Source organism: Gelidibacter japonicus, assembly GCF_010725055.1.
GTDB lineage: Bacteria > Bacteroidota > Bacteroidia > Flavobacteriales > Flavobacteriaceae > Gelidibacter > Gelidibacter japonicus.
The window spans coordinates 1-57,671 of the sequence record NZ_BJKB01000008.1; the positions used below are offsets into that span (position 1 = coordinate 1).

Here is a 57,671-nt window from a genome sequence, read left to right on the forward strand (position 1 = left end):
CCTGTGCATATGGTATTGAAAACATGCAAATGCAAGGGGCAATTGCAATATTTACGGTGAACCTGAAAAGAATCCTTAGATTGGCCGTATAAAAAGGAGAATCGTGCAATAATAGCTGGATACGGTGCAATAATGCCTTTTAAGGTTGTGGTAAAGCCTAATCAGCTTCGTCAAAACAGATCCAAAAAAAGAAGCGATAAAATAAATTTCGGTTTATTTTATCGCTTCTTTAAAGTAATCACTAAAAATGAGATGCTTTTTCAGTGGCCTCGTCTATGGGGTACCCTTTTTTTTAGGACTTATTTTATTAGAACTTACCTACAGCAAAGCACACAATCACAAAGATCTTTACAACTGGCGCGACTTGTTTTCGAGTATAGGAATGGGAGTAGGATCAGCAGTCATTGCGCCTCTTGTTAAAACAATTACAGTTATTCTTCTTTTTAGCTTCGTTTATGATGTTTTTAATCCTTTGGTTAACGGCGTTCGCACTAACATAATGGGCTATGAATCTTTTGGATATACGTGGTATATTTGGATACTTTGTATGCTATGCGATGATTTTTCATATTATTGGTTCCATCGTCAAAACCATATGGTCAGATTTTTTTGGGCAGCACATATTGTGCATCACTCCTCTGATAATTTCAATCTCGGTACAGCAGTAAGAAATGGCTGGTTTACTATTTTTTATAAACCGTTATTTTATGTTTGGATTGTAGCAATTGGTTTCCCACCAGAAATGCTTGTGGTATGCTTAGGAATTGAGGCTCTTTGGCAATTTCAATTGCATACTGTGTTTATTCCTAAACTAGGGGTTGTGGATAAAATATTGAACACACACACCATGCACCAAGTTCACCATGCCTGTAATATTGAATACATGGATAAAAATCATGGCGGAATTTTAAATATTTTTGATAGGGTTTTTGGCACCTGGAAAGAGCTTGATGAAAACGTGGAAATAGCTTATGGCGTTACTTCGCCACCAGAGTCCTATAATTTATGGGTGATTTTGACCCATGAATATTCAGATATTTGGCGGGATATAAAAAAATCCGAAAATCTTTGGCACAAGCTGATGTATGTTTTTGGTCCTCCAGGATGGAGTCATGATGGCAGCACACAAACTGTCAAGGAGATTCGTAAGGAAATGGCTCTGAAAAAACGGCAAATGGCCAAACAAAACATCCCAAAGCCTTTGGGGAAAGAGCTCCGGGATGATGTCTATACTTCAGGAATCAAAGTATAGGTTCAACTAATAAAAAGATATTTACTTTTAAAATTTGAATCCGATCTCTATGTCAGATTTGCCTTGTCATGTAATTTTTCAACTTGATCTATGTTCATCAACCTGTATGCCAAAAAATTATTCGACTTTATTTTAGTTGACTGAGTTTTGCCGTCGAATTACGATTTTATAGGAACGTTGCGAAGGTATCTTAACGCCAAAACATGACCACTAACTGAAAAGCAATCATGTAAAATCAAAATGTTTTTTTATTACATTTATGGGCATAAATTCCAACCTCTATGTCAAGATATTTAAGGGGATGTAGTAACTGCATCCAACAATTTGAGAGCTATTATCCTTTTTGTCCATATTGCGGGCAGAAAGCTGGCAATCAATTGACCTTAAATGTTCTCTTCAACAATACCATCAGTAATTATTTTTCTGTTGATGCCCGCTTTTTTAAGAGTTTCATTCCATTAATGGTGAAGCCTGGATACCTCCCAAAACAGTTTATTACTGGTCGGCGCTTGATGTATTTACATCCAGCTCAAATGTACCTGTTCATTTCAATAATATTTTTCTTTTTGTTTTCTTTTGTCAGCCGTGAAAAGGTTGAAGATATTGATAGTGCAATTAAAAAGGACATTGAACAAAGTCATGTATTAAGAGATTCTATTAAGAAATCGTCAAGAAATGTCACAGCAATACAATACCCAATTAAATCAGGCCTCAATAATAAGGATCAATTGATTATGACTGATCAGCAACAAAAGGAGGTGCAGGAGTTGGTTGAAAAAGTAGAAAAGAACTCGTCCAATTCAATTTTTAATTTAACCATAAATGAAATGGAAATAGATTCCATGATTACTGCTGGTGCTTCAGATGAAGAACTTTACAGGAAAATGGGCATGAAGGCGGACGACGGATATTTTACCAAGCGCATGTATAAGCAAATCCTAAAATTTTTTAAAACCAAAAGTGGAGGATCGATCCTGCAAGCTTTTCTTGATAGTATCCCCCTTGCCATGTTTATTCTCTTGCCAATATTCGCATTAATTTTAAAACTATTTTACTTTAACAAAGGAAGGTTTGTACATCATTTGGTCTTTACTTTTTATTTTTTTGCATTCCTTTTTAGCGTATTTAGCCTGTTGGTTATTGCGAATCTGATTTGGAAGGATTTCCCTGGATGGATCATGACTTTGACCATGTTTTCAACTTTTTTCTATTTGTTTTTTGGTGTCAAACAACTTTATGGCCAAGGGTATATCCTAAGTTTTATTAAAAGTAGTGCAATCAGTTTTTTCTTTTTATCAATGGTGCTGCCATTTGCATTATTGATCATGGGATTAATGGCTTTCATGTTTTATTAGCAAAATTAAAAACCTAAACGCAAAGCGTATTGCGTTATATTAGTTGAACTAATCGCGGATTTGTGCGAGATCCAAACCCGAAACCCAATAACGAAGTGCATTAGTTTTTAAAGAGGATGCCATTTGAACAATAGAGATAACCACCTCAGAACTTTAAATTGAAAATTGCTATTGAATTATCCGATATAAATGACTCAAATTCAACATTCTATCCTCTATCCTCTATCCTCTATCCTCTATCCTCTATCCTCTATCCTCTATCCTCTATCATCTAACACAAAACGCCAATTCCCAAATTCTACTTCACCTTCAAATATTTGCGCAGCAAAACACTTATATCATCTGAAACCTTCAACCTATAGATAAAAATGACATATATCAAGGTGATCAATCCCGATTTCAAGACGATATTTACCAAAGGATGAAATGGAAATTCCCAAAAATAGAATACCCCTATCATCACCAAAATCAACAAAGCAACCTTTTCCGTGTTTATCGTAAAAGGCATCATATCAAACTTACGCTTAACAAAGTAAATTTTTATTGTGTTATATACCGCAATTGCAATAAAGGTTGCCAGTGCAGAACCGTTGATGCCATACCTGGGAATAAATATCATATTCAAACCAATAGTAAGAATGGTCAAAATGACTCCAAAAATTAAGACTACTCTATAATAATCGCTATTAAACAAAACCACATTGTTACAACCCATCAAACAATCGTATAGCTTAGCCATACTTATCAAAAATACCACAATGAGGCCGCCACTAAATTGTGGGGGAATGGTTTCATAAAGTGAATTGATATTCAAAACAATCAACAAAAAAATAAGCCCACCAATAATAAACAAGGTCTGCGAACTTCTCACATACAAATCTTCCAGGGCAACTTTATTCTTCTCATTTAGATATTGAGCCGTCAGCGGTTGCAGAATCTGTTGCATCGCTCGAGAAGGGACGACTATCACCGTTGCAATATAGATTGCTACTCCATAATAGGCTACTTCTTCAATAGGAATATACATCCCTAACATAAAACTGTCAATATCCAAAATGACAGTGGCGATTGAACCAGCAATAATAATCAGGAATGAATATTTCAAGATGGGGCTCAATCGGTCTATCCTGTTAAATTTAAAAACTGGCAATCGGATGCTAAAAGCATAAAACATCATAATTAGCATTCTCAGCCCATAAACACCCACAACACTCGCAATAAAGATATCTACCGAAAGCCATTCCAAATAGACACTAAACAAGAGCAACATAATTCCAATACGATGGAAGACTTCTTTCATGAAATTACCAAAGACCGTCTGTAACTGCGTTTTGGACCAAGCAAAAAACACTTCAAAATAAGCCATCGCAATGGCCGCTAAATAAATATATCCTATATAACCCCCAATGATGGAATTCTTTTGTGATAGTATATCAGCAATATTATCATAAACCACCACCCCTATTATCCCGATAGGAATAATGACACTCAGTGGTAAAAATAACATCAGCGTTAAAAAACTATTCAGTGAATTCTTGGTTTTAAACGTAGAATAGAACTTAACAATGGTATTATGGACGCCAAAAGCCATTAACGGCATCATTATCGTGGCGGTTGAAAGCATAAAGGAAATTAACCCATAATGGACATCAGAAATAAAGAACACATATAAATACAAAGTGTTTAATGCACCAATGGCAAACCCAAGGTAAGTGGTAATGGTATTCTTTAAAGATTGGCTGGCAACTATTCCCATAAAGGTTTAAAACTCGAAGATAAGAATTTTGGGCTTTAAGGCAAGGCTTAGATAAGATCTGCCAACTTTTTTGTCAACGCTTTTCTGCCATACTGCTGTAAACCTATAGGAAATGATGCTAACGTTGAGTTTTTGAAATCTTGAAAACGCAAAAAAAGATGTTCCTTCAATTCAGAATGTTCTTCATAATAAAAATAACGGCCCGTATTGGTCGATTTTATAATACGTTCCACATCTGAATCTTTAGGACCAACTGAAATAATAGGCGTTCCGGCCACCATGTATTCAAACAGTTTTCCAGGAATTATGGCTTTGGTATCTTCAGAATCGATTTCAATCAACAATAACAATTGAGATTGTCTTTGATATATCAATGCTTCTTTATGGCTGACATAGCCAACAAGATCAATATTTTCTTTAGGAATGAATTGATAAATTTCATTCAACACATCATCACTGACCACACCAATCAATCGCAATACAAAATCTTGCCTGAAGTTTTGATGCTCTTTAATGAGCTCGCCTAAAACATTCCATAACACTCTTGGATTGCGCTCCGACAATAAAGAGCCAATATGGGCCAAAGAAAATTTCGTGTCCTTCGTTACTTTCGGGAGTTGGTAATTATCATAACCATTTGTGATAACAGTAATCGGTTGCTTCGATTTGGTTTCAAACTCCTTTTTGGTGTTTTCGCTCGTCACGATAATCTTATCGGCAGAGGTGAGTACTTGTTTCTCCATCAGCTTGTGCTTTACAGCAGCATTGACACTCAGTTTTAATTTTTTATGATAACCTATTGTGGTCCAAGGATCCCTAAAATCGGCAATCCATTGAGTGCCTATCATAGCCTTTAACTGCAGACCAATTAAGTGCAAACTATGGGGCGGTCCAGTAGTAATCACAGTGTTTATATTCTCCCTTTGGATATATTCAGACAAAAAACTCACCGAAGGGGTTACCCAAGCTTTTCTGGCATCAGGAATAAAATAATTCCCTCGTACATACAGCATAAGGCGCTGTACAAAACTCTGTTTTTTTTTCTTCGGAATCACTCCAGAACTGATTGTTTTTGATGATTGTCTGGATAGCAATTCAGCCAGTTTATAAGGCTCCTTTATGGGCTGCTTAATTATGGTGACATTTTCAGGAATCTCATCTATCAAACTGGTATCAAGCAATGGATAACTTGGATTCTCAGGAATATAAACAGTAGGATGAATGCCGTATTCGGGAAGGTATTTCACAAATTTCAACCATCGTTGCACTCCTGGGCCTCCTGCTGGTGGCCAATAATAAGTGATGATGAGTACTTTTTTTTGCATATTACAAATTCCATGAAAGTGGAAGTCTCTTATATTATTATCAATTACAATTGATTCGATGAAAACAATCTGAAAGAAATTCTTCTAATTAGAGATGTTATCTTTTGAATCCTGAGATTCCTGCCTTCGCAGGAACTTGAGGACTCCTCCCAAAACCAATAGTCCAAATAAAATGGAACTCGCCAATGCAATCGTACTTCCCGTTTTGACCACTTGAGGTTCAAATTTAAATTCAATGGTATGTTGACCTTTCGGAATAGGCAAACCTCTCAAAACATAATCCACACGATAATGTGGGTGCAATTCGCCATCAATATAAGCATTCCATCCATCAGCATAATAGATCTCTGAAAACACTGCAAATCCATCAAAATTATTATTAGAGTCATACTTTAAGTAATTGGGTTTAAACTCTAATATTGAAATAGTTGACGTCGAATCTATATTATATTTGGATGAAGGTAAATCTTGTGTAGTAACAGCTTTGGTCTTGGTATCCAAACTGTCTAAAGCCACCATTTCTTCATTAGCTGAATGGACTCTTTCCAATTCGGAAATGAACCATGCGTTTCCATTGGCATCAACATTTTCGTACGGGAAAACATTCCCCTTATCATCATCGGCGATAATATATTTAGTGTTGAGCATATTCAACACGTTCATATTATTCTTCGCAATATGAAAATCAAAGAGCTCATTATATCGTCCAAGTTTGGCCGCGTGATAGCCACTCAATGAATTATGGAAATATGATGCCCTAGCAGCGCTTGAGGTCACATCAAACACCCTATAGTGCCCATCATCCTTCAAGATTTCTAAGTCGGCAGCATTGGCTTGATATGGTTTATTTACTTGTATGGCTGACACAAAATTTTCGTTGTTGACATAACGCCTGTCGACATTTACCAAATCAAAAAGAATCAATACGGCAAACACCATAATAAGCGCGTTTTGGGACAATTTCTGCTTTAAAAACAGCCAAATCCCGCCTGCAGATAGTAAAACTAGAAGTAATGTCCGTAAAGTATCATAGGTAAACATCGCTTTTCTATCTGCCTTCAGTGCGTCTATAAAACTCTGACCATATTCTCCATATACTTGTCTATAATAACCGTCATTGACACCAACAAAATCAAAAGACCCTTTCAACAGCAAAAACAAAATTGCCACACCTCCTGAAATAGCAGCAGCAAATTTTAAGGCTTTTAACTTCTCTTCGTCTTTTTCAAAATCATTGAACAAACGCACCAAACCGAAAATGGCCAATATTGGAATACAAAGCTCCAAAATCACCTGAATAGACGTCACTGCCCTGAACTTATTGTACATTGGCACATATTGGATGAAGAAATCGGTTAAAAAACCTAAATTTTTTCCATAGGACAGTAGCAAGGACATGATCACACCACCAACAAGCCACCATTTCAAACGGCCTTTTACCATAAAAAGGGCAAAGACAAATAGGAACAGGACCACAGCACCAACATAAGCTGGAGCTTCAACAATAGGCTGACTTCCCCAGTAGGTGGGTGTGTGCTTCACTTCTCTTAAGGCCTCTATCGGGCTTGCGCCAATACTCGTATAAAATTTATACATTTCAGAATCCTTCCCCACATCTTCACCATTTCCACCTCCCAAAAGTCGAGGAATAAAGAGGTTAAATGTTTCTAAAAACCCGTAACTGTATTCGGTGATGTATTCCTTATCCAAGCCAGTGGACATTTTCTTTGGAGAGCCATCAGGATTGATTGTCAATTCGCTCTTGCCACGAGTGCTTTCCTTTACATATTCCTGAGTTGCCATGATATTTGTGGCATTTAATCCGATAGCTAAAATAACGGCAACCAGCATAATACCCACCGATTTAAAAAAGTGTGGCAATAGTTTCTTTTGATAAGCATCATAAAGATAAACCGCGCCCAATATCAAAACCAATAACATCAAATAATATGTCATTTGATAATGGTTGGCACTCAACTCAAGCGCCATAGCAACAGTGGTCAGTAAAAACCCAAAGATGTATTTTTTTTGAAAAACGAGAAGAATTCCACTCAATACCAATGGCATATAAGCAATAGCATGTGCTTTACTATTATGTCCAACTCCCAAGATTATTATGAGATATGTCGAAAACCCAAAAGCTAGAGCTCCCAACGCTGCCAATTTGAAATCAACTTTGAGTGTTAAGAGTAAAATGTAAAATCCGATAAAATAAAGGAAAAGATAGTCTGCCGGTCTAGGTAAAAAACGCAGGACAGAATCTAGTTTTTTGATGTAATTGTGCGGATATAATGCACCTAACTGGTAGGTTGGCATGCCACCAAAAGCGCTATTGGTCCAATAGGTTTCCTCTCCTGTCGCCGCCCTGAAATCGGTTTGTTGCTTAGACATCCCAATATACTGCATGATATCACTCTGAAAAATCTGCTTCCCACTCAGAACCGGGCTAAAATAAGCTAGTGAAAGTGCAATAAAACCAAGAATTATTAAAAAGTGTGGAATAAACTTTCTTACTGTAAAAGCCATGAAGTATTAAAGTTGATTAGTTCGGGAAAATTAGTCAATTTCTTCGTAATCTATGTACTCTCCCACTTTTTTATCAGAAGATTGACGCTGTTCCGGCATTTTATCAATCACAGTCTCACCTTCTTTGGGACGATTTCTGTCAGGCTGATGTTGCTGGAACTGACCTCCAAAACGCTCCTGCATTTTTTTTGACATATAGCGTACAAAATATGGAGCAAAGATTCTCATAAGAATTTTCACACCATAATACACCAATAATATAATCAAAATGGTTCTCAGAAAACCAGTTAAGGACGCCATTTGCATGATGAATCTAAATTTTCTCCAAAAATACGATACTTCCCATTTAAAAACGGATTTAAATACTTAAAAATTATATAAAATATAGCCGCTTTAAGCGGTTTGGTTGAAAATAACAATTCATTGGCCCTCTATAATTCCATTTTTATCAATCGATTAAAATCAATTCAAAATCAAAAAAAATATGTAGTTTTGAGGCTAATAGATTAGACTATGAAACCTATCAAATTTTCAATAGTATTTTTGATTTTCAGCATTACCCATTTCACTTTTGGTCAGTACACAGAGGTTATCAATTCCAATAGGCCCGGAGTTTCACAAAGTGCATTTGCAGTTGGTCCAAACGTCATTCAATTTGAAGCTGGACCGTATATTGTAAAGGAAGAGCATACACTGTTGAAATACGATGTTTCAGGTTTTGGAGCCGACTTTGCCGCAAGATACGGGTTGCTTTTTGAAGAACTTGAAATCAATGTACAAGGGACATATCAGAATGACACCCAGACACTAAATTCATCAAGCATTCCTTTAGATGAAAAGCGATCCAACTTTAAAAATCTTACAGTCGGAGCCAAATATATGATTTACGATCCTTATAGAAATGCAGCCGAGGAAAAACCAAATTTATACAGTTGGAAAGCCAACCGAAAATTCAAATGGAAATCCTTGATTCCTGCTGTAGCCGTCTATGCCGGGGCCAATTTTGACACTAAGGATAATCCTTACACTGCTCCGGGAATTGAAGGGTTTAGTCCGAAGGTCGCCCTAATTTTCCAAAATAATTTTACAGGAGGCTGGGTGTTTGTGATTAATTTGATAAAAGACAGGATTGGCACGGACTATTCCGATTTTCAATATATTTTAACTCTTACTCATTCGTTCAATCCACAATGGGTTGTTTTCGGAGAAACCCAAGGTATTCATAGTGATTTTTATGCCGATAATCTATTTCGATTTGGAGGTGCCTATCTTTGGAGTAAAAACTTTCAGTTAGATACTGCATTAACCTTTAACACTAAGGATACACCCTCGGTGTTTAGTGTGAATTTTGGGATGTCCTATCGCCTGGATTTTCATCAAGACAAAGAGATTGACAATGGCAATTCTGCCAAGGACGAATTGCGGCGTCAAGAACGAAAAATCCAAAATGAAAAAGAAATCGAGTCAAAAAAGAAAAAGAAAAAGGGCAACCTATAAGACCACTTTATGATTACAATTAAAGAAGCAAGCACACCAAAAGACTTAAAGGCATTTGTAAAATTTCCCTTTGAACTTTATAAGGATTCTGTTAATTGGGTACCTCCGATTATCAAACAGGAAATGGAGACTTTCAATAAAAAAAAGAATCCCATATTCAATGACGCCGAGGCCACCTTTTTTTTGGCCTATAAAAACAATGAGATTGTCGGTAGGGTTGCAGCAATCATTAATTGGCTTGAAGTCAAAGAACAAAAACAAAAGAAAATGCGCTTTGGTTGGTTTGATGTCATTGACGATATTGAAGTCACAAAAGCTTTATTGGTGAAAGTACATGAGATTGGAAAAGCCAACAACCTCGATTTTGTTGAGGGTCCTGTAGGCTTTTCCAATCTTGATAAAGTAGGTCTGTTGACTGAGGGTTTTCAATATTTAGGAAGTATGATCACCTGGTATAACTACCCTTATTATGTTGACCATTTCAAGGAATTGGGGTATGCGGACGAGAAATTATATTCTGAAAGTCGTTTTCCGTTCTCCAATGTTGATCCCAATTTATTTCTCAAGGCCCAAGAACTGATCAAAAAACGCTATGGGCTTCAAGCATTGGGATTCACTAAAACAGAAGAAGTGATGCCCTATGTTGATAAAATGTTTGATCTTTTCAATCACACCTATGCATCCTTGTCTTCATTTGTGGCCATTACAGATATTCAAAAGGAATATTTTAAAAAGAAATTCATCAGCTTCGTCAATCCTGAATACATCAAATTTGTCGTTGATAAAAATGATGATTTAGTGGCCTTTGCCATTGTCATGCCTTCTTTTGCAAAAGCATTGCAAAAAGCAAACGGCAAATTATTTCCTTTGGGCTTTAGACATATTTTACATGCAAAAAAACACAGTAAAGACGTGATTTTTTATTTAATAGGCATCCTTCCGGAATATCAGAACAAAGGGGTTACTGCAGTTATTTTTAATGAATATTATTACGAATTCAGAAAAAAAGGAATACAAAACTGTATTCGAACTCCAGAATTGGAAGATAATATAGCGATCCATCAGATTTGGAAGCATTTTAAACCTGAAGTTTATAAACGCCGAAAAACGGTGCGAAAGGATATTCAGTAATCAAATTTCAAATTGAAAACCACCAAACACCAAAAGTATAGTTCCGAATTGAACCTTAATTGAGTATATAAAACTAAAAATCCCAATTGTTTAATTGGGATTTTTGATTTATTTATGAAATTTCGAGTTTACTCACCCATCGCCGCAGCAACTGTTGCCGATAAACGTTTATAGGTTCCATTTTCCAAACGGGTTCTAATGGCGTCAAACGCATCTAATGTTTCATTGATATCATCAATATCATGCGTCGCTGTTGGAATCATTCTCAATAAAATCAATCCTTTCGGAATTACTGGATATACAACAATCGAGCAGAAAATTCCATGATTTTCCCTCAAATCCTTTACCAAGGCCATGGCTTCAGGAATACTTCCCTTCAAATAAACAGGCGTAACGCAGCTTTGTGTTGTACCAATATCAAATCCTCGTGATTTAAGTCCAGATTGCAAAGCATTGGTATTTTCCCAAAGCTTTTCTTTCATTTCTGGCATGGTTCTTAACATTTCCAATCGTTTACGTGCACCAACCACCAACTGCATTTGCAGTGATTTGGCAAACATTTGCGAACGTAAGTTATATTTCAAATAGTCTATAATTTCTTGATCTGCGGCAATAAAAGCCCCTGTACTGGCCAAAGACTTGGCAAAAGTTGCAAAATACACGTCAATGCCGTCTTGAACGCCTTGCTCCTCACCTGCTCCGGCTCCTGTCTTACCAAGTGTTCCAAAACCATGGGCATCATCAACCAAAAAACGGAAGTTGAATTTTTCTTTAAGCGCTACAATTTCTTTCAATCGGCCTTGCTCTCCACGCATTCCAAATACACCTTCTGAAATGACTAAAATTCCACCGCCGGTTTGTTCTGCCATTTTAGTGGCACGCTCCAAGTTCTTTTCCAGACTTTCAATATCATTGTGCTTATAGGTAAAACGTTTTCCCATATGTAAACGTACGCCATCAATAATACACGCGTGCGAGTCCACATCATAAACGATAATATCATCTTTAGCTACTAAGGCATCAATAGTTGACACCATTCCTTGATATCCAAAATTCAAAAGATAAGCCGCTTCCTTATTTACAAACTCCGCCAATTCGTTTTGTAAAGTCTCATGAAGTTCAGTATGTCCAGACATCATTCGAGCTCCCATCGGGTATGCCGAGCCATAATCTGCTGCCGCTTGGGCATCTGTCTTTCTAACTTCAGGATGGTTTGCCAATCCCAAATAATCATTGATGCTCCAGGTAATTACATCCTTACCACGGAATTTCATACGATTTGAGATTTGACCTTCCAGTTTTGGAAACACAAAATAGCCTTCAGCCTGAGAAGCCCATTTTCCGAGAGGACCTTTATCTCTGTAAATTTTATCAAATAAGTCTTTCATGTAATGTTACTGTTTTTAGGAAATACGCTGCCATTTCAACAACCCTTAGAAATGGTTTATGAACAATGGCGTCATCATCTTCGATTAGCTTAATTAGTTTGGACAAAATTAACTAAATATCTTTTCATAGCATAATTAAGTTATAAACCGCTGTTTATAAGATTCTCGTCTACAAAAAATCCTACAACAAAGTCATCAAGTTATAGGATTGTATCTGTGGTTTTAGTTATTTTATATATTGAATAGTTTCTATTGTAGAAACCTTTTTACTGTCAAAAAAGCCTTGTTCTTCCATCCATTTATCACTATAAATCTTACTCATATAGCGAGATCCATGATCTGGAAAAATGGCTACCACCTTATCCCCAGCCTTAAATTCGCCTGCTTCATTCAGTTGTTTTATGGCCTGCATGGCAGCACCACTGGTATATCCAACAAACAAACCTTCAGTACGGGAAATTTCACGCGCGGCATGCGCACTTTCTTCATCGGTAACCTTGACAAACTCATCGATGATATCAAAATCAGTGGCCGTAGGGATTAAGTTCTTTCCTAAACCTTCAATTCTGTATGGATAAATTTCATCGTGGTCAAACTCACGGGTTTCGTGATATTTTTTCAGAACAGAACCATAAGCATCTACGCCTATAATTTTAATATTTGGATTTTGTTCTTTTAAGTATTTTGCGGTTCCAGAAATAGTACCACCAGTGCCACTACAAGCAATCAAATGCGTGATGTGACCTTCCGTTTGTTCCCAGATTTCCGGACCGGTACTGTGATAGTGCGCATCAATATTTAGTTGATTAAAATACTGATTGATATATATAGAACCTTTTGTTTCTTCGTGCAGTCGTTTTGCAACCTCATAATACGACCTAGGGTCGTCAGCACTCACATGCGCAGGACACACATAAACCTGTGCTCCCATGGATTTTAGCATGTCAATTTTATCGGCGGATGATTTTGAACTTACGGCAAGAATACATTTATATCCTTTGATGATACTCACCATGGCAATACTAAAACCCGTATTCCCTGAGGTCGTCTCAATTATGGTATCACCTGGCGCCAAGATTCCTTGTCGTTCCGCTTCTTCTATAATGTGCAGTGCAATGCGGTCTTTTGAAGAGTGACCTGGATTGAAAGCCTCTACTTTAGCAAAAAATTCGCCATCATAGTCGGCTGTCATTCTGTTTAATTTGATAAGGGGTGTATTGCCTATGAGTTGCAGTACGTTATCAAATACCTGAATATTTTTCTTCATAAATGCTATTTACCGATTACAATTTAGAAAAATGTAATCTAAAACCTTGCAAAAATACGATTTTTTTTCCAATTAGGAATCAATATTCTCTAAATCTAACAAAAAGGCGTACTCTTCTGCATCCTCCCTTAAAGCTTCAAAACGTCCAGACGCCCCACCATGCCCAGCTTTCATATTAGTTTTTAAAAGTAATATATTATTGTCTGTTTTATATGCTCTTAGTTTGGCTACCCATTTGGCCGGTTCCCAATATTGCACCTGGGAATCATGGAGTCCGGCCGTTACCAAAATATTAGGATAATCCTGCCTTTTAACATTGTCATATGGCGAGTAGGACTTCATATAATCATAATAGGTTTTATCATTAGGATTTCCCCATTCGTCATATTCTCCTGTGGTCAATGGGATTAAATCATCCAACATGGTGGTCACGACATCTACAAACGGAACCGCAGCAATAACCCCTTTATAGAGTTCTGGTGCTTCATTAATAACGGCGCCAATCAATAATCCACCGGCACTTCCGCCTAGGGCGTACAGGTGTTCAGATGATGTATAGTTTTCCGAAATCAGAAATTTGGAGCAAGCAATAAAATCGGTAAAGGTGTTTTTTTTCTGAAGCAGTTTTCCGTCTTCATACCACATTCGGCCTAAATACTCCCCACCTCTTACATGGGCAATGGCATAAACAAATCCTCTGTTCAATAAACTTAAGCGAATACTTGAAAAATAAGGGTCTATGGTATGTCCGTATGAACCATAGGCGTACAACAAGACTGGGTTTGTACCATCTTTTTTGATCCCTTTTTTATACACCATAGAAATGGGCACTTTTGTACCATCAGTTGCAGTTGCCCAAACACGCTCAGAAGCATAATCGTCTTTATTGAAATTAGGATCAAGTACCTGTTGTTCTTTTAAAATAGTTTTTTCCTTTGTGACCATGTTAAATTCAATGGTCGACGAAGGTGTAGTCATGGAGTTATAGCCGTACCTGAGAATGTCCGTATCAAACTCCACATTGGTAGAGGTATAAGCTGTGTAGGTTTCGTTGTCAAAAGGAAGGTAATAATCCTCAGTGCCCTCCCATCTCTTGATACGAATGCGGTTCAGGCCATTGGAGCGTTCACTGATAACCAAAAAATCCTTAAAAATTTCAATATCCTCAAGTAATACGTCTGCCCTATGTGGAATAACTTCTGTCCAATGATTAATTTCAGTTTCATTCTCCGGAGTTTTCATCAACTTAAAATTGATGGCACCATCCGCATTGGTAACAATATAAAATTGGTCGTCATAATGTGATATGCTATATTCTAATCCTCGAACACGTTTTTGAAAAATCTTGAATTCGGCATCTGGTGTATCGGCATTTAGGGTATAATATTCATTGGTCAATGTGCTATAACAAGCTATGATCAAGTATTTCCTTGACTTTGACTTAAAAACAGCCACGCCAAATGTGTCATCCTCTTCATGAAAAACAAGGGTATCATCCGCAGACGAGCGGCCTAATTTGTGCTTGAAAACTTTATCTGATCGCAGTGTTTTTTCATCTTTAACGGTATAAAACAAAGTTTGATTGTCATTGGCCCAGGTTGCAGAGCCGGTGGTATTCTCAATGGCATCAGAAAATATTTCGTCAGTAATTAAGCTCTTGATTTGCAACGTATAATTGCGCCTTCCAACTGTATCGATTCCAAAAGCTATCATGGAATTGTCCGGACTCACACTCAAGCCTACCAATTTAAAATAATCATGCCCTTCGGCCATCACATTACAATCGAATAACAATTCTTCGGGATTCTCTAAAGAATCCTTTTTCCTAAGATATATAGGGTAATCTTTTCCTATTTCATATTTTACAATATACCAATACCCGTTATACTTATATGGAACCGACTCGTCATCTTCCTTAATCCTAGCCTTCATTTCTTCAAATAACGAATTTTCAAAATCCTTATACTTTGAGGTCATCTCATCATAGTAGTCATTTTCAGCATTGAGATAGTCAATAACCTCTTGATTTTCTCTATCATTTAACCAAAAGTAATCATCCTGACGATTGTCATTATGCGCTGTCAGTATTTTAGGTATTTGATTTGCTTTTGGCGGGTGAATATTTGTGATCATTAGTTTTAATTTATAACGGATTGCAAAAATACTATTTTAAAGAAGAGACGGCAAAGAGAAATTAAAAGAAGCATTTCAGAAACATTAAAAGTTTATTTATAAAATTAAAGACCCATAAGACTTCGAGGCTGTCTAAATCTTTTTTTAACTTTGCTCTAAATTTTAAAACTGAAGGATATGTTTGGAGATATGATGGGTATGATGAATAAACTCAAAGAAACCCAGAAAAAAGTTGAAGAAACTAAAGAACGATTGAACCATGTTTTGGTTGATGAGCAGAGTACTGATGGAAAGTTAAAAGTAACATTAACGGCCAACAGAACCATAAAATCTATTGTTATCGATGATGAATTGTTGCAGGACAAAGAAATGCTTGAGGATTATTTGATTTTGACCATGAATAACGCTATAGAAAAAGCTACACGAATAAACGAAGCCGAACTGGCTGCTGTTGCAAAAGATGGTATGCCAAATATTCCTGGCTTGGACATGTTTAAATAATATTTCCACCACTACTGTTTTATTGAGTGCAGTGGAGAGCAAACATAGAATATTTCTATACTCCCAACTGCACTTAAACTGACAGATAATTCACCTATTAAAGATTTAAAATCAGCAGTTCACTCAAAAATCTGTCGTGCATTTCATCCGTATAATCCAAATGCGTCACAATTCGAAGTTTGCCTCCCCCCATAGTACTCAACCGTACATTTTTGTCTGCCAATAATTTTAGAAGCTTTGTATCATTCTTATTATCAACCAATTCAAAGATGATAATATTGGTTTCAACACGCTCCACTTTTTTGATAAACTCAAGTTTCGACAATAATTGCTCTATTTCCTTAGCCTTTTGATGGTCTTCAGAGATGCGCTCAATATGATGATCTAAGGCATATAGTCCAGCAGCAGCCATATAGCCTACTTGCCGCATCCCTCCTCCCAGGACTTTTCGTATGCGCAAGGCGTTTTGCATGATGTCTTCATCCCCAATCAAAACCGACCCTATAGGACAACCTAAGCCTTTGCTCAAACAAACCGATATGGTATCAAAAATCTGCCCATAATCACGCGCCGTTTCAGGTTTTGCCACCAAAGCATTCCAGATACGTGCCCCATCTAAATGGTATCCTAAATCATGGTCATTGCAGACCGTTCGTATTTTTTTAAGTTCTTCAAAATCCCAACATGAACCTCCACCTCTATTGGCGGTATTTTCAACTTCTACCAATGCGGTTAGCGGACTGTGATAAAAATCGGGTGGATTGATTGCTTCAATCACCTGTTCTGCAGTGAACATGCCTCTGTTTCCTTCCAATAACTTACAGGAAATACCGCTGTTAAATGAAGCACCACCGCCTTCGTAATGATAAATATGTGCGTTGTTATCGCAAATTACCTGATCTCCAGGATTGGTGTGTAACTTCAAAGCTGTTTGGTTAGCCATGGTCCCTGTTGGAAAAAACAAAGCCTTCGATTTACCAAACATATCGGCAAGTCGCTCCTCAAGCTTGTTAACTGTTGGATCTTCTTTATACACGTCATCACCAACTTTGGCACTCATCATCGCCTCCAACATGCCTTGGGTCGGTTTGGTAACGGTATCACTTCTTAAATCTATAATCATCTTTTTTAATTTAGAATATAATCACAATCGTCTGATCCTATCGGTGAACCATCAGGAATACGTGGTGCTGGCTCTATTTTGAACTTCTCAGGATGCTCCCGAAGTTCGGAAATCATACGTGCATATTGAGCGGCATAAAGGTTTTTATCTCGTTTTTTGTCATATAAGCTTTTTGAGATTTCCCCTATCGCATCATATGCCTTGGCTTGTACCTGAAAATATGCCGCGTCAGATACGGCAAGGTTCATAATATACTTTAGGACGTTAACATTTATGGCTTGCTGAACTTCAAACAGGTAAGGATCTTTATGACTTTTACCAAACGAATTTGCAATGAGATCATTAAGTACATCCTCTAATCCTAATTGGTTGTCATCCAAACTTTTTTGTTGTACAAGCCTATTGGCACGTTGCGGATTTAATAAAAACTCCAAAGTCATATCGCTGGCTGTTGATGCAGCACTGAGCGCATCAAACGCAACTCCTGTTTTCCCTGCGAAAGACTCACGAGTTTTACCATAACCAAATGCCCGTGGAGGAAATAATTCCAATTTTTCCTTCGGGATCGCCAAGGTCTCTGCTGAAATGGAAGCTAACAAGGCTATTAATGCATCTTTCTGAATCTTTGCCTCCAACACTTTGGTTATCAGCTGTCCATCTCCCTTAAGCGCATAATTATAATCCATTCCACCAACCAATTTGGAAGTTGCTTCAGTTTGATATCGGTGGAAAAAATAAAGCGGTACAAAGACATCCTCCAAAATAGAATAAGGTTCATAATTTCTGATATTGTCTTTGGAAAAATTTAAGATTGCCTGTTCACGGACTTTCAAGACCCGATCAAGTTCTTCAGATGCGCTCTTACCGTTATCCCAGAGATGGGCGAAAACATGTGCACCACCTGGCGCTCGTGCATCTGAATCTGAAATAAACCGAAGACCTTCATCCTGAGCTTTCTTTAAAATGTCATTGAGTGCCGACTTTTCATCGATGTTTTTATCAAAGTCTGAATAACTATAAGCAACGGTTACTTTATCCCATACCCCAATACCATCGGTATAAGCATTTTCCAAACTGACGTTTCCATTATCCAATGTAATTTTGGGATGAGGATAATCCATAACAGAAGCATCATTGTTGCTACTCGCTGCAAAATTGTGCGCAAATCCAAGTGTATGTCCTATTTCATGTGCACCCAACTGACGTATTCTGGCCAAGGCCATTTTTAGCATAGGTGAATTATTGGTGTCAGAATCCGCAAAAGGCCGATTCAATAAAGCTTGTGCAATCAAAAAATCTTGACGGATACGTAAACTTCCTAAACTCACATGACCTTTAATAATTTCACCTGTTCTTGGATCGACTACGGAGGCGCCATAACTCCATCCACGTGTGGACCGATGCACCCATTGGATCACATTATACCGGCAATCCATAGGATCAGCATCGTCGGGCAACATTTTTACCTGAAAAGCATCCTTAAAACCAATGGCCTCATAGGCCTCGTTCCACCAACGAGCACCTTCCAATAACGCAGAACGCACAGGTTCTGGCGTTCCGGGATCAAGATAATAAATGATGGGTTCCTTGGCTTCACTCATTGCCAATTCCGGGTTTTTCTTTTCCAATCGGTGTCTGATCGCAAATCGTTTTACAATGTTTTCTTCGATTGGTGTGGCATAATCCATATAGGAAATAGATATCGCACCACTGCGAGGATCAAATTCGCGAGGTTTGTAATTATCATCTGGCAATTCTATAAACGAATGGTGTTGGATAACACTTAATAATGACGATGTTGGCGTAACACTTCTAATATTTCGACCTTTGGCATCCCCATCAAATGTCAATAGGGATTCAAACTCTACATTTTTCGGAAACGCTTTAGTTCGCTCTAAGGACAGCGCACTTTTTGATAGATCAACTTTGTAAGTCCCCTCGTTTTGTGCTTTTAATCTTTTGGCAACGCCATGGGCGTCTTCTAGTAAAAATGGTGTTAAATCTATGATATATTTCCCGTCTATAGCCTCCTCTATCTTAAATCCGAATAATACTGATTGTGCAAAAGCTTGCTCTATACTCCGCTTTTCGGGAGCATTATCGGTAATGGCCCTAAAATCCTGATTGGGCTGGACCAATAGGAGTTTATTTCCTGCTTTAATGAATTTAACAATGCGTCTAGCTCCCAACTGGCCTCTATCCAATCCGATGTCATTGGAACCGACACCACTTGCCAAACTATTTACATAAAGAAATTCAAAATCTATTTTATCGACTTCCAAATAGATCTTATCCTGTTTTTCTTCATAATAAAAATTAAAAAAACCTTTATAGGCTTGTACTTTCTTATCCTTCAACACTTGTGAAAATGAGGGACTTGCAATTACTACTAAAATTAGATAAAGAAGATGTTTTTTCATAATGGTCAATTAGCTTATAAAATTACATAAATTAACTTTAAAAAATTATCCCATTATTTCTTTAATTCTGCCTAGTTTTAATGATATCTTTGCGAAAAACTAACATAATAATGACTCCATCCGATCAAGTTAAAGGTCTTGTAGAACGCCTTGGTGCGTTGAGGAGGTATCTTTGACATAGATGCCAAAACTATTGAGATAAAAAACGAAGAAGTTCAAACCTTCGACCCTAATTTCTGGAATGATTCCAAGGCTGCCGAGCTTGTGATGAAATCCTTACGCGAAAAAAAACAATGGGTTGCCGATTATAACACTGCCAAAACGCTAGTGGAAGAATTGGAAGTGTTTTATGAATTCTATAAAGCGGAAGAAATTTCGGTTTCAGAATTTGAAGCGCATCTTAAAAAAACCGTCGATCATATTGAAAAATTAGAATTTAAAAACATGCTTTCCGAGGAGGGTGATAGTTTGAGCGCGGTTCTTCAAATCACCTCTGGTGCAGGTGGCACCGAATCCTGTGATTGGGCCAGTATGCTCATGCGCATGTACCTCATGTACGCTGAAAAACACGGGTTTAAGGTTAAAGAACTCAACTTTCAGGAAGGTGATGTGGCTGGTATAAAAACAGTTACTTTAGAAATTGACGGCGATTTTGCCTTTGGTTGGTTAAAGGGTGAAAATGGTGTTCATAGATTGGTACGCATTTCTCCTTTTGACAGTAATGCCAAACGCCATACCAGTTTCGCTTCTGTTTATGTATATCCACTTGTGGATGATACTATTGAAATTGACATCAATCCGGCAGATATCGAAATTACCACGGCACGCTCTGGTGGTGCTGGCGGCCAGAATGTTAACAAGGTGGAGACCAAAGTGCAATTGGTCCACAAGCCAACGGGTATTCAAATTTCATGTTCAGAAACCCGATCGCAGCACGATAATAGATCAAGAGCCATGCAAATGCTGAAATCGCAGTTATATGAAATTGAGCTGCAAAAACAAATGGCGCAACGTGAAGATATTGAAGCTGGCAAAATGAAAATCGAATGGGGAAGTCAAATTCGAAACTATGTTATGCATCCCTATAAATTAGTAAAAGACGTCAGAACAGGTCACGAAACTGGTAATGTTGACGATGTGATGGATGGTGAAATTGACGAATTTTTAAAGGCGTATTTAATGTTGATGGGACAAAAAGATGAGAGTCCTAATGAGCTTTAGATGGATATAAAATTGAAACTGTCTGCGCCGATCCAAAACGAAGTGGATACAGGTAGGCATTTGCGCAGGCGGGAACAAACCAAACCATAATAGAAAAAGAGATTCGTACTTTCGTGGAAAATGATATGAAAAAAATAGACACTATAATCTTCGACCTTGGAGGCGTACTTATTGACTGGAATCCGGAATACGTGTACTTAGATGCTTTTGAAGGCGATCGAAAAAAAATGCAATGGTTTTTTGACCATGTTTGTACGCACGACTGGAATGAGAACCAAGATGCAGGCTACCCTTTGGAAAAGGCCACTGAAGACCGTATCGCACTCTTTCCAGAACATGAAGAATTGATCAGAATGTTTTATGACCGGTGGGAAGAGATGTTAGGCGGACCTATTGATGGTACCGTTCAAATTTTGAAAAAATTAATAGATAGCAACAAATTTCAAGTCGTTGCACTTACCAATTGGAGCCATGAAACTTTTCCGATTGCACTTGAAACTTTTGATTTTTTACATTGGTTTGACGGCATCCTTGTCTCAGGTGAGGAGAAAACCCGAAAGCCTTTTAAAGAAATTTACAAACTGACCTTGGACCGTTTCAATATTAGAGCAGAACGTTCAGTTTTTATAGATGATAATCTTCGAAACATCCTCGCCGCTGAAGAACTGGGAATCAATACCATTCATTTTAGGAATTCCGAAAATCTCAAAGAAGAATTAAAAGTTTTTGGCATTAATCTCTGAAAAGGCCAGCAATAGTGCCCATAGGTTGATGTGGTGAATAGGCGTATCTTTGCACTTTATTTTAAAAATCACGTGTAAAAATGACAATAATCTATCACAATCCTCGATGCAGCAAGTCGAGGGAAGCTTTGGAAATCCTCGAAACTCAAAAAGAGGACTACGAGGTGATTAAGTATATGGACGAATTGCTGAGTGTGGAAAAACTTAAAGAACTCATTAAACTCTTAAAAATCAAGCCTATTGAACTTGTTAGAACCAATGAGTCCATTTGGAAAGAAAAATTTAAAAACTCTGACTTAACTGATGATGAGCTTATCGCCGCCATGGCAAAATATCCTAAGCTTATTGAACGCCCTATAGTAATTAAGGCAAACAAAGCGGTAATAGGGCGTCCCCCAAAAAAAATTCTCGAAATTTTATAGAGGTTTCTTTAACACAACTTTAACCAAACCTCATTAAACCAAGCTCTATTTTTGCACTCTTAATAACTAAACCACCCCTATTATGGTTGCAAAAACAATGAGACTAACCTTTTTCATGCTTTTTTTGAGCGTGCTAACTTCCTATGCCCAAACTAATGATGCCATGGAAAAGGAGAGAGAGAAGTACATGCAAAAACAAATGGATCAATATAGAGAACGCGTGGATACTTATGTAAAGCTTTTAAATGTGGATGAGTTTAAAGGAGAAATTATAAAGCAAAAAATTGACGATTTCTATAAAAAACGAAATCAGATCATGTTTTCTGAAGTATATCAAGAATATGAGAAAAAACCGATGGTTGACCAATTGAAAATCTCACATTTCTCGGACGTCAAAGAACTCTATACAGAAGAAACAATCGCGTCTATTCAACGATTTGTAGATGATAACAAAGGTGAAATAAAAAAATTACAAAAAACAAAAACAAAGAAAAACAATTAAACTAATGAAACTAATTTCCTACGCATTTACCCTACTTTTTTTATTAACTTCAAATCTTGTTTCCGCTCAAGATGAGGTCTCCATTACAGGTATTGTAATGGACAAAGATGTGAATCAGCCGTTAGAATATGCAACCATCGCCTTTTTTAGCAAGAAAGAAAACAGAATTGTTACAGGTGGCATCACCGGGGAAGATGGAAAGTTTGATATTAAGGTACCAAGAGGCACCTATGATATTTCTGTAGAGTACATCTCTTATGGAACTAAAACAATCCCAAATAGAACCTTGATCCAAAATACAGATTTAGGTGTTTTGGGAATCGCTATTGATGCCCAGGCCTTGGGAGAGGTTTCCATTATTGCTGAACGAACCAGCGTCGAAATTAAATTAGATAAAAAAATATATACTGTTGGCCAAGATTTGACCGTTAGAGGTGGAACTGTGAGCGACGTGTTGGACAATATTCCCTCAGTGTCAGTGGATGTTGAAGGGAACGTTGCGTTAAGGGGAAATGATAACGTTACCATCCTTATTAACGGTAAACCGTCTGGATTGGTTGGACTGAATTCTACAGATGCCTTGCGTCAACTGCCAGCTGAGTCCATTGAGCGTGTAGAAGTGATTACTTCTCCATCGGCTAGATATGACGCAGAGGGTACTGCCGGAATCTTAAATATTATTTTACGTAGAAGTAAGTTACAGGGCTTAAATGGAGCTATTTCTGCCAATGCTGGATATCCTGCATCGGCTGGACTCTCTGGAAACATTAACTACAGAACGGGCGATTTCAATTTTTTCAATACTACGGGATATAACTACAGAGAATCTCCTGGAAACTCGTATACAGACACCCAATTCTTTAATATTAAACGCGATGACGATGGGAATATTATTGAAGACAGACCTGATACGTTTCTTAACGAAGTTAGAGAGTCCAACAGAGAAAGCAATAGTATTTCTACCAACGTGGGTGTGGAGTGGTATATCAACAATACAGCTTCCTTAACAACATCATTGGTTTACAGAAATAGCAACAGCGACAATAATTCTACCAATTTCAGTAAAGAATACGACTCCAATAATATTTTGACCTCGACTTCCGAGCGTTTTAATCCTGAAATTAGAGATGATAAAACCATTCAATACTCGGTTAACTTTGATAAGCAATTCAATGACAACAGCCAACATAAATTGACTTTTGATTTTCAATATGAGACAAGTGATGAGGACAATAGGTCATTTATTTCTCAAGATGGAGATAATGTTGAGCGTATAAAAACCTTTCAAACCCAAGATAATATCCTTTTACAGGCTGACTATGTACACCCATTGGGCGAAAACAGTCAGTTTGAATTGGGTTATCGAGGTAATTTCAATGAAATGGATACGGATTATAGCTTGGAATTCTACGAAGATGGTAATTATGAGTTGGACACAGATGTCAGCAATAACTTGATTTATAGAGATTATATCAATGCTGTTTATACTCAGTTTGGTAGTAAGGTTGGTAATAAGTTTTCTTATTTAATGGGCTTACGTATGGAAGGCTCCCGTATAACTATCGACCAAAAAACCACTAACGACCTGCAAAAAAAGGATTACGTAGATTTCTTTCCAACTGTCAATTTAGGTTATGAAATCGATAAAAACCAGAGTGTCCAGCTAGGATATAATCGTCGTATCAGAAGACCGCGATCTTATTTTATCAACCCGTTTCCATCTCGAAGCAGTCCAACAAGTGTGTTTCAGGGAAATCCAGACATTGACCCTAGTTACTCAAATAAAGTGGACTTAGGTTATTTATGGAAATTCAATAAATTCACTTTGAATTCTTCTATCTATTATGAGAGAGCTACAGATGTTTTTAACTTCATCAGTGAAGCTACGGGTGATTTCTATATCAGAGACATCAACTTTACCATTAATGAAAACGATCCGGATTTTGACAATATCACCTCTCAATATGAAAGTGTGATTCCTGTCATAAGAAGGACACCTATCAACTTGGCAACAAATGACAGGTTTGGTTTCGAATTTACCTTAGCATACCGAGCTTCTAAAGATTGGAACGTGAACGGTAATTTCAATTTATTTCAATCGAAAACTGAAGGAATCTACAATAATGTAGATTACGGCGCTGAAAATTTAAGTTGGTTCTTCCGTTTAAATAATAAATACACCTTACCTGGAAAAATTGATTGGCAAACAAGGGTATTTTATATGGGACCAAGTGAAGATGCCCAAAACAAACGAGATGGAATGTTCTCTACCGACATGGCCTTTAGTAAGGATCTATTTGACGATCGTGCCTCGCTTGCATTCAATGTAAGTGATTTGTTTGATACGAGAAAAAGATCTATGGAGTCGTTTACCCCATCGTATAATAGTTCCTCTGAATTTCAATGGAGACCTCGTAGTTATACTGTCTCATTCACCTACCGTTTCAACCAACAAAAGAGACAACAACGAAATATGGAACGTGGCAATGGAGGTGATGAAGACTTCGATTTTCAAGGATAAATTCTCCAAGCTTGAGATAAAAAGCTTTGAGTATATAGCATAAAAAAGCGGTTTCAAGAATTTGAAACCGCTTTTTTATTTTTTATATCTTAATGATAATTCTTATAAATCTTCCAAGGTTGTTGTCGAAGCTTCCTTCTTCGCCTTGCGCTCTGCTTGCATTTCCTTAAAGCGTTCAATTGAAGCTCCAAAAACCCAATATGGAATCACAAAGGTCATTAAAAAAATCATTAGCCAAAAACCCATGGTCAATATAGCCATAAACGCCAAAAATCCTAAATACTGGTCAAATGTAAACATGTTGCAAGTTCTTTTTAAATAATTATAGCAAAGATAGGAGAATCGTTTTGTTTATACAATACCAATTTTAAGATTTATTAACAGAGTTTTCAAATATTACTGGCGTTCCGGATTAGAGTTTACTTAAACTTTGCCCCAAACCCGACTATCTAAACTTCAATTGTACAGTTTATATGGATCTGTGAGCCTCTATATTGTTTGAAATTCAGTAAAATAACCATCACTATTTTAACCGGTCTTAATTTCTTATGCAAATATTATTTCATCGAATGCAACCCGACCATGTTTCCTTCCGTATCAAAAAACAGGGTTATAAAACCATATTCTCCAATAGACATCTTTGGTTTAAAGATTTTACCTCCCGCATTTTTAACACGTCGTTCTTCTGTAATACAGTCTTCACTACCAAAATATACCACTGTGGAATTTTCTCCTGGATTAACACCTTCCATCTTCACCAAAGCACCGCTAGCGCCATATCTTTCCATATCCCCCGGAAAACTTTTCATTTGAAATCCATCACCTGATGGCGCAAGTAGTGTTTCCAATTTTATATCCATTACACTTTCGTAAAATTTCGAAGCTCTTTCCATGTTGTCTACATAGATTTCGAACCAGACTATAGGCTTTTTTGCGCTCATAATAATTTATTTTAAGATTTAAATAAATTTACATAAAAACCATTACACCATACTTCTCTTAGAACAAGAAATCTATTTTCCAGGATTTCCTTCCTAATTCAGATCAAAGAGGTGTCTGTAATCCCCCAAAAAAACGCCATACTTTATAAAGTCGGATACTGTATTATTTGAGATTTACTTTTCAAAAGATTGATAAAGTGTTTTTTATATGTTTTTTAAGTATGAATTATCCATAGGTTTTGGTAATTTGTGACTCAGCCATTAAGGCTGAAAATCTATCCAAAGTATTTATTTTTTGGTGTGAAAAGCATGAATATTGACAATTACAGGTGGTTAAAGAAAGCGATTGATATTGCATTATCATGACCTAAAATCATAAAAGACATATCTTGTTTAATGTTTTTGGACCTTTGGCTGCCATTGAAAAGTCACTTTAGAGATAATTGATTCGTAAAGCATGGATTCTCCACATAATTATATGAGTGGGGAATCGTATGTTTTATAAACAAGAATTTATAATATTAAAAAGCACAATCTTTAAGGATTACACTTTTTTATCGCGCATCATGATTGGTTTATTTTTACGGTTAACTTTAGTAATTAATATAGAAAACCTCTAACAAATTCTCCTCAAAAAGGCTAACTTTGTGAAGTAATTAATCATCATAAATTATGGAATACAGAATTGAAAAAGATACGATGGGCGAGGTTAAAGTTCCTGCCGATAAACTTTGGGGCGCACAAACAGAGCGTTCCCGGAACAATTTTAAAATTGGCGCTCCCGCATCGATGCCCTTAGAAATTATTTATGGTTTTGCCTATCTTAAAAAGGCAGCAGCTTTTACTAATTGCGAGTTGGGCGTTTTACCAATCGAGAAGCGCGACTTGATTGCTCAGGTCTGCGACGAAATATTGGAAGGCAAGCACGATGACCAATTTCCATTGGTGATATGGCAAACTGGTTCTGGTACCCAAAGCAATATGAACGTCAATGAAGTGATAGCCAATAGGGCACAGCAATTGGCTGGCAAGAAAATTGGTGAAGGGGATCCTGTTATCAGTGCGAACGATGATGTTAATAAATCGCAATCCTCAAACGATACCTTTCCAACAGGAATGCATATTGCCATTTATAAAAAAGTGGTTGAAAACACGATCCGTGGTGTTATACAACTTCGTAACACACTACATAAAAAAGCCAATGATTATAAAAATGTGGTGAAAATTGGAAGGACCCATCTCATGGATGCCACACCAATCACACTAGGACAGGAGATTTCTGGTTATGTAGCACAATTGGATTATGGCTTAAAAGCTTTGGAGAACACCTTACCACATTTAAGTGAGCTGGCACTTGGTGGAACAGCTGTGGGCACTGGTTTAAACACCCCTAAAGGCTATAGTAAACGAGTTGCCGAATTCATTGCCAAATTTACGGAACTACCTTTTGTAACCGCTCCCAACAAATTTGAGGCACTCGCAGCACACGATGCGTTGGTTGAAACACATGGCGCCTTAAAACAATTGGCCGTAAGTTTAAATAAAATAGCCAATGATATTCGCATGATGGCATCTGGCCCAAGAAGTGGCATTGGTGAAATCATTATTCCTGCCAATGAACCTGGAAGCTCCATCATGCCCGGAAAAGTGAATCCTACACAATGTGAAGCCCTAACCATGGTTTGTGCCCAAGTTATTGGCAATGATGTTGCCGTAACCGTCGGTGGCACCCAAGGTCATTATGAATTGAATGTTTTCAAACCCATGATGGCAGCAAACCTATTGCAATCTGCTCAGTTACTTGGTGATGCCTGTAAGAGTTTTGATGAGCACTGTGCACAAGGCATTGAACCTAACCTTGACGTTATTAAGCACTTATTGAACAACTCTTTAATGTTGGTCACTGCATTAAACACAAAAATAGGGTATTATAAAGCTGCTGAAATAGCTAACACAGCACATAAAAATGGAACGACATTAAAAGAAGAAGCTATCAATTTAGGATATGTTACTGCAGAAGAGTATGACGAATGGGTGAAACCAGAAGATATGGTCGGCGGACTTAAATGATCATTGCCCAATAAGAATCTTCAAAAGATTTAATGCCTTCATAATTTTATAAAAAAGCAAGTTTATTTTTAATAACTTGCTTTTTTTTGTGCGTATTCCGCAGTTCATTTATATAAATCGCAATTATGTCCATACTCATTATCAATATCAAGGAGCTGATTCAAGTTAGAGAAAACAACGTGACCATAGTCAAGGGGTCCGACATGAAAATCCTTCCCACCATTAAAAATGCTTATCTTATTATAGAGCATGACACCATTGTTGAATATGGCCCGATGTCAGACTTTATTGATTATAATGCTGAAGAAGTTATTGATGCCAAAGGGAAAATGGTGCTACCTGCGTGGTGTGATTCCCATACCCATATTGTGTATGCCGGAGATCGATCTCAAGAATTTGTAGACCGCATCAATGGCTTGTCTTATGAAGAAATTGCCGAACGTGGCGGAGGCATACTCAATTCTGCTGAAGTACTTCAAAACACTTCAGAAGAAGAGCTTTATCAACAATCATTAAAACGATTGAATAACGTGATGCAATTGGGTACGGGCGCGATAGAAATAAAATCGGGCTATGGCCTAACGGTAGAAGCCGAATTGAAAATGCTCCGTGTAATTAAACGACTCAAAAAAGAGTCATTGGCAACTATAAAAACTACATTACTTGCTGCGCATGCTGTTCCTAAAGAGTTTAAAGAGAATAAGCAAGGTTTTGTAGATCGTGTAGTTTCTGAAATGATTCCTGAAGTTGCCCAGTCGAAACTTGCCGATTATATAGATGTGTTTTGTGAAAAAGGATATTTCGATTTAGAGGATACAGATAGAATTTTAACCGCTGGAAAAGCATTCGGTCTAATTCCCAAGATCCACGTCAACCAATTCAATGCCTTTGGAGGTGTAGCCCTTGCCGTTAAGCATAAGGCGCTTTCTGTAGACCATCTTGAAGAAATGAGAGCAGAAGACATAGAAGCCTTGATCAACAGCACTACAATGCCCGTAGCACTTCCCTCCTGTTCATATTTCTTAAGTATTCCTTACACACCGGCACGTCAAATTATGGATGCTGGACTGCCGTTGGCATTGGCTACTGATTATAATCCAGGGTCCACGCCAAGTGGCAATATGAACTTTGTAGTGAGTACAGCGTGCATCAAATTAAGAATGACGCCAGAAGAAGCCATTAATGCCGCTACAATAAATGGTGCTTATGCCATGGGTATTTCAAATCAATATGGAAGCATCTGTAGAGGGAAAAAAGCAAATATCATCATCACAAAAGAAATTGAAAGCTATAATAACCTTCCGTATGCTTTTGGCGATAATCTTATAGACAAAGTAATCATTAGAGGAAAAGTTTTGGAGTAAAAGCCTTGGAATAGAGCCCACGAGGTATTAAAATTCCAAAAAATATTAAATTCCACTTTCCTAAAACAACAAACAAAACGGCGCAAAGTCTCGGAGAATTCAGCTGTAAATAGGATTATTCATCGTCATAACGTATCGATGTCGTACTTCATTTAAAATATAAAAAAACCCGAAAATCAAATGACTTTCGGGTTTTAATTATTTATATGATAATCTCTATCTATTCTAAAGTAAACTCAGTAGTTGAAACCAATTCTTTCTTGTTGAAAATATTTACCACATAACGTCCTTTGGAAAATTCTCCTTTTGGAGATACAAACTCACAGATATTTAGGTTTCTGTTTTCATAGTTGAATTTACTTATCAAACTATAGTTCAAAACCGTTTCACCGAATTGAATTTGTTCATTGGCTCCCAACACATTATCGCTTGGATCCAAGACCTGTACGTATAATTCTTTATCTCCAGCACCTACCAAAGTGTTTTTTGCAACCGTATAGCACAGTCTAATCTTATCACTACGACGTGCTCTTTCAGTTGGTATTAATTTCCCTGAACTTCTCTCAATCACACCAAATGCCTTTAAGCCTACAGCTTGCAACACCGCAGCATTTTCAACTACCGTTGCCAATTCTGTGTTTTGGACCAATAATGAATCTGTAAACATGGTTCGCTCCGCCAATCTTACATTCGTACTATCCAATGAGGTCGCTAAAAGTGAATTTTCAATTTTAAGTTTATCATTTTCAGCCAAAAGGACATTCATTTCCTCTTGTAATGATAAATACTTCTTTCTAAAACTCATTAAGCTGTTCACACTGTTTTGAGATATTTTCAAAGAATCCATCAAGCCCTGAATTCTGTTTCTAGCTTCAGCTAAGTCTTCATTGGCTACTTTGTTTTCACCTATGGCAATATCATACTGCTTGGCCATATTGCTTAAGTCATTCATAACCAACTGTTTTTCCTTGGTTAACTCAGCTTCATTTTGTTTTTTGTCATTGTATAATTTTGAGGTATAAAAACCTGTTCCAATAAACAGGGCTAATAGAATACCCAAGGCAATCTTTAATCCGGTATTTTTGTTATTGTTTGCACTTTCCATAAGTTTTGTTTTTAGTTATTGATACTTAAATTAACACTAGTTTTGTTATTTTTGATTATTGGGAAAATTAAAAATGTAATTTTAATTCATCAAATGTAAAATTAAAATCTCAAAAATGGAGAAACTTGTTCTATTTAATCAAAACGCTTTAGACAGATTAATTAAAAAAAGAGCTAATGAATCCAAATTTGGAGAACATGTTCAATTACTTTCCAATTCTACCCATATATACGAATCGTTAAGTCCTTTGGACGTTGACTATGTCATATTTGGAATTCCAGAAGATGTAGGCGTGTTTGCAAACTATGGAAATCGAGGTGCTGCCAAGGCATGGGACGCAACTCTAAAGGTTTTGTTAAACATTCAAAGCAATGGATTTACGAATGCCAATAAAGTGCTCATTCTTGGCCATTTAGACTTCTCAAAAGAGATGAAAAAGGTTGATTCCTATGACGCCGCCGATAAAAAACACATTGAAAAGGCCAGAAAACTTACCGAAAAAATTGATAGACATGTAACTGACTTAGTCTATCAAATTGTCAAGTCAGGAAAAAAACCCATTATCATTGGAGGTGGACATAATAATGCCTACGGCAATTTAAAAGGCAGTTCCTTAGCTTTTAAAAAACCTATCAATGCGGTCAATTTCGATGCACACTCTGATTTTAGACGTGAAGAAGGTCGACATAGTGGAAACGGCTTCAGTTATGCCTATGTAGAAGGGTTTTTAAAAAACTATTTTATTTTTGGACTGCATGAAAACTATACCTCAGACCACATTTTTAAAACTTTGGACAGATTTAAAGCATTGCAGTTTAATACCTTTGAAGCATTAACGATAAGAAAAGATAAAAAATTTAAAGCCGAATTGGCTCGGGCGGCAAAGCACATTGCCGATAAACCTTTTGGAGTTGAAGTAGATTGTGATGCCATCAAATATATTCCTAGTAGCGCCATGACACCTAGCGGATTCAGTATTAAAAAAGCCAGAGCTTTTGTGACTTATTTTGGAAAACAGACCAATGCCACCTATCTGCATATTTGTGAAGCAGCTCCAACGACTGAAACAGAAACCATTGTAGGCAAACTCATTACGTATTTAATCACCGATTTCATGAGGGCAAACCAATCAATTTATGAAAAAGAATAAACAATATCGTATCGATTTATGGTTATTTATAGGAAGCATTGCCGTATTGCTTTACCTATTGTTCATGAACCTTATGTTTGAAGAGTCGGGCCAAAATGCCTTCAAGGCAGTTATGGAATGGATCACTATTCCGATTTTTGTCATGGGTGCGTTTATACCCTTGATCGTTATTTTTAGATTTATAATGAAAAAAACTGAAAGTCGATCTTTAGCTGTTCTAGCCTTACTCTTTTCATTGTTGACCGCAGTGATGATTGGATATACCACATTAGTTTAGTCAGTAGACCTTTTGAACGATAATTGAAATACCTTTTATTAAAACAAATAAAGTTATCTAATTTTCTGACCTAAGTCAAAATACCTTTAAATAACTAGGGACTCTTGGGACCATAATGTGGTCAAATTCCAGACTTTTGGAGCACTACCGCCCATAAGTGCTATTAATTTCCTGTTAAATCAGTTACCAACCGACTTCAGGGAATCAATCGCACGTTGCAATTTTTCGATTTCATCAGCGTTAGCGTTAATTTTTGGAATGGATTGGATGGAATCGATTGATTTTTGGACATCCAAGCTTGGTGGCACCGTGATTTCGTCATAATAGTAGCCAATGCCTTCACTCGCTCTCCAAGCCTCGTTTAGCTCATCGTAAACCGTTTTGTCCCATTGACTCGGGTGTTTCACATCAATCCAGATCACATTGCGATATTCACTGTCAACCAAGGCCAAATCGGGGGTTGCAGAACCGTCAAACTTTTGTGAATCGGCTTGTACGGCCGATACCGTTCCTAAGAAAAACATGCGCCTGCGTCCTGCAATATCCTTAATATACGGTCTGAACTCCACAGGCTTATTAACCGACCAATCGTATTCCTTACGCGATTCAATGATTTTCAAAGGCATGGCAGACACACCTGCATAACCTTGCTTTTTACTGGCATGGTCATAATAGTAAAGCTTATCCGTGCCATCTGCCGGTACAAAAACACTATAGGTCAAACTGGTGCGTTCCTCTCCAATGGGCTCCAATCCAAACCAGTGGTACAAACCACTATAAGCTTCAGCATCCACATCATCAAAGTTAAAATCGGTTACAAAAGGCTGTTCATTTTGGTCATCGGGCATATCCGGAATCTTTACAGCGGTTTGCATTTTCCATGGCAGAGGATCTGTAAAGCCTCCCAAAAACTTTAGGGACTCTGCTTGCAAGCGCGATACATTTTCTGATAAGGTGTTTTGCTTGGTCAAAAACGGATGGTTTTTCATTTCTTCCGGACTGATATAGGTGCCCTTTCCAATCAGGACGCGCTCCATATAGTCGTTAAAATTGTGCTTCCCACTATCAATGATCATTACGCCACCAAAAGTTGGATAAGGAAAAAAGAAACCTTTCCACTTAATTAAACTGACCACTTCCACCCAATTTCCTGAGTCGTTTTTCATATAAAACGTATCTCCAGGCTCCATGGTAAACAACTGAAAAAAATTGAAGCGCTGCACTACGGCATTATAGGTATTTCGACTGAATTTCAAGGATTCGCCAATCGAGAAAGTCACTGGAATACGATTCTCATTAGAAAACCTCGGAAATGGCGAAGTACTTGATACGGAAAAAATTTCTTCAGTATTCTCGCTAATTTGCTGCATGGTGTATTTTTCGGAAGGTTGGATGGCCATAGTCCATCTGTTTTCATTGTCAATTCTTACCAAATGTGGCAAAGACACATCCTTAGTTTCTCCAACCGATTCATTAGCCATAGAGAAAATATTGCGCAAGGGTTGAATGCGTTCATTCTGTGTCAATGGCAATTCGTTGATTTCAACTCTATTCAAGTTATTGAAAACATTATAGGTTTTCATATAATCATACATTTTAAAGTGCCAACCAATAATATAAAGCAACCCTAAAAACAGAATTAAAAGTCCTAAAATTCCTAAACGGCGCCCCACACCTACTGCATTCCTAAATGCTCTAAGCCCAAAAAACAATACCAAACCTAATAAAAGGATTACAAAAATGTATTTTCTAATGAATAACAAAAATGGTTGGTAATCATCTCGAAGAAAAAACAACAAGATTATTAAAACCAAGGCACTAATGATGGTGATGGTTTTTTGTCTAGATCCTCTATTCCAATAGTTCTTTATCATGATGTTCTGTTGTCTGTTGTCTGTTGTCTGTTGTCTGTTGTTAAGATAAAAATGAAGTGTTAATCAAATCAATCAACAACCCGCCCGTACTGAAAAGGTACGTTCGGGCGGGTCGTAAATCGTAAGTCCAATTTACATCAACCCTTTATCCTTCAATCGCTCTCTTGCACTCTTTTTTGGTGGTTGTGGTTCTTCTTCAATTTCTTTTTTGGCTTCTTCCACCACTTTTGGTTCTCTTGAAGTGATATCCTTGACAAAATCCTTGCTTTGCTCAATGGCATGATCAAATTTTTCTTCTAAAGAATCACTATGGGCATCGATAACTTTTTCGGATTTTAAAATAAATCCTCCGATATAAGTTCCCAAAAGTGTCCCAACAATACTTGAGGCAAATACGGAGATTGTCGCAATATCAATCGGAATCAAGAAGCGCACAATTAAAATTGCAACCAGAAAAATCATGGCAATAAATACCAAGCGCAGAATGAATTTTTGCTGATACATAAAGCCTGTTGGATCATTGGGCGACATTTGGAGTTTTTTGGAATACATCATTTTATTGAAAAGCCGATACATTCCGTTACCTGTAGATTCTCTCCAATAAAGAAGGATTCCGAATAAAATTGAGCCGATGAAAACGATGATTTCGAGTGTCATGTTATATAAGTTTGAAGCTTGAAGCACGAAGCTGGAAGCAGTGGTTATAAATGTTTTTTATACTATTTTAAATTTATTAACTTTCAGTAAATTATTGGAAAACCTGAACTTCGTACTAAAGACTCAATCTCAGTCCTTTTTAATTTTATTTCTGAAAGCAATCGTCATATTCATAAAATCAAAACAAGTTTTATAAAATTTCAAGAAACTTTCTTCATCAACATAATTTCTTCTTTTAGCTTTATGCAAACATGTCACCACTTCAGCAGTCGAACGAATTGCATAACCTAAAATCCTTCAATATTCGGCGTCAGATTGCGGAATAGATCCTTCTGAAATATTCAATGCGATAGAATCTGAAGCTCTTCTAATCTGTGATGACAAATTATACAACTCTTCTTTCGGGAATTTATAAGCCAATTGATTCATATCTTCGCCTAAATCCACTGCTTTTTGCCAAATCAATAAATTTTCAAGTTTAAACTGCATGTTTTTTAATCATAAAGATATAAAACTTCATGCTTCGTGCTTCCAACTTCTTTATTTATATATTGTTACGAATCGTCGCAATCACCCAATCTTTCAGCGAATCATCCCAATCTCTGTACTTTTTATAAAACTGTTCCTTGTCGTACCAATACAGGAATAATACATCTAAAGACGAAATATTCACCAACAATTTCCAGATCAAATCCTGATGTTTTGGATTTAAGGACGAATGTGGTTGCTGTAAAGCTTCAAAAAGTTCCACATCGACAATATCTGCCAATTTATATTGATTGCTGACTTCCATCTTTTCAAGGTACAATTCCACGCTCATCACCCTTTTCCGATCTTCAATGGGCAATTTGTTCAAATAGCCTTTAAACAATACTTTATCATCCAAAATATCTTTGATAGGATGTTGAGTTTCCTTTAAAAACTGCGAAAACATAAATTTTTTGATCCGTTCATATCGCGCTGTCTTGACCACGTCATCCAAATTATATTCAATAATCAGATGGTCGCGTAATTTGTCTAACAACTCAGGCTGTGAAATGTGATAAATCAACACGTCGTGAGAGGTATCCTTAATGGCTTCCTTATGCCATTTTTCATCTTCAAACACTACAATTGGCGTGATAAAATCGCGCAACACATAAACACCTCCAAAGGCTTTTGTGTAAAATGAATCTGTTGCAAAATACAGCTCATTAAGCTCTAAATTTCTATGTCTTAAGTCGCCATAAGTTTTTGCTGATTCCAGCAAGCGTTGGTGCAGATTTTCATCAATAAAATTATGCCCTTGTTTAAATGTATTGATCAGCTCAAACTGCTGTTTTTGTACTTTATCAAGATTGTTGATCAGTTTAAAGCTAATGGAAATATCCTTGTATTTCAATACATCCAGAGGCTCATAAAAGGCATCAATATATTGGTCAAAATCTACGCAAATGGCACAATCTCTGGTAATGTCATTAATCCGATCACCATGGGTCTTGAAAATTAGTTGCATCATATCCCGGTCAAAGGTGTGAAAAGGCATATACACAGGTTTTCCTTTTTGAAACGGCGTAATAATTATAGCATTCGGATTGGCTTCACCATTATTCAGATAATGGATTACCTTTTTTTCTTCAGCAATTTCAGGGCTCCAACCCAAGCCGTCGATTGAAAAACTTGTGAGCTTTGTTTCAGTCAACCCTAAAATTTTAAGGCACTGATTATAGCGCTCTACCAATTTCCCACTGATTGGGATGAGATCGTTTCTAAATAATTGAGCTGCTTTTAGTTTTTCCATATTTACTTCCCACGAAAGTGGGAATCTCTATTTTTAATTGGTTTCTTGTTTTCCACCTTCGCTTTGCCACCCGCCTCTACAGAAGTTTCGGGCAAGCGGACGGGCAGGCTTGTTTCTAAGTTGAATTTATTCTCTATTCTTTATTAAATCATTTATCTGGGCATATTGCAACAGAATAACCGTTTTAGCGTCTAAAATCTCTCCAGATACCATCATTTCCAAGGCCTTGGAAAACGGTATTTCCATCACTTCAATCTCTTCATGTTCACTTGCCAATCCTCCACCTTCATTGACTTTCATTTCTTCAGAATATGGCGCTACATACAAATACATCTTTTCGGTTAAGGCGCCAGGTGACATATATGTTTCCATTACCTTTTTAACATCCTTTACCAGGTATCCAACCTCCTCTTCCACTTCCCGAATTATGGTGGACTCAGGCAAATCATTGTCATCTATAGCGCCAGCACAGACTTCAATGGACATCGCTTCGTCTTTATTGGTATGGTATATTGGCATTCGGAATTGTTTAGTCAAAATAATGGTGCCCTTATCAACATTGTATAATAAAATTCCGGTGCCATGCCCACGATCATAGCTTTCTCTCGAAATGCGTTTCCATGTGCCATCTTTGAACCGGTAATCATAATTGATCTCCAATAAAGTAGCCCAAGCTTTGGAAAGTGTTCTATAGACGATGTTTTTTATGTTGTTTGACATTGAAATTTTTCTTGTTTCTTGTTTCTTGTTTCCCTCCTCCGCAAATGCTACCCGTCTCTAGAAAAGTTTCGGGCAAGTGGACGGGCAGGCTTGTCTCTAAGTTAGATTTATTTTTTAGTCTATTTTCTATACTCTATTCTCTACTTTTCAAACTTCTTTCGTGCTTCCAATTCTATATGAAGTTGATTGACTCTTGAATCAACCTGACGCTTGAAATCGGTGTCAGCAATGGTGGCCACGTTATCTAGATAACGCACAACCTCCTGACGTCTTATTTCAGAAAAATCGAGGCCTTTCATATTGGCCCGCATCAATTCCTGAAGCATGTTGAATTTGGTCTCATAAGTCTGCTTAAAATATATTTCGGGATTATCAAACCATGAGGGTTCCAAATCAAAATCGGTTAAGCGCAATGAGATGGCCGATTGTATATTCCGAACATCTCTTGACGAAAAGAACGGAAAAACCTTTTGAATTTCTTTATATAAATGGGCATAAAACTGGTGTTCGTCGGTTTGAAACTGTTTTTCAACCTGATCATAAACGGCATGCACACGTTCTTCTGCAGGCTTATCAACAGCACTTAATATCTCTCCCATGTTTTTGGCCAAACCTTGATCCTGAAGATAGTTATAATGATTAGGGTCTTTCATATTTACAAAATCCGGCATGGTATTCTGCAACTTACGCCACCATAAATGATCCTGGTCCAAAAAGTCATGCTCGGTTCTTGCGCCGTCGATTTTGAATCGACCTTGCACACGCGAGATCACTGCTTTATCCAGCATTTCCGGTAAATTAGTGAACAATCCGATGGAGCTATTACCGTAATTTACCGCGTAAGCCCCTTCCGTATATCTCAAAAACACGCCAATAACCTCTTTAACACCGGCAGACACACCTTGTGCGGTTCGTTCCTGCAAGTTGTTTTCGGCATCGTCAATAGGTGCAAAAATCAGTTTTGACGGATCTTGCATTGGCCTCATCCATTCCACCATTTTCTCAGCAGAACCACCTTGAAAGGTGGAAATCAAAGTATCGGGCATAGGATGGAATAAAAACGGAATCTCCAAATGGTCACAATGTTCCTTTAGTTTAGTAGCGATGGCCGCAATAAGCATACTTTTTCCTGTTCCAGGAATACCGTAACCCATAAAGACTGGCATAAATCCGCCCAATTCCTGAAACGGATTCTTTTTGGCGGTAAAATCGTAACTCAGCATTCGCTCCGTTAATCGTCGTGCAAAATGTTTGGCGTCTTTGTTTCCGACAATCTGCTCAAACTTAATTTTGTTGAATTCGACACTTTTGGCAGCACCGGCAAAAACGTTGTTCCATCCCGATATTGCAAATTCCGTATGCTCTAACTTGTAAGTCCTGTCCACAATGGTTTCCTGGTACTCCAAGGTAGATTTCCGCATTTGAATTTCATCAATCAATGCTTCAAAGAAGACCACTGTGAAATCGGCCACATCCTTATCACTTTTGATAATCTCAGGATGTCCCAAATACTTGTCATAATAGAACAAGGTGCAGGCAACTCCTTTTAAAGGAGATAAAAGAGAAACTTCGGGAATACCCGCAAATTTTTGCTTCATCACACTCAAATCGTCAGATGCATAAGGTTTTAAATTGTGTAAAATATGATAGGCCGCTGAAAACAACATGAAGGCAGTTGCAGTATGCATTTTACTTTCATATTCCCTCTTACCCATGCTGTCCAATGATGCTTTACGCTCATTTAAACTGGATAATCCTGAAGCATCATAATAGCTATCCTTGATCCAGATGCCTAAAGTCAAACCTTCCTGAACGGCATATAAGGTTTGGTTAAGCAATACAGGAATGGCGATGGAATCAGGAAGCAAACGCTTTTTAAGCTCCAAAATCGTTTTGGACACCGATGTGGTTTCTGCTATATTAGAGCCGTTATTGGCTCTGGAAAGATAGAGGAGAATGGAATCGTCTTTGGCGTCTTTATCCTTGTTTTTGGCGCGTTGCCCTTGTTCCCATTGGATACTTTTTAGATACGATGCGGCTTCATCACGAAGCATATCGAGGTCATTTTGTTTTATGGGAAATGTTGAGTTTTGTTGCATATTTTTTAGTCCTCAGTTGGCAGTCTTCAGTATTCAGTCGTGGAATGCCTTTATTATTTTAATCCAAATTTATCTGGATTATTAATCATATAGTTCAAGAGTCTCCCAATTTCTTCACTCTTTAATTGTAGTTCTTCTCTCTTTGTATTATCGATGTAATGACAAGCTAATGCAAAGTCTAACCATAATTGGGTTTCTGAATTTTCGCTATCAGCATCTGACAATTTACTTTTAAAATGTTTTTCATATTGACGTTTTCAATAAGCTTCAGCAATTGCAGAACACACAGCTCGACTTGATCTAACCATTTGCGAAGTCAACAAAAATTGCTCAGATTTAGGAAACTCTTTTGTTAGGTGAAAAATATCCATCGCTAAATCAAATCCTTTCTGATATGCCAATAACTTTTTAAAACTCATTTCATTGATTTTGAGCAAAGTTCATAAATTATTTTTCAGTATCTGTCTTCCACGCAACTGTTGATTGTTAACTGTTGACTGTTGACTGCCAACTTACATCAATTCCTCTACGGAAATTTAATCCACCTTCCCGAAAAAAGAGAAGGAATTTCTTCGTTTATTTATAAAAACTTCCAATTCTTCGCAATTAAAAGTCTTGATTCTTGATTCTATGAGCGCAGCGGTCTTGGTTCTATTTTACACTTTACTTATTTCCAAATCCGCAATCTGAATCGGAGGTTTTGCCAACCCATTCATGATTTCCGGTGTTTTACTGTATAATAATTGAATGATGCGATGGGGTGCCAAGACATAACTTTTATGAATGGGGTCGTTCCATTTTTGCAAAATTTGTTTAGAGAAATAACCTCCTTCACTAAATTCGCTGCCTGAAAATACTTCATCAACACTTAAGGACAATGCATAGGATTCCAACGGCACCACTTTTTCTGCAATGCTCTTTAAAATCGCATGGGTAATTTGGTTTTCATCTTTCGCAAATACATTGTGGAAAGGTCCCAAATCGATGCGTTTGATGTGTTTTGGCTTTATGTCCTTGAGTTTTCTATCGATACCATAAGCCATGACATCGAGGTTCATTTCTCGATCTGCGGTGTTCTTGAGAACCTCATAAATTTGAGTTTTGTAAGTTTCTATATTGGTACCTTCAAAATCAAAGTACATATAACAGATAAAAGGTCGGTTGCAACCCACGTCAAAAAAACTCCAACTGGTCATAAATTCAGCTGCAGAATTTCCTGGTGCCTTGATTATTTTTCCTTGGACAAACCGATTAAAAATAAACTTCTGCTCTACTGAAGTATAATAAACAATGGAGGCCGCTTGAAACAATCTGCTTTTTTTAATGGGTTCTTTCTTTCGAAGCAAGGTATCCAAAAACTCCTCCTGTAGCTCACTCACATCCTTAAGCTTGTTGACGTAGTTTTCCTTTAATGACAAATCATTGAACAGATACCGGAATTCCAAATAATTGGGAAAACCGGATTCGGTCAGATCCACTTTCATATTCTCCTCTTCGTCATACATATACTTGACCCGCATGGCTTCAATGGAATACAATAGCAAATCAGCATATTGTTTAAAAAAAATGAGTTCCTGATGAGTGCACAGATTTTCACGTTGTGCACTCACTATTAATTCTTTTAGCGCAAAATCGACCATTTTATGATAAAACACATACTGCTCCTTGGAATCGAGATATGCAGAATCTAATGGTGTTACGATGTGATTGATGGACACTTTTATAATTAAAAATTAATAATGCAAAATTATGAATTACTCCTAATGTAGCTATAACCGAAACACACGTTAAGGGTTGCAGCGGCATCCTTTTTTGTTTGGAGGGCGAGTTTAGCGAAACCTTCAATCAAAAAAGACACGGCGAAAAGCCTGACCACACTTTTCGCGTGGGAACGCCCTAAATAAAAAATCATATAGACCCCACAGGTTTTGAAAACCTTTAAATGCCGTCATCATCTTTTTATCAGGACAATAGATCGTCGCTATTGGTTTCAGGTTTTGGCGTTGCCGCCGGTTTTCCTGCATCGACATTTCCTGAAGGCTTCGTAGCGTCAGCTTTATAGTAATCCTCAAAGATCTCTTTCATGTCTATACCGTAGCGCTCCGCAAAATTCTTTTGAATATCGGCATCTTTAGTACGGATTTCCTGTAAAGCTTCTGCGTAACTGCTATAAACTCCTTGCATCACTTTTTCGTGGACAGGAATATTATCCATCATTTCCTGACGTGCTTTGGCACTTGCGGTATGCATTGATGCTAAGGTTTCTCCAATATGCTCATCGGTCTTGACCCCTAAATGTTCTAAAATAGCCGCAAATTCCTGATCTGTGCGCGCTTTTAAAGCCACAACATATCCGTCATAGTATTTAAGACGCTCTTCGGTATCACTCTTTAGTTTAGCACGGTGTGTCTGTAAGTTGCTACGTAGAGATGTCAATACTTTAATGGTCAAGTTGTGTTTATGCACAAAACTATCTTTACTCGCCGCCAACGTAGTATAGGCATTTTTAAGACCTTCCAACTCTTCTATCTTTTGTTCCAAAGTTGTGACTTTGCCTACAGACTGAGCATAGTCGGCCGATTGCTTATCGACAATTTCATCCAATTCCTGACGGGCCTGTTTTAACAGGGCGTAGTGATCATCGAGTTTGGCTTCTACTTCTTTCTTCTTTTCTAAAGCGCGGGTATGATTTTTAGTAGCCTCAACAATAGCAATCTGAAGCTTGTCTTCCACTTCTTTAATTTCAACTTCCCTGTTTTTTAATCGGGATACCGCAGCCTGACTCTTATAGGACAGTTCGGCCAGAAGTGTTTGTACATCGGCACTCTCAATACGCTCTTGGAACATGGCTTTTGCTTTATTATCAGCACCAGCCCTAACTTTCTCTGCTTCCTTAAACTCCTGTTCTTCCTGTTTGATTTTGCTTTTACGTCCCCAAAGATTGTTCCACCAGGTATCTGGTTTATTGCGTGCATCCTCCAATTCAATGCGAGCACGTTCCAACGCTTTTTGGGCATCGTCAATGACACGTTGCTCATCGGCATTGAGAGAAGAGAACTTTTCAAAGATAATCCCCACTTCGTCCTGATAATCTGTAAGGTCCTTGATGGCATCCAAAAGTGTTGTTCGATCCTTTTCTGCCATATGCACCACATCATCAAGTGTGGCGTTCAGGATTTTTTGGCGGGACTGTGGATCGTCTTCCTGGGCAAGCTTAGACTTCATGGTGTCAATGGCTTTCCCCCAATTGACATCCACTTTACCAGTTTTTTCGTTGGAATTGGTTTCTAATAAATCAAAATCATCTGACATATAGTATATGGTTTAAGTATGTTCAAAAAAATTAGTGAGTAGCAATTTCGTTAAAAATTATCAGTTTCAAAATTATTACACCTTTAATTATATGTAATAAATGTTATTAAATTGTTACAGACTATTAAAATATATTTTAAAGTCACTACCTTTAAGAGACAAAAATCAGACAAATGAAACATGTAAGTTTTATCGCCTCAGCCTTGATCGTGCTATCGTTTAACTGTAAAAACAATCCTGAAAAAGTTGTAGAAACAGCGTCAACATCGTCCAATGAGCTGCACGAGACCATTAATAATGAAGAGATAAAAATCATTCCAATAAATCATGCCACAATGGTTTTATCTCATATAGACCAAGTCGTTTATGTTGATCCTGTGGGTGGTATTGAAGCATTTTCAGGACAGGAACAACCAGATTATATTTTGATCACCGATATTCATGGGGATCATTTAGACCCAACCACTTTAGAAAATATGGCATTGGAATCTACGACGCTCATTGTCCCTCAAGCGGTGAAAGAAAAGTTGCCCGAAATAAAGGCTAAGGAAATTATAGTTATGAATAATGGGGATACCCAGGATCTTGGACCCTTTTCCATTGAAGCCATTCCGATGTACAATTTAAGAGAAGAAGCCTTAAAATTTCATGAAAAAGGGAGAGGTAACGGATATGTTTTAAATTGGAACAATCAAAGGATTTATATTTCTGGAGATACTGAGGATATTCCCGAAATGCGGAATCTAAAAGATATTGACATCGCATTTGTATGCATGAACCTCCCCTATACAATGACAGTTGAAAGTGCCGCAAGTGCGGTATTGGATTTTAAGCCCAAAAAAGTATATCCGTATCATTATAGAGGTAAGGATGGAATGAGTGATGTTGACAAATTTAAATCCATTGTAAATAAGGCCAACCCAAACATTGAAACAGTGCAGTTAATCTGGTATAAGTGACGGGTTGTCGATTGGGATGTCCTGCTAAAAACTGAATCGGTTCATAACTTTTTTAGTATGATATAGTTACGGAATAAATTAATAATGTATATTTGAACAGCCAACCAAATCTAATTGCATAAATCATGTCTTTAAACCTATACAAAGTCTCCCAATTAGCCGTGGTAAGTACAGAACACCTTACCATAGTTTTGCTTATAACCGCTGGTGTATTTTTGTTTTTTATAGCTCTGGCCGTAATTAAAATGTATAAATTAAAAGCGGAAAATAAGCGGTTAACTGATAGTGAAGCTTTTAAGGCTGAAGTTGATGAGAGTTACAAGGATTTTACGGATGGTCATTTATATGACAATAACTAAAATATTCAAAATTCAAATTCCAAACACCGATAACCCAATGACTATATAATAAAAAAAATGCCGTTCGACGAACGGCATTTTTTATTAGCGTACTAATTTTTTGTACTTAAGTCGTTTTGGTGTCAGATCGCCACCAAGACGTTTCTTCTTATTTTCTTCATACTCACTAAAGCTACCTTCAAAGAAATACACTTGGGAATTACCTTCAAACGCTAGTATATGCGTACAAATCCTATCCAAAAACCATCTATCGTGACTGATCACCACGGCACAACCCGCAAAATTCTCAAGACCTTCCTCTAATGCTCTTAGTGTATTGACATCTAAATCGTTGGTTGGCTCATCCAAAAGTAAGACGTTACCTTCTTCCTTAAGTGTCATGGCCAAATGTAATCGGTTACGCTCACCCCCTGAAAGGAGTTTAACTTTTTTATTCTGTTCACTTCCGGAGAAGTTAAAGCGACTTAGGTAAGCTCTGGAGTTGACTTGTTTTCCACCCATCATGATCAGTTCCTGCTCGTCACTAAAGTTTTGCCAAATCGTTTTTTCGGGATCAATATTGGAATGTTTTTGATCTACATAAGCCAATTTCGCAGTCTCTCCCACCTTAAACTCACCTTTGTCTGGAGTTTCCTCACCCATGATCATTTTGAAAATAGTGGTTTTACCCGCACCATTCGGACCAATGACCCCAACAATACCTGCTTGAGGTAAATTGAAATTTAGATCTTCATAAAGTAATTTGTCGTCGTAACCTTTGCTCACGCCAATCGCTTCAATTACATTCGTTCCTAAGCGAGGTCCGTTAGGAATGTATATCTCCAATTTTTCGTCAAGTTGCTTTTGATCCTGACTCATCAATTTATCGTAATTGTTCAAACGTGCTTTTTGTTTGGTTTGACGTCCCTTAGCACCTTGACGCACCCATTCCAACTCACGTTCCAAAGTTTTTTGACGCTTGGAAGCCGTTTTGCTCTCTTGTGCCATTCGTAATGACTTCTGCTCCAACCATGATGAATAGTTTCCTTTCCATGGAATACCTTCACCTCTATCAAGTTCTAAAATCCACCCGGCCACATTATCCAAGAAATATCTATCGTGGGTTACCGCGATAATCGTTCCTTTGTATTGAGACAAATGGTGCTCCAACCAATGTACGGATTCCGCATCCAAGTGGTTGGTAGGCTCATCTAACAACAACACATCAGGTTCTTGTAAAAGGAGTCGGCATAAAGCCACACGACGTCGCTCACCACCGGAAAGTACCCCAATTTTTTTATCACCATCCGGAGTTCTTAGCGCGTCCATGGCGATTTCCAATTTTGTATCCAACTCCCAAGCATTGGAGGCGTCAATTTTATCTTGCAGTTCTGCTTGACGGTTCATCAACTTTTCCATTTTGTCTGGATCAGAATACACTTCTTCCAACCCAAACATATCGTTGATTTTATTGTATTCATCAAGGATGGCTACTGTTTCCGCTGCTCCTTCACGAACCACTTCAATGACTGTCTTACTGTCATCCAATTGTGGTTCTTGCTCTAAAAAGCCTACCGAGTAGTCCTGAAGAAAAGTCACATCGCCCTGATAGTTTTTATCCTGTCCGGCAATAATTTTTAAAAGAGTGGATTTCCCGGAACCATTAAGTCCCAGAATACCAATTTTAGCCCCATAAAAGAAGCTCAAATGAATGTTTTTCAATACTGGTGTATCCGCACCTTTAAAAGTCTTGGTAAGACCACGCATTGAAAAAATTACTTTTTTATCGTCGCTCATTGTTATTTATAGTTTGTTGTTTTTAATTTGTAATTTGTAGTTTCCTGGCTTGGCTAATTCGGGACCAAGCTGGTGGTTTAAAAAATCAATCTCATTTGAAATTTTGGCCATTACATTCGGAATTTCTCAAATAATGCATCCAAACACCTGTTTTATTTATTCGATTACGCACATTTCTGAAAAGTTGATTAAATTGTTTTTAAATTATACAGTCATTATCCAGTGTACGATATACCCTTTATTTAAGTTCGCTTGAGGATCTCTTAGAATATCTTAAAAAGTTATGAAATTCATTCGAGCCATCTCTACAGAATCCTTCAGCAATATTATCCATAATTGAGTCTGAACTACCACCGAATTGATCTCTTAATCTTAAGTTTTTAGAAATTGGGGATGTTTGGAAAAGCTGTTCAACATAGTTGCGAATTTCTCCAACATGCTGCCATACTTCTTAATCTTCAAATCTATCTATTCTTGCCTATCTATAAACCATGAACTTTTTACACCCGTCCTTTAAGCGCATTGAACACCCAGGCGATGGCGAAGAAGCCAATGCCTACTGCTGCAAAACCATAACCTGCCACATCATCATATCTAAATGCGCCAAGAGCTATAAGTGCAACACCAACGATGATCATAATTGTTGTGGCCCAAGCCAAAACGGTATTTTTATTCATTGCCATATATCTTCATTTTTAAGGGAACTGCAAATATCGATTATTTTAACATAAAAACAGCTGTAAAAGTGGGTTTTTAAAAGGATTCTTAAAAATTGGATAGGTATAAATGAGTTGGATATTGCAATCATTTTACAAACCTTCCAATTAATAAACTAAATAGACTTTTGCGTGGATCATCGATAATTTTATTCCAAACAGATTTCCTATACACAAGTTATCAATTAACTTTTAATTATCATAATTTCTACGACTCCTTGAAACCTTAGCCTTAATTTTACCGCTTATTTTTTCTTATAAAGAATTTTAGAAATGAATAAAGCCTTATTATCATTGGCCATTGGTGGGTTTGGAATTGGATTGACTGAATTTGTAATCATGGGTATTCTCCCAGATGTGGCTTTTGCATTTGATATCAGTATTCCCGAGGCAGGGCATTTTATATCGGCCTATGCATTGGGTGTTGTTGTTGGCGCACCAATATTGACCGGCTTAGGCAGTAAATGGCCTGCAAATAAGGTGTTGTTGGCACTCATGTTATGGTTTACCGTTTTTAATACCTTATCGGCATTTGCTACAAGCTACAATTCGTTTATGATTGTCCGTTTTCTATCAGGATTGCCTCATGGCGCATTTTTTGGAATCGGTGCCGTCGTTGCCGGGAAATTATCAAAAGAAGGCAAAGAGGCACAGGGTATTGCCATTATGTTTAGTGGACTGACCGTTGCCAATCTTTTAGGAGTGCCTTTAGGAACTTATTTAGGTAAAAGTTTTGATTGGAGTCTTTCATTTTTAATGGTTGGCGTAGTAGGAATAATTGCTGTTTTAAGTGTTAAATTTTGGATGCCGGCTCTCGAAGAATCTTCTGAAAGCAATTTTTTAAAGGAGTTTCGGATTTTCAAACGCGTTGAATTGTGGCTCATCATTTTATTGACTACTATTGGTACGGGCGGGTTTTTTGCGTGGTACAGTTATATTTCTCCTTCGATTACTGAAGTTGCTGGGCATTCAGAAAATGTCGTTGCGTATGCTATGGTCCTGGCTGGCTTGGGCATGGTGATTGGGAATTTTGTTGGTGCCAAACTGACTGAAAAATTCGCACCCTTAAATACAGTAACAATTGTTCTTACTATGATGGTCATCTGCCTTTCGCTCAATGCGTATTTGGCATCAGATAAAACAATGATTTTAATAATGACCTTTATTATCGGCTTAGTATCCTTTGCCATATCGACGCCTATCCAATTGCTCATCATCCGGTCCTCAGAAGGATCTGAAACTTTAGGGTCTTCCCTTAATCAAAGTGCATTTAATACAGGTAACGCTTCTGGTGCCTACTTTGCAGGATTACCAATTGCCATGGGTTATGGTTATACCTCTGCAGATTGGGTAGGTGCAGCCATGGCCGCAACAGGAATCCTTATTGCCATCGCCATATATATCTTAAGAAATCGTCAGGCAAAAAACACGTAGTTTCAATATTGTTTTTTAATAATTGAAAACCCAGATCACCCCTATTGCCAATGATTCAAAGTGTCATGGCTATTCAAATCATAAGACTTTTCAACATGCATGACGATAAAACAAAGCTTATAACTATGAGCCCCAACCACAAGCCGTTTTCATCGATTTCATCATTATTTTATGAGGTCTTGATATTCCGCTTGTCTTTTTTCGAAAATTGCTTTTGCATAGGAACAAGAGGCAATAACTTTCAAGTTATTATTCCTCATAAACCTCACCGCCTCCTCAATCAACTGATAGCCTATCCCTTTTCCTCGTAATGATTTTGCCACTTCGGTATGATCAATATCTATAGTGGTTTCATCCTTATAATAATAAGTCATTTCTGCTTTTCTTTGTCCATCCATTTCGATATAGAACGAACCACTTTTTCCATTATCTGAGTGCTGAATGTCCAAAATTATAGCTGTTTTTCAAATAGTTCTACCTTGCGTTTCAGTTCATTATCTAAATCCGGATTTGTTATTTCACCGTTGGAGAAATTTGATTCAAATGATGGCAATGAAAAGTCAGCTACTATTTGCGCATCATGATGTGGAAAACGCTCTTTAGCCATGGTCAAAACAGAAATCCCTCCCCTTCGTCCTGGAGAAGTTGCCATAAGAAGCATCGGTTTACCATAAAACAATTTAGCTTCAGCTCTGGACATCCAGTCAAATAAATTTTTAAACACAGCTGAATAGGCGGCATTATTTTCGGCCAATGACAACACTATGCCATCGGATTGTTTGATATAATTTAAAAAAGACATAGCGTTTTCAGGAACACCATGGCTTTTTTCGTAATGTTTACTGAAAATCGGCAATTCAAAGTCATTCAAATCTAAAACGGTTACGTCAGCATCTTCAATTAATCCCGATGCATATACGGCGAGTTGTTTGTTAATTGAGTCTTTACTATTACTGCCTGCAAAAGCTAATATTTTAGTCATCCAATTTTGTGATTTTTTTATTAAAAATATAAGAAATTATCAATAGAACCATTGCGACCAAAGCTGAAATGTGTTCTCCATCGCCAATCATATAATGCGCAAAAAACGCCAAAATAAATGCAAAAAAGAAAGCTGCATAAGCCCATTCCTTTAGGACTTTAAAATTGGGGTTCCACAGTGCAATCAATCCCAAAAGTTTTAGGACGGCATAAGGATAAATAAGGTAAGTTGGGTAACCAAAATTGATAAACATTTCTGATACTTCCTCGTAATTAAAGAAATACATGCCCGCAGAGAAAAGCAGCAATAATGTCAATAATCCTGTGGATACATAATAAACAATTTTATTTGTCTTCATAAGAGTTCTAATTTACTTTCCAAGGCAAATATAGGTTAAAAAATTTTGCGCTCCTAGGATGGTATTTATATGATATACTTATAAAAAAATAATTCGTCGTTATCCTTATGCGCTTCTTTTGTATAACTTTTAAAGTTTGTATTTTTACAACAAACTAAAAAACTGCAATGGACCTTAACTTCAACAAAAACGAAGATCACAACAAACTTCAACTCTCTTCTTTACGCCAACGTCTTGCCAAGGTAAAATTGGGTGGCGGACAAAAAAGCATCGACAAACAACATGAAAAAGGTAAAATGACCGCCAGAGAGCGCATCAATTACCTATTGGACCCAAAAGCAAAATCCATTGAAATAGCAGCGTTTGCGGGCGAAGACATGTATGAAGAACACGGGGGATGCCCTTCGGGAGGTGTGGTCGTAAAAATAGGTTATGTTAAAGGACAGCAATGTATTGTAGTTGCCAACGATGCCACAGTCAAGGCTGGGGCTTGGTTCCCAATCACAGCAAAAAAGAATTTAAGAGCACAAGAAATCGCTATTGAAAACCGATTACCAATTATTTATTTAGTGGATTCTGCAGGTGTTTATTTACCGATGCAGGACGAAATTTTTCCAGATAAGGAACACTTTGGCCGCATCTTTAGAAATAACGCCATTATGAGCAGTATGGGCATCACCCAAATTGCAGCGGTGATGGGAAGTTGTGTGGCCGGTGGTGCGTATTTGCCTATCATGAGCGATGAAGCCTTAATTGTGGATAAAACAGGTAGTATTTTTCTTGCTGGAAGTTATTTGGTGAAAGCGGCCATTGGCGAAACTATAGACAACGAAACTTTAGGGGGTGCCACGACCCATTGCGAGATTTCTGGTGTCACCGATTATAAGGCAAAAGATGACAAAGATGCTCTGGACACCATAAAAAATATTATTGACAAGATTGGCGATTACGACAAGGCTGGATATAATCGTGCAAAACCTATAAAACCAAAAGAAAATCCGGAAGATATCTACGGCATTATTCCAAGAAGTCGTACAGATCAGTACGACATGTACGAAGTCATCAAACGTTTGGTGGATGATTCAGAATATGACGAATACAAGGCAGGTTATGGAAAAACCATCATCACAGCCTATGCCCGCATCGATGGCTGGGCGGTAGGTATTGTGGCCAATCAACGTCAATTGGTAAAAACAACCAAGGGCGAAATGCAATTTGGTGGTGTAATCTATAACGATTCTGCCGATAAAGCCACCCGTTTTATTGCCAATTGCAACCAGAAGAAAATTCCTTTGGTGTTTATACAGGATGTTACGGGATTTATGGTGGGCAGTAAAAGTGAGCATAGCGGGATTATTAAAGATGGTGCGAAAATGGTGAATGCGGTGAGCAATTCAGTAGTCCCAAAATTCACCATTGTCATTGGGAACAGTTACGGTGCTGGAAATTATGCGATGTGTGGAAAAGCCTATGACCCGCGATTGATTGTGGCTTGGCCAAGTGCAGAATTGGCCGTAATGAGTGGCAATAGTGCCGCCAAAGTACTGCTCCAAATTGAAACGGCATCTCTTAAAAAGAAAGGTAAAACCATTACAAAAGAACAGGAAGACGAGCTTTTCAAAAAGATAAAAGACCGCTATGATGCGCAAGTATCACCTTACTATGCTGCTGCAAGAATCTGGACTGACGCCATTATTGATCCGTTGGATACAAGGACTTGGATCAGTATGGGCATTGAAGCAGCTAACCATTCACCTATAGAAAAGAAATTTAATATGGGCGTTTTACAAGTGTGATGGACACCACAAAAACCAAACGGCCCTTTTTTATCATTCTCTTATTAATTTTTGCTGGAGAGGCTATTTTTGTGCTTCCCTTTGTATTGGCGCGTATCTTTCGACCTACTTTTTTAGAGGTTTTTAACATCAATAATTTGGAATTGGGCAATTGCTTCTCTGTGTATGGGGTGGTTGCATTTATATCATACTTTTTTGGTGGCTCATTAGCAGACAAATATGCACCCAGAACCCTAATGGCAGTCGCACTTTTTATGACAGCCATCGGTGGTTTCTATATGGCCACCTTTCCCTCCTATTTTGCGATGAAACTGCTGTTTGGGTATTACGGATTTACCACCATTTTTTTGTTTTGGGCACCCATGATCAAAGCCACCAGAGTTTGGGGCGGACAAGATAAGCAGGGTCTCGCCTTTGGGTTTTTAGATGGTGGAAGAGGACTTGTCGCCGCAAGTTTTGGATCTCTTGGCGTTCTGGTCTTTTCATATATAATATCAATGCAGGTTTCTGAGACATCGATATTGGGTCATCAAAAAGCTTTCAAATATGTGATATGGGCCTCTTCTACTGTAATCTTGTTTATCGGAATTCTGGTGTACTACTTCCTTAAGCCCTTATCTTCTAACGTTGAAGCATTTCAAAGTCAAAAAAAAATATATACGCTTGAAAATTTCAAATCGGTTTTAAAATACCCAACAGTATGGCTGATGATGCTCATCATTTTATGTGCTTATGTGGGGTATAAAACTACCGATATCTTTAGTCTTTACGCCAAAGATGTTTTAGGTTACGACGATATAGGATCCGCAAAGATTGGCACCTACCTCCTTTACATAAGACCTGTAACTGGAATCGCCATCGGGCTATTGGCCGATAGAACTCGGGCTTCCTTATGGATCATTATTGGTTTCTTAATCATGATGCTGAGCAGTTTGTTTTTTGCTTCAGGCGTTATTTCGGACAACACCATCGGTCTATTTGTTATTTCAGTTGTTTTTATGGCCATTGGTGTCTATGCCACAAGAGTGCTTTACTTTGCGATCATGGAAGAGGCCAAATTGCCTTTGGCTATTACCGGCACCGCAGTCGGATTTATCTCAGTGGTTGGCTATACACCAGATATTTTTGCAGGACCGATGATAGGGGTGCTCTTAGACAACTCTCCAGGAGAGTTGGGACATCAGCACGTCTTTGTAGTAATGGCTATTTTCGCTTTAATAGGCTTCTGTGCGACGTTGGCGTTCTCCATAATAACCAGAAAGAAACTTATAGAAAGATAGGCCGGCTACCCCTTTTTTTCTTAATCAAAAATTAATGATGAAAACCTCATTGAGCGTCCGTTTTCAGCAATTTAAGTGTTTCTTTACGTTGAATTTTACCCGTTGCGGTTTCCTTAAACTTAGGAAGGGCGTAAACTTCTTTAGGAATTTCTAATTTATCCAACCCTTTAAGAGAAGAAGCTTTCAGAGTGTTTTCATCACTTTCTACAATAAGGATGAGTTTTTCACCTAAGTCTGGATCAGGTTCAGAAGCGATAAAAAAGCGCTCTTTAATTTGATCAGCAAGCTTGGCTTCAATTTGCTCTGGAAACAACTTAACTCCCCCTGAATTGATTATATTATCAATACGACCAATCAATTCAAACTCTGAAGCGGAATGTAATTTCACCACATCATTTGTAATTAAGCGCTCTGAAGTGACTTTTGGAGCGTCAATAATCAAACAGCCTCTGTCATCTTGCGAAATGGTGACTTTAGGGAACACCTTGAAATAATCCATTTTCTGTTTTCCATTCATTCGTCTTACCGCAACGTGGCTCACCGTTTCAGTCATTCCGTAAGTGGCATATATCTTAGTTTTCAGGCCTTGGATGGATGCTTCCAACGATTTTGATATTGCAGCGCCTCCAATGATCAAGGTTTTGATATTGTGGATGTATTTTACTGTGTTTTTCAATTGTATGGGAATCATGGCACAAAAATCGTAGGTCTTGCCGTAATCAAAAACAGGCTGTGTTGTTGGGTCTACAAAGTCAAGTTCCAGTCCTAATACCATCGCTCGTACCAACATCATTTTCCCTGCAATATAATGAGTTGGCAGACAAAGCAAAGCTGTTTGTCCTGGTTCCATTTTAAAATAGTCACCTGTGGCAATGGAAGAATTGACCATGGCTTGCTTGCTCACTTTCATCAATTTTGGTTGTCCTGTAGAACCCGATGTCCGTACATTGATATAATCTTTGGCGTCCAACCAATCCATTAGAAAATCGCCCATTACTTTTTCATAAGGTGCACCTTCCTTGACTAAGCTATAAGCAACTTCTTTAAGTTCCTCAGCAGTATAGTTATTAGCATTTAATTTGAATTTTAAATGGATTTTATCAAATGTTGGCGTCATTTTATGGGCTTTTTAATTCTAAATTAGTTGTCTTAACGAAGGTATTCATTTCAAGCGGAATCAGATCGGCTATCTCGGAAAAATATAAAAATTTATTCAGTTCCAATCTCATTGATCTCTTCCAATATTCTATACTCTTCTTTTGGAGGTTCAATGACTTTTCCAAATAGTTTTCCTTTCCAATCCGTCCATTTATAGACTCTTGAAAGAATTAACAAGATAATTGGAAACATGACAAAAACAGGCATGAATATATCCATGAACTCTGCGGCTTGCGGATCCGATAAGTCTTTGAAAATAGAATGGGTCTGAAAGGCAGTCCAATCGGCAGTGACCAATAGTGCTGTAAATAAATTGTTGGCCGCGTGAAATCCCAATGATAATTCGAGTCCTTCATCCATCAAGGTCATAATGCCTAAAAACAATCCTGTACCAATATAATACACCATGATAATTGGCCCTAGTTTGTCAACTTCTGGATTGGCAATATGCAGCAGACCGAAGACAACAGAAGTAATCACCAAAGGAATCCATTTATATTTAGTAACCACGCCAATCCCCTGCATGAGATAGCCTCTAAACAAATACTCTTCAAAACTAGTCTGTAAGGGTACCAACAGGATGGCAATGACGCACAGAATCAAAAAAGGTTGCAATTTGAAATTGAAGACATAGTCCTCAGGAGACATATAATAATCTACCAAAATCAAACTTGAAGACAATATTCCCCAAAAAAAGAAAATGACCCAAAAGCGTTTCCAATCAATTTTTGGCCGTGCCGTTGTCAGCGAGGTGATGGACTGTTTGTGCAGCCATTTTACGGCACCGAGCAAAAACAAGAATCCGCCAACAAATGGCAATAAAATAAACACTAAGTTAACATTGGAATCAAACAATCCCATAAGATAGGCGGTATCACCCATTTTGGACGGGTCTATCGTACCGCCTTGCATCGTTTTAAACATAATACCAATACCATGGGGAATTGAAAAAATAAACACCCCCATGATGGCAATTATCAAACCAACCACATAACGCCACCACTCATGTAATCCTTTATACGCTTGAGTTATATACATATTATCCTATAAATTAAAATTCCAATTTGTTTTTTTATTGTATCGTAAAGTACCATTTTTCACCTCCAACGGACTCTCAATATTATTGGTAAACAAACCTCCTGTTCCAAGCCCTTGAGGTCGAGGATTTTGCAAAGTGTAAGTCCATTGCGCAATGGCATTCAATCCTACATTACTTTCTAGAGCACTTGTTATCCAATAATCTATGTTGCCACCTTTAGCAGCTTCAATCCAAGCATTGCTACTTTGAAATCCGCCTACCAGCGTTGGTTTTAAAATGATATACTGCGGTTGTATGGTCTGCAGTAAATTATACTTATCCATGACATCAAATATTCCAATCAACTCTTCATCCAAGGCAATATCGAGTGGAGTGGATTGACAAAGTCTGGCCATTTCCTCTACTTGACCCTGTTTAATGGGCTGTTCTATGGAATGCAACTGATAATCGGACAAACGCTTTAGTTTTTCCAAAGCCTCGTCAGGCGAAAATGCACCGTTGGCGTCCACACGCAGTTCCATATCGGCTGCGGAAAATTGGGTTCTAATGGATTTAAGCAAATCCAATTCCGTTTGAAAATCGATGGCACCAATTTTTAGTTTGATACAATCATAACCTTCTTCGATTTTCGATTTGATCTGATCTCGCATAAAAGCTTCAGATCCCATCCAAATGAGTCCGTTTATGGGAATCCCATCATCGCCTTTCGTAAATTTGGAAGGAAACAATTCAAAATTGGTCTCGCTTTCTAAATCGGTAAATGCCATTTCCAATCCGAATTGGATGCTTGGCAGTTCTACCAACTCACTGAGCAGCCTTATCAAACCAAGATGAATGTTTTGACAGGCCCATTGTAGTTTTTCCTCAAAATCTGGTCGGTCATCAACGGACAAGCCTCTAAACATGCCACATTCGCCAATACCCTTTTTGCCTTCAAATTCAATACTAATGAACCAAGTATCCTTCGTTTTTAGGACGCCACGTGACGTTCCGCTGGCTTGTTTAAAGTTGAGTGTGTGTTTTTGGTAGGTCGCTGTCATATTGAGGTCAAAAATAGTCAAATAATTTTGTATTTTTAAGAAATGAAAAGAGGACTCTGATTGTTTCTATTTGAAGACGATATGTTCCAGATATAACCATGTTTATTAAAACTGAATTTTTATAACCCTTAATTAATGATGCCTGAGTTTCCAAATATTATTCTTTACGCCATTCCGTTTTTCATCATTTCGATGTTGTTGGAACTTTATGTCAGCATCAAGGAAAACAAGAAAACCTACGAAACCAAAGATGCCTTTACCTCTATTGCGATGGGCTTGGGCAATGTGTTTTTGGGGTTTTTCAGCAAAGCTATTGTCTTATTGGTTTTTATGGTGATTTATGAGAACTTCAGAATTTTCACCATTCCCTTTGCTTGGTGGAGTTTTGTGCTCTTGTTATTTGCCGATGATTTTTCATACTATTGGTTCCATCGCATATCGCATGAAAACCGATTGTTTTGGGCATCTCACGTCGTGCACCATTCTTCCGAACATTATAATTTGAGCACTGCCTTACGTCAAACATGGTCTGGTGGATTTTACACCTTTATTTTCTGGTTATGGCTGCCCTTGATCGGGTTTCATCCCGGAATGATCTTATTGCAGATGTCGGTGAGTCTGCTGTATCAATTCTGGATCCATACCGAAGCGATCGACAAAATGCCCAAATGGTTTGAGAAAGTGATGAACACTCCTTCGCATCATCGGGTACATCACGGCAGTAATCCGTTGTATTTGGACAGAAACCATGCGGGAATTTTCATTATTTGGGATAAGCTATTTGGCACCTTCCAGCCTGAACTTAAGGACGAGAAGGTTGTTTACGGCTTGGTCTCAAATATCAAAACATATAACCCTTTAAAAGTTGCTTTTCATGAGTGGATGGCGATGGGCAAAGATGTATTCTCTGGAAAAAAATCGGTGTTCGATCGGGTCAAATATATTGTCAAACCGCCGGGATGGAAACATGACGGTACGGGGAAGGTGAGCGATGATCTACGTAAGGAATGGAAAGAGACCGTGGGCAGTAAACAGTCTGCAGTAGGCAGTCAGCAGCCTTTCAGCACCACTAACCTGAATGGAGTTGCACAGGAAAAATAATGTTCGAGCGGGCCGGCAGTCATTTAAATTGACTGGCTCTTTTCAACTTGTCACTCTGCGCGCAATTACGTGTAAAAATCAAATTCCTGCCCGACTCTGTCATTCAGGCTGGCAAACTTCATCATGGCACACTGAGCATTCTAAAGGCTTGATAAGCAAGAACTACAAGTCATAGTAAGAATGGGGTTCGTCTGTGCTATCATTGACATTTGGGTGTCACCCTGAGCAGATCAACTCCAAAAGTTGTGGATTACAATCCATAGAACAAGACGTCGTCTTCTTATTGTTGATTAAGGTTTAGTCCATCCCGTGGCAAAAAGGTTGCGCTGAACGCTACATGTACTTCGCAAAGGTTTGAAATGACACATATAGATGGCCGACTACAGATGATTATGACCCTTTAGGGATTAATCTTTAGAATATCCCAACCATACCTACAATGAGGTATGTATCATCCATAGGGATGATACGCTATAGATACGCTATACCTATTACCTATCTATTTGATTTCTATACTTTTGACCCAAATGCTTTACCCGAATATATCTTGATCAATAAAGGTGGCATCAGTCAGCGGTCATTGGTCATCGACACCAACATAAAGGTTTATAAAAAACTCATGGATGTAGATTATTTGGGAACGGTGGCACTTACAAAAGCCCTATTGCCCCATTTTGTGGAACGCAAGACCGGACAATTTGTAACCGTATCAAGTGTGATGGGAAAATTTAGCAGCCCGCTTCGATCAGGATATTGTGGTGCCAAGCATGCCCTGCATGGTTTTTTCGATACCTTAAGATTGGAACATGCCAAAGACAACATCAAAGTGACCATGATCTGTCCGGGGTTTGTCAATACCGATGTTGCGAGAAACGCATTGACCGGAGATGGCAGCCAACAAAAACACCAAGATGAATCCACTCAAAATGGATTGGATGTGGATGTCTTTGCCAAACGGATGCTCAAAGCGATTGCCAAAGAAAAGTTTGAGGTTAATATTGGTAAAACTGAGGTTTTAGGGGTTTATTTAAAACGCTTTTTACCGAGGTTTTTGCATTGGTATTTGTTGAGAAATGAGGCGAGATGAGAAGAAATTGAGGTAAGAAATGCTATTAGAGGAAAACACGATAAACTTTCAATTATTACAAATGTTCCGTGTCTTTTACAATTGTCTGAAAAATCTCCTCTTCTAAACTTTGTTGCAATTCGACATATTCTGCTATATCCTTCGCACGTTGTCC

At 37.7% G+C, this 57,671-nt stretch carries 49 protein-coding genes and 3 pseudogenes (1 of these 52 running past the window's edge); 21 read left to right on the forward strand and 31 right to left on the reverse strand.

Features of this window, described 5'->3' with window-relative positions:
- Positions 1-247: 247 nt before the first annotated feature.
- Positions 248-1,252 carry a sterol desaturase family protein gene (locus G6N06_RS09460; RefSeq protein ID WP_163516226.1) on the forward strand — a complete coding sequence of 335 codons (1,005 nt, stop codon included), beginning with the start codon at positions 248-250 and terminating at the stop codon, positions 1,250-1,252.
- 281 nt (positions 1,253-1,533) lie between these two features.
- Positions 1,534-2,607, forward strand: coding sequence for a DUF3667 domain-containing protein (locus G6N06_RS09465; RefSeq protein WP_163516228.1), 1,074 nt, complete (start codon positions 1,534-1,536; stop codon positions 2,605-2,607).
- Positions 2,608-2,905: 298 nt separating this feature from the next.
- Here the strand turns inward: G6N06_RS09465 and G6N06_RS09470 are convergent, their stop codons facing one another.
- The 4 genes from G6N06_RS09470 to G6N06_RS09485 form a co-directional block, all read right to left on the reverse strand.
- On the reverse strand, positions 2,906-4,363 hold the full coding sequence (locus G6N06_RS09470) for an oligosaccharide flippase family protein (protein WP_163516230.1): 1,458 nt from the start codon (positions 4,361-4,363) through the stop codon (positions 2,906-2,908).
- A 47-nt stretch (positions 4,364-4,410) separates the two neighbouring features.
- On the reverse strand, positions 4,411-5,688 hold the full coding sequence (locus tag G6N06_RS09475) for a glycosyltransferase family 4 protein (protein WP_163516232.1): 1,278 nt from the start codon (positions 5,686-5,688) through the stop codon (positions 4,411-4,413).
- 84 nt (positions 5,689-5,772) lie between these two features.
- Positions 5,773-8,214, reverse strand: a complete 2,442-nt coding sequence (locus G6N06_RS09480; RefSeq protein WP_163516234.1) for a YfhO family protein — start codon at positions 8,212-8,214, stop codon at positions 5,773-5,775.
- A 30-nt stretch (positions 8,215-8,244) separates the two neighbouring features.
- Complete coding sequence (locus G6N06_RS09485; protein ID WP_163516236.1) at positions 8,245-8,520, reverse strand: DUF4834 family protein; 276 nt, start codon at positions 8,518-8,520, stop codon at positions 8,245-8,247.
- Positions 8,521-8,727: 207 nt separating this feature from the next.
- On the opposite strand from G6N06_RS09485, the gene G6N06_RS09490 reads away from it, so the two are divergent.
- Positions 8,728-9,711 (forward strand): transporter, encoded by a 984-nt coding sequence (locus tag G6N06_RS09490; protein ID WP_163516238.1) that lies wholly within the window; start codon positions 8,728-8,730, stop codon positions 9,709-9,711.
- A gap of 9 nt (positions 9,712-9,720) precedes the next feature.
- Positions 9,721-10,842, forward strand: coding sequence for a GTP cyclohydrolase (locus tag G6N06_RS09495; protein ID WP_163516240.1), 1,122 nt, complete (start codon positions 9,721-9,723; stop codon positions 10,840-10,842).
- A gap of 128 nt (positions 10,843-10,970) precedes the next feature.
- Here the strand turns inward: G6N06_RS09495 and capB are convergent, their stop codons facing one another.
- The 3 genes from capB to G6N06_RS09510 all read right to left on the reverse strand — a co-directional run bounded on the left by capB (position 10,971) and on the right by G6N06_RS09510 (position 15,630).
- Positions 10,971-12,230, reverse strand: coding sequence for a cysteate-C-fatty acyltransferase (gene capB, locus G6N06_RS09500; protein WP_163516242.1), 1,260 nt, complete (start codon positions 12,228-12,230; stop codon positions 10,971-10,973).
- A gap of 226 nt (positions 12,231-12,456) precedes the next feature.
- A complete protein-coding gene (gene capA / locus G6N06_RS09505; RefSeq protein ID WP_163516244.1) occupies positions 12,457-13,497 on the reverse strand; it encodes a cysteate synthase in 1,041 nt (346 codons plus the stop codon).
- Between the two features lie 72 nt (positions 13,498-13,569).
- Positions 13,570-15,630, reverse strand: a complete 2,061-nt coding sequence (locus G6N06_RS09510) for a S9 family peptidase (RefSeq protein WP_163516246.1) — start codon at positions 15,628-15,630, stop codon at positions 13,570-13,572.
- A gap of 177 nt (positions 15,631-15,807) precedes the next feature.
- Here G6N06_RS09510 and G6N06_RS09515 point away from each other — a divergent pair, with 177 nt between their 5' ends.
- The gene (locus tag G6N06_RS09515; protein WP_163516248.1) at positions 15,808-16,131 is read left to right on the forward strand and encodes a YbaB/EbfC family nucleoid-associated protein; all 324 of its coding nucleotides are present in this window, start codon (positions 15,808-15,810) and stop codon (positions 16,129-16,131) included.
- 97 nt (positions 16,132-16,228) lie between these two features.
- Here the strand turns inward: G6N06_RS09515 and G6N06_RS09520 are convergent, their stop codons facing one another.
- Complete coding sequence (locus G6N06_RS09520) at positions 16,229-17,254, reverse strand: threonine aldolase family protein (protein ID WP_163516251.1); 1,026 nt, start codon at positions 17,252-17,254, stop codon at positions 16,229-16,231.
- 5 nt (positions 17,255-17,259) lie between these two features.
- A complete protein-coding gene (locus tag G6N06_RS09525; protein ID WP_163516253.1) occupies positions 17,260-19,674 on the reverse strand; it encodes a zinc-dependent metalloprotease in 2,415 nt (804 codons plus the stop codon).
- 110 nt (positions 19,675-19,784) lie between these two features.
- On the opposite strand from G6N06_RS09525, the gene prfB reads away from it, so the two are divergent.
- The 5 genes from prfB (at position 19,785) to G6N06_RS09550 (ending at position 25,083) form a co-directional block, all read left to right on the forward strand.
- A protein-coding gene (gene prfB / locus G6N06_RS09530; protein ID WP_163516255.1) for a peptide chain release factor 2 occupies positions 19,785-20,895 on the forward strand; the annotation gives its coding sequence in 2 pieces (ribosomal slippage) (positions 19,785-19,847 and positions 19,849-20,895; 1,110 coding nt in all).
- Positions 20,896-21,020: 125 nt separating this feature from the next.
- Positions 21,021-21,638: an HAD family hydrolase gene (locus G6N06_RS09535; RefSeq protein ID WP_163516257.1), complete on the forward strand. Its 618-nt coding sequence runs from the start codon at positions 21,021-21,023 to the stop codon at positions 21,636-21,638.
- Between the two features lie 80 nt (positions 21,639-21,718).
- Positions 21,719-22,060 (forward strand): arsenate reductase (glutaredoxin), encoded by a 342-nt coding sequence (arsC, locus tag G6N06_RS09540; protein WP_163516259.1) that lies wholly within the window; start codon positions 21,719-21,721, stop codon positions 22,058-22,060.
- An 82-nt stretch (positions 22,061-22,142) separates the two neighbouring features.
- Complete coding sequence (locus tag G6N06_RS09545) at positions 22,143-22,562, forward strand: hypothetical protein (RefSeq protein WP_205334752.1); 420 nt, start codon at positions 22,143-22,145, stop codon at positions 22,560-22,562.
- 4 nt (positions 22,563-22,566) lie between these two features.
- Complete coding sequence (locus tag G6N06_RS09550) at positions 22,567-25,083, forward strand: TonB-dependent receptor (RefSeq protein WP_163516263.1); 2,517 nt, start codon at positions 22,567-22,569, stop codon at positions 25,081-25,083.
- Positions 25,084-25,185: 102 nt separating this feature from the next.
- Here the strand turns inward: G6N06_RS09550 and G6N06_RS09555 are convergent, their stop codons facing one another.
- Together G6N06_RS09555 and G6N06_RS09560 are read right to left on the reverse strand one after the other, a co-directional pair.
- A complete protein-coding gene (locus G6N06_RS09555; protein WP_163516265.1) occupies positions 25,186-25,383 on the reverse strand; it encodes a hypothetical protein in 198 nt (65 codons plus the stop codon).
- Between the two features lie 257 nt (positions 25,384-25,640).
- Positions 25,641-26,024 carry a VOC family protein gene (locus tag G6N06_RS09560; protein WP_163516267.1) on the reverse strand — a complete coding sequence of 128 codons (384 nt, stop codon included), beginning with the start codon at positions 26,022-26,024 and terminating at the stop codon, positions 25,641-25,643.
- Positions 26,025-26,696: 672 nt separating this feature from the next.
- Here G6N06_RS09560 and fumC point away from each other — a divergent pair.
- Positions 26,697-28,094 carry a class II fumarate hydratase gene (fumC, locus tag G6N06_RS09565; protein WP_163516269.1) on the forward strand — a complete coding sequence of 466 codons (1,398 nt, stop codon included), beginning with the start codon at positions 26,697-26,699 and terminating at the stop codon, positions 28,092-28,094.
- A gap of 125 nt (positions 28,095-28,219) precedes the next feature.
- Positions 28,220-29,458, forward strand: coding sequence for an imidazolonepropionase (gene hutI, locus G6N06_RS09570; protein WP_163516271.1), 1,239 nt, complete (start codon positions 28,220-28,222; stop codon positions 29,456-29,458).
- A gap of 220 nt (positions 29,459-29,678) precedes the next feature.
- Here the strand turns inward: hutI and G6N06_RS09575 are convergent, their stop codons facing one another.
- Positions 29,679-30,563 (reverse strand): DUF8428 domain-containing protein, encoded by an 885-nt coding sequence (locus G6N06_RS09575; RefSeq protein ID WP_163516273.1) that lies wholly within the window; start codon positions 30,561-30,563, stop codon positions 29,679-29,681.
- 115 nt (positions 30,564-30,678) lie between these two features.
- Here G6N06_RS09575 and G6N06_RS09580 point away from each other — a divergent pair, with 115 nt between their 5' ends.
- Complete coding sequence (locus G6N06_RS09580) at positions 30,679-31,713, forward strand: formimidoylglutamase (protein WP_163516275.1); 1,035 nt, start codon at positions 30,679-30,681, stop codon at positions 31,711-31,713.
- A complete protein-coding gene (locus G6N06_RS09585) occupies positions 31,700-31,990 on the forward strand; it encodes a hypothetical protein (protein ID WP_163516276.1) in 291 nt (96 codons plus the stop codon). The genes G6N06_RS09580 and G6N06_RS09585 overlap by 14 nt, the downstream gene beginning before the upstream one ends.
- Before the next feature lie 179 nt (positions 31,991-32,169).
- Here the strand turns inward: G6N06_RS09585 and G6N06_RS09590 are convergent, their stop codons facing one another.
- The 9 genes and pseudogenes from G6N06_RS09590 to G6N06_RS09630 form a co-directional block, all read right to left on the reverse strand.
- Complete coding sequence (locus tag G6N06_RS09590) at positions 32,170-33,864, reverse strand: hypothetical protein (RefSeq protein WP_163516278.1); 1,695 nt, start codon at positions 33,862-33,864, stop codon at positions 32,170-32,172.
- 132 nt (positions 33,865-33,996) lie between these two features.
- Positions 33,997-34,521, reverse strand: coding sequence for a hypothetical protein (locus G6N06_RS09595; protein ID WP_163516280.1), 525 nt, complete (start codon positions 34,519-34,521; stop codon positions 33,997-33,999).
- Positions 34,522-34,650: 129 nt separating this feature from the next.
- Positions 34,651-35,010, reverse strand: a pseudogene (locus G6N06_RS09600) (four helix bundle protein).
- A 55-nt stretch (positions 35,011-35,065) separates the two neighbouring features.
- Positions 35,066-36,301, reverse strand: coding sequence for a DUF6638 family protein (locus G6N06_RS09605; protein WP_163516283.1), 1,236 nt, complete (start codon positions 36,299-36,301; stop codon positions 35,066-35,068).
- Positions 36,302-36,427: 126 nt separating this feature from the next.
- A complete protein-coding gene (locus tag G6N06_RS09610; protein ID WP_163516285.1) occupies positions 36,428-37,021 on the reverse strand; it encodes an NUDIX domain-containing protein in 594 nt (197 codons plus the stop codon).
- A 140-nt stretch (positions 37,022-37,161) separates the two neighbouring features.
- Positions 37,162-39,120: an AAA family ATPase gene (locus tag G6N06_RS09615; RefSeq protein ID WP_163516287.1), complete on the reverse strand. Its 1,959-nt coding sequence runs from the start codon at positions 39,118-39,120 to the stop codon at positions 37,162-37,164.
- 53 nt (positions 39,121-39,173) lie between these two features.
- Positions 39,174-39,539 (reverse strand): annotated as a pseudogene (locus G6N06_RS09620) (four helix bundle protein).
- A gap of 237 nt (positions 39,540-39,776) precedes the next feature.
- Entirely contained in the window at positions 39,777-40,838 is a 1,062-nt protein-coding gene (locus G6N06_RS09625; protein ID WP_163516289.1) for a hypothetical protein, read from the reverse strand.
- 244 nt (positions 40,839-41,082) lie between these two features.
- Positions 41,083-42,432: a coiled-coil domain-containing protein gene (locus G6N06_RS09630; RefSeq protein ID WP_163516291.1), complete on the reverse strand. Its 1,350-nt coding sequence runs from the start codon at positions 42,430-42,432 to the stop codon at positions 41,083-41,085.
- Between the two features lie 173 nt (positions 42,433-42,605).
- Here G6N06_RS09630 and G6N06_RS09635 point away from each other — a divergent pair, with 173 nt between their 5' ends.
- On the forward strand, positions 42,606-43,391 hold the full coding sequence (locus G6N06_RS09635) for an MBL fold metallo-hydrolase (protein WP_163516293.1): 786 nt from the start codon (positions 42,606-42,608) through the stop codon (positions 43,389-43,391).
- A gap of 125 nt (positions 43,392-43,516) precedes the next feature.
- Positions 43,517-43,750, forward strand: coding sequence for a hypothetical protein (locus G6N06_RS09640; RefSeq protein ID WP_163516295.1), 234 nt, complete (start codon positions 43,517-43,519; stop codon positions 43,748-43,750).
- 84 nt (positions 43,751-43,834) lie between these two features.
- Here the strand turns inward: G6N06_RS09640 and ettA are convergent, their stop codons facing one another.
- The 3 genes and pseudogenes from ettA to G6N06_RS09655 all read right to left on the reverse strand — a co-directional run bounded on the left by ettA (position 43,835) and on the right by G6N06_RS09655 (position 46,203).
- Complete coding sequence (ettA, locus tag G6N06_RS09645; protein ID WP_163516297.1) at positions 43,835-45,526, reverse strand: energy-dependent translational throttle protein EttA; 1,692 nt, start codon at positions 45,524-45,526, stop codon at positions 43,835-43,837.
- Between the two features lie 238 nt (positions 45,527-45,764).
- Positions 45,765-45,965 (reverse strand): annotated as a pseudogene (locus tag G6N06_RS20125) (four helix bundle protein); the annotation flags it as partial.
- A gap of 61 nt (positions 45,966-46,026) precedes the next feature.
- Complete coding sequence (locus G6N06_RS09655; protein ID WP_236027304.1) at positions 46,027-46,203, reverse strand: CAL67264 family membrane protein; 177 nt, start codon at positions 46,201-46,203, stop codon at positions 46,027-46,029.
- A 312-nt stretch (positions 46,204-46,515) separates the two neighbouring features.
- Here G6N06_RS09655 and G6N06_RS09660 point away from each other — a divergent pair, with 312 nt between their 5' ends.
- Positions 46,516-47,676, forward strand: coding sequence for an MFS transporter (locus G6N06_RS09660; protein WP_163516301.1), 1,161 nt, complete (start codon positions 46,516-46,518; stop codon positions 47,674-47,676).
- Positions 47,677-47,840: 164 nt separating this feature from the next.
- Here the strand turns inward: G6N06_RS09660 and G6N06_RS09665 are convergent, their stop codons facing one another.
- From G6N06_RS09665 to G6N06_RS09675, 3 genes are read right to left on the reverse strand one after another with little or no spacing between them, the layout of a single operon-like run.
- Complete coding sequence (locus G6N06_RS09665) at positions 47,841-48,125, reverse strand: GNAT family N-acetyltransferase (RefSeq protein WP_163516303.1); 285 nt, start codon at positions 48,123-48,125, stop codon at positions 47,841-47,843.
- 2 nt (positions 48,126-48,127) lie between these two features.
- The gene (locus G6N06_RS09670) at positions 48,128-48,658 is read right to left on the reverse strand and encodes an NADPH-dependent FMN reductase (RefSeq protein ID WP_163516306.1); all 531 of its coding nucleotides are present in this window, start codon (positions 48,656-48,658) and stop codon (positions 48,128-48,130) included.
- Positions 48,651-49,016 (reverse strand): DoxX family protein, encoded by a 366-nt coding sequence (locus G6N06_RS09675; protein WP_163516308.1) that lies wholly within the window; start codon positions 49,014-49,016, stop codon positions 48,651-48,653. The genes G6N06_RS09670 and G6N06_RS09675 overlap by 8 nt, the downstream gene beginning before the upstream one ends.
- Before the next feature lie 167 nt (positions 49,017-49,183).
- Here G6N06_RS09675 and G6N06_RS09680 point away from each other — a divergent pair, with 167 nt between their 5' ends.
- Both G6N06_RS09680 and G6N06_RS09685 read left to right on the forward strand, forming a co-directional pair.
- Complete coding sequence (locus tag G6N06_RS09680; RefSeq protein WP_163516310.1) at positions 49,184-50,812, forward strand: acyl-CoA carboxylase subunit beta; 1,629 nt, start codon at positions 49,184-49,186, stop codon at positions 50,810-50,812.
- Entirely contained in the window at positions 50,812-52,092 is a 1,281-nt protein-coding gene (locus G6N06_RS09685; protein WP_163516312.1) for an MFS transporter, read from the forward strand. Before G6N06_RS09680 ends, G6N06_RS09685 begins: the two co-directional genes overlap by 1 nt.
- 46 nt (positions 52,093-52,138) lie before the next feature.
- Here G6N06_RS09685 and G6N06_RS09690 read toward each other — a convergent pair whose 3' ends face one another.
- The 3 genes from G6N06_RS09690 to G6N06_RS09700 all read right to left on the reverse strand — a co-directional run bounded on the left by G6N06_RS09690 (position 52,139) and on the right by G6N06_RS09700 (position 55,329).
- Positions 52,139-53,209, reverse strand: a complete 1,071-nt coding sequence (locus G6N06_RS09690) for an AMP-binding protein (RefSeq protein ID WP_163516313.1) — start codon at positions 53,207-53,209, stop codon at positions 52,139-52,141.
- A 92-nt stretch (positions 53,210-53,301) separates the two neighbouring features.
- Complete coding sequence (locus G6N06_RS09695; protein WP_163516315.1) at positions 53,302-54,288, reverse strand: CPBP family intramembrane glutamic endopeptidase; 987 nt, start codon at positions 54,286-54,288, stop codon at positions 53,302-53,304.
- A 6-nt stretch (positions 54,289-54,294) separates the two neighbouring features.
- Complete coding sequence (locus G6N06_RS09700; protein ID WP_163516538.1) at positions 54,295-55,329, reverse strand: o-succinylbenzoate synthase; 1,035 nt, start codon at positions 55,327-55,329, stop codon at positions 54,295-54,297.
- Between the two features lie 135 nt (positions 55,330-55,464).
- Between G6N06_RS09700 and G6N06_RS09705 the strand changes: the two genes are divergently transcribed.
- Together G6N06_RS09705 and G6N06_RS09710 are read left to right on the forward strand one after the other, a co-directional pair.
- The gene (locus G6N06_RS09705; protein WP_240338026.1) at positions 55,465-56,430 is read left to right on the forward strand and encodes a sterol desaturase family protein; all 966 of its coding nucleotides are present in this window, start codon (positions 55,465-55,467) and stop codon (positions 56,428-56,430) included.
- Positions 56,431-56,869: 439 nt separating this feature from the next.
- Positions 56,870-57,517, forward strand: coding sequence for an SDR family NAD(P)-dependent oxidoreductase (locus tag G6N06_RS09710; RefSeq protein WP_163516317.1), 648 nt, complete (start codon positions 56,870-56,872; stop codon positions 57,515-57,517).
- Positions 57,518-57,572: 55 nt separating this feature from the next.
- On the opposite strand, the gene G6N06_RS09715 is transcribed toward G6N06_RS09710, so the two are convergent.
- On the reverse strand, positions 57,573-57,671 hold the 3' portion of the coding sequence (locus tag G6N06_RS09715) for a hypothetical protein (protein WP_163516319.1). Its footprint extends 150 nt past the window's final position; only the last 99 of its 249 coding nucleotides appear in the window; its start codon lies off the right edge, out of view — the gene reads right to left on this strand; it ends in the stop codon at positions 57,573-57,575.

Coding starts and splice junctions, on each gene's coding strand:
- G6N06_RS09485 (WP_163516236.1), bottom strand. CDS start 8,520: ATGCAAATGGCGTCCTTAACTGGTTTTCTGAGAACCATTTTGATTATA.
- G6N06_RS09550 (WP_163516263.1), top strand. CDS start 22,567: ATGAAACTAATTTCCTACGCATTTACCCTACTTTTTTTATTAACTTCA.
- G6N06_RS09605 (WP_163516283.1), bottom strand. CDS start 36,301: ATGGAAAAACTAAAAGCAGCTCAATTATTTAGAAACGATCTCATCCCA.
- G6N06_RS09460 (WP_163516226.1), top strand. CDS start 248: ATGAGATGCTTTTTCAGTGGCCTCGTCTATGGGGTACCCTTTTTTTTA.
- G6N06_RS09680 (WP_163516310.1), top strand. CDS start 49,184: ATGGACCTTAACTTCAACAAAAACGAAGATCACAACAAACTTCAACTC.
- G6N06_RS09555 (WP_163516265.1), bottom strand. CDS start 25,383: ATGTTTACATTTGACCAGTATTTAGGATTTTTGGCGTTTATGGCTATA.
- G6N06_RS09475 (WP_163516232.1), bottom strand. CDS start 5,688: ATGCAAAAAAAAGTACTCATCATCACTTATTATTGGCCACCAGCAGGA.
- G6N06_RS09580 (WP_163516275.1), top strand. CDS start 30,679: ATGGAGAAACTTGTTCTATTTAATCAAAACGCTTTAGACAGATTAATT.
- G6N06_RS09700 (WP_163516538.1), bottom strand. CDS start 55,329: ATGACAGCGACCTACCAAAAACACACACTCAACTTTAAACAAGCCAGC.
- arsC (WP_163516259.1), top strand. CDS start 21,719: ATGACAATAATCTATCACAATCCTCGATGCAGCAAGTCGAGGGAAGCT.
- G6N06_RS09610 (WP_163516285.1), bottom strand. CDS start 37,021: ATGTCAAACAACATAAAAAACATCGTCTATAGAACACTTTCCAAAGCT.
- G6N06_RS09630 (WP_163516291.1), bottom strand. CDS start 42,432: ATGTCAGATGATTTTGATTTATTAGAAACCAATTCCAACGAAAAAACT.
- G6N06_RS09690 (WP_163516313.1), bottom strand. CDS start 53,209: ATGACGCCAACATTTGATAAAATCCATTTAAAATTCAAATTAAATGCT.
- G6N06_RS09545 (WP_205334752.1), top strand. CDS start 22,143: ATGGTTGCAAAAACAATGAGACTAACCTTTTTCATGCTTTTTTTGAGC.
- G6N06_RS09490 (WP_163516238.1), top strand. CDS start 8,728: ATGAAACCTATCAAATTTTCAATAGTATTTTTGATTTTCAGCATTACC.
- G6N06_RS09525 (WP_163516253.1), bottom strand. CDS start 19,674: ATGAAAAAACATCTTCTTTATCTAATTTTAGTAGTAATTGCAAGTCCC.
- G6N06_RS09585 (WP_163516276.1), top strand. CDS start 31,700: ATGAAAAAGAATAAACAATATCGTATCGATTTATGGTTATTTATAGGA.
- G6N06_RS09520 (WP_163516251.1), bottom strand. CDS start 17,254: ATGATTATAGATTTAAGAAGTGATACCGTTACCAAACCGACCCAAGGC.
- G6N06_RS09465 (WP_163516228.1), top strand. CDS start 1,534: ATGTCAAGATATTTAAGGGGATGTAGTAACTGCATCCAACAATTTGAG.
- G6N06_RS09515 (WP_163516248.1), top strand. CDS start 15,808: ATGTTTGGAGATATGATGGGTATGATGAATAAACTCAAAGAAACCCAG.
- G6N06_RS09480 (WP_163516234.1), bottom strand. CDS start 8,214: ATGGCTTTTACAGTAAGAAAGTTTATTCCACACTTTTTAATAATTCTT.
- G6N06_RS09595 (WP_163516280.1), bottom strand. CDS start 34,521: ATGACACTCGAAATCATCGTTTTCATCGGCTCAATTTTATTCGGAATC.
- ettA (WP_163516297.1), bottom strand. CDS start 45,526: ATGAGCGACGATAAAAAAGTAATTTTTTCAATGCGTGGTCTTACCAAG.
- G6N06_RS09510 (WP_163516246.1), bottom strand. CDS start 15,630: ATGATCACAAATATTCACCCGCCAAAAGCAAATCAAATACCTAAAATA.
- G6N06_RS09575 (WP_163516273.1), bottom strand. CDS start 30,563: ATGGAAAGTGCAAACAATAACAAAAATACCGGATTAAAGATTGCCTTG.
- fumC (WP_163516269.1), top strand. CDS start 26,697: ATGGAATACAGAATTGAAAAAGATACGATGGGCGAGGTTAAAGTTCCT.
- hutI (WP_163516271.1), top strand. CDS start 28,220: ATGTCCATACTCATTATCAATATCAAGGAGCTGATTCAAGTTAGAGAA.
- G6N06_RS09655 (WP_236027304.1), bottom strand. CDS start 46,203: ATGAATAAAAATACCGTTTTGGCTTGGGCCACAACAATTATGATCATC.
- capA (WP_163516244.1), bottom strand. CDS start 13,497: ATGAAGAAAAATATTCAGGTATTTGATAACGTACTGCAACTCATAGGC.
- G6N06_RS09705 (WP_240338026.1), top strand. CDS start 55,465: ATGATGCCTGAGTTTCCAAATATTATTCTTTACGCCATTCCGTTTTTC.
- G6N06_RS09470 (WP_163516230.1), bottom strand. CDS start 4,363: ATGGGAATAGTTGCCAGCCAATCTTTAAAGAATACCATTACCACTTAC.
- G6N06_RS09685 (WP_163516312.1), top strand. CDS start 50,812: ATGGACACCACAAAAACCAAACGGCCCTTTTTTATCATTCTCTTATTA.
- G6N06_RS09495 (WP_163516240.1), top strand. CDS start 9,721: ATGATTACAATTAAAGAAGCAAGCACACCAAAAGACTTAAAGGCATTT.
- G6N06_RS09675 (WP_163516308.1), bottom strand. CDS start 49,016: ATGAAGACAAATAAAATTGTTTATTATGTATCCACAGGATTATTGACA.
- capB (WP_163516242.1), bottom strand. CDS start 12,230: ATGAAAGACTTATTTGATAAAATTTACAGAGATAAAGGTCCTCTCGGA.
- G6N06_RS09535 (WP_163516257.1), top strand. CDS start 21,021: ATGAAAAAAATAGACACTATAATCTTCGACCTTGGAGGCGTACTTATT.
- G6N06_RS09560 (WP_163516267.1), bottom strand. CDS start 26,024: ATGAGCGCAAAAAAGCCTATAGTCTGGTTCGAAATCTATGTAGACAAC.
- G6N06_RS09615 (WP_163516287.1), bottom strand. CDS start 39,120: ATGCAACAAAACTCAACATTTCCCATAAAACAAAATGACCTCGATATG.
- G6N06_RS09695 (WP_163516315.1), bottom strand. CDS start 54,288: ATGTATATAACTCAAGCGTATAAAGGATTACATGAGTGGTGGCGTTAT.
- G6N06_RS09640 (WP_163516295.1), top strand. CDS start 43,517: ATGTCTTTAAACCTATACAAAGTCTCCCAATTAGCCGTGGTAAGTACA.
- G6N06_RS09670 (WP_163516306.1), bottom strand. CDS start 48,658: ATGACTAAAATATTAGCTTTTGCAGGCAGTAATAGTAAAGACTCAATT.
- G6N06_RS09660 (WP_163516301.1), top strand. CDS start 46,516: ATGAATAAAGCCTTATTATCATTGGCCATTGGTGGGTTTGGAATTGGA.
- G6N06_RS09635 (WP_163516293.1), top strand. CDS start 42,606: ATGAAACATGTAAGTTTTATCGCCTCAGCCTTGATCGTGCTATCGTTT.
- G6N06_RS09710 (WP_163516317.1), top strand. CDS start 56,870: ATGAGGTATGTATCATCCATAGGGATGATACGCTATAGATACGCTATA.
- G6N06_RS09590 (WP_163516278.1), bottom strand. CDS start 33,864: ATGATAAAGAACTATTGGAATAGAGGATCTAGACAAAAAACCATCACC.